This window comes from Rhodovulum sp. 12E13 (assembly GCF_003340565.1).
Taxonomy (GTDB): domain Bacteria; phylum Pseudomonadota; class Alphaproteobacteria; order Rhodobacterales; family Rhodobacteraceae; genus HLUCCA09.
On record NZ_QPLK01000014.1, the window covers coordinates 1 to 56,381 of the forward strand.

Genomic DNA, 56,381 nt, shown 5'->3' on the forward strand with positions numbered 1-56,381 from the left:
GCGATCCGCGCCCCCTTCAGCGGCTGCGCCGCCCCGTATTCCTCCCGGAGCGCCATCAGCCCCGGCATCTCCGTCTCCGCGATCTCGATCTCCCGCCGCCCGAACCCGGCGAGGGCGATGTCCTTGATGGCGTAATCGGAGCTCAGGGGCGCGCTGTCTTCGGCTGGCATGGCGTGTCCTTTCAACCTGTGTGAGGCCGCCCCGGCCGTGGCGGCCGGGGCGGAAAGTGATGGTTCCTGGCGGAGGGAAGGCGCTTCGAAGCGCCTTCACCGCGCGTGCGCGCGGTGAACGCCTTTGCAAAGGCGTTGCCCCCGCCGGATGTCAGGCGGTGCGCCTCATTCGGCCGCGATGGAATGGCCGAAGGAGCGGGCGAGCTCGCCGGCGAGGTCGGTCTTCTCCCACGAGAAAGCGCCGTCGTCCTCGGGTGTGCGGCCGAAATGCCCGTAGGCCGAGGTGCGGGCATAGATCGGGCGCTGCAGCCCCAGATGCTCGCGGATGCCGCGGGGCGTGAGGCGCACCATCTCGCGCAGGCGCGTGCCGAGATCGTCCTCCGATACCTTGCCGGTGCCGAACGTGTCGACGTAGATCGCGATCGGCTCGGGCATGCCGATGGCGTAGGCGAGTTGGATCTGGCAGCGGTCGGCCAGTTCCGCCGCGACGACGTTCTTGGCGAGGTACCGCGCGGCGTAGGCAGCCGAGCGGTCGACCTTGGTCGGGTCCTTGCCCGAGAAGGCGCCGCCGCCGTGCAGCGCCGCGCCGCCATAGGTGTCGACAATGATCTTGCGGCCCGTCAGGCCGGCGTCTCCCTCGGGCCCGCCGAGCACGAAGCGGCCCGTCGGGTTCACGTAGAGCCGATCCTCCGGCACCTCCCAGCCCTCGAGCGAGGCCTTGGTGAGATACTGCTTCACCAGTTCGCGCACCTGCTCCTGGCTCACGTCCTCGTCGTGCTGGGTGGAGACGACGACGGCGTCGATGCCCACGGGCTTGCCGTCCGCGTATTTCAGCGTGACCTGCGACTTCGAGTCGGGTCCGAACTCCGGCCTGTGGCCGGCCTTCCGGTCTTCCGCCATCAGGCGCAGGATGCGGTGGGCGAACTGGATCGGCGCCGGCATCAGCTCGTCGGTCTCGTTGCAGGCATAGCCGAACATGATGCCCTGGTCGCCGGCGCCTTCCTCGCCCTTGTCGCCCTCGTCGACGCCCATGGCGATGTCGGAGGATTGCGCGTGCAGGCGGTTGACGATCTGCACGTCCTTCCAGTCGAAGCCGAGCTGCTCGTAGCCGATGTCGCGGATCGTGGCGCGCACCATCTCCTCGACGTCGCGCAGGATCTTGTCGGGGCCACGCACCTCGCCGGCCACGGTGACGTGGTTGGTGGTGGCCAGCGTCTCGATCCCGCAGCGGCAGTTGATCGGGTCTTCGCGCAGATAGGCGTCGAGAAGGGTGTCGGAGATCCGGTCGCAGACCTTGTCGGGGTGCCCTTCGGACACCGACTCCGAGGTCATCAGCCAGCTTCTTGCCATGGTGCGTCTCCCTGTGGGTTTCGGGGGTCGTGATCCCGGTGCGTCAGGCCGATTTCTTCAGCGGCACCTCTTCGGCACCCGGGGTGTAGGCGAGGTTGGGGGCGAGCCAGGATTCGGCCTCGGCCAGCGCCATGCCCTTGCGGGCCGCGTAATCCTCCACCTGGTCGCGCCCGATGCGGCCGACGCCGAAATAGGCGGCGTCGGGGTGGGCGAAGTAGAGGCCCGAGACGGCCGCCGCCGGCCACATCGCGCAGCTTTCGGTCAGCGTCAGGCCCGTGGTGCGGGGGGCGTCGAGCAGGTCGAAGAGGGTGCGCTTCTCGGTGTGCTCGGGGCAGGCGGGGTAGCCCGGCGCGGGGCGGATGCCGCGATAGTCCTCGCGGATCAGCTGCTCGTTCGTCAGCGCCTCGTCCGGGGCGTAGCCCCAGATCTCGCGCCGGACGCGCGCGTGCATCGCCTCGGCCATCGCCTCGGCCACACGGTCGGCCAGCGACTGCACGAGGATCGAATCGTAGTCGTTCCCCTCGGCCTTGAACCGGTCGGAGATGGCGTGGACCTCCGGCCCGGCGGTGACGGCGAAGCCGCCGATCCAGTCGGGGCCCTCGTCGGCCACGAAGTCGGACAGGCAGTAATTGGCCCGGTCGCCGCGCTTGGCCGTCTGCTGGCGCAGCATGTGGAAGCGGGCGCGCTCCTTCGCGCGGTCCTCGCCCTCCCAGACCACGATATCGTCGCCGTCGCGGTTGGCCGGCCAGATGGCGAGCGCGGCTCTCGGCCGGAACCACTCCTCGGCCACGATCCGGTCGAGCATCGCCTGCGCGTGGCCGTAGAGCTCGCGCGCCGTCTCGCCCCTGTCGGGGTCGTCGAGGATCTTCGGGAAGGTCTGCCGCATCTCCCACGTCCAGAAGAAGGGCGACCAGTCGATGTAGTCGCGGACGTCGTCGACCTTGAGGTCGTCCAGCGTGATCAGGCCGGTCCGGCGCGGCTCTTCCATCGTGTGCGCGGCGGGGCGGAAGGCGTTGGCGCGCGCCTCGGCCAGCGGGATCGTCGGGCGCTCTCCCTTGCCGGCGTGGCCCGAGGCCAGCCCCTCGTATTCCTCGGCCACCTTGGCCAGGAACTGCGGCTTGCGCTCCTTCGACAGCAGGCGCGAGACGACGCCCACGGCCTTGGAGGCGTCGTCGACATGCACTACGCCATGGTCGTAGGCGGGGGCGATCTTGATCGCCGTGTGCTTCTTCGAGGTGGTCGCGCCGCCGATCAGGAGCGGCACGTCCATGCCCTGCCGCGTCATCTCGGAGGCCACTTCCACCATGCGGTCGAGCGAGGGGGTGATCAGGCCCGACAGGCCGATGGCGTCGGCCCTTTCCTCCTTCGCCTTGGTGATGATGTCCTCCGTGGGCACCATCACGCCCATGTCGACCACGTCGTAGTTGTTGCAGGCCAGCACGACGCCGACGATGTTCTTGCCGATGTCGTGCACGTCGCCCTTCACCGTGGCCATCAGGATCTTGCCCTTGGCCGAGGTGTCGCCGGCCGCCTTCTTCTCTTCCTCCATGAAGGGGATGAGGTGGCCCACCGCCGTCTTCATCACGCGGGCCGACTTCACCACCTGCGGCAGGAACATCTTGCCCGCGCCGAACAGCTCGCCGACCGTGTTCATCCCGTCCATCAGCGGGCCCTCGATCACGTCGAGGGGGCGCTCGGCGCGCTGCCGTGCCTCCTCGGTGTCGTCGATCACGTAGTCGGTGATGCCGTGGATCAGGGCGTGAGAGAGGCGCTCCTCCACCGGGGCCTCGCGCCACTTGGGGTCGGATTTCGCCTGCGCCTCGCCCTTGTCGCGGTAGTCGTCGGCGATGGCGAGCAGGCGATCGGTGGCGTCGTCGCGGCGGTTGAGCAGCACGTCCTCGACGCGCTCGCGCAGCTCGTCGGGGATGTCGTCATACACCGTGATCTGCCCGGCGTTGAGAATCGCCATGTCGAGGCCGGCGCGGATCGCATGGTAGAGGAAGGCCGAGTGCATCGCCTCGCGCACCGGATCGTTGCCGCGGAAGCTGAACGAGACGTTCGACAGCCCGCCCGAGACCAGCGCGTGCGGCAGCCGTTCCTTGATCATGCGCGTCGCCTCGTAGAAGGCCACGGCGTAGTCGTTGTGCTCCTCGATCCCGGTGGCGACGGCGAAGATGTTGGGGTCGAAGATGATCTCCCACGGGTCGAAGCCGGCCTTCTCGGTCAGCAGCCTGTAGGCGCGCTCGGATATGGCGAACTTGTGCTCGGCTGTCTCGGCCTGCCCCTCCTCGTCGAAGGCCATGACGACGACGGCGGCGCCGAACCGGCGCACGATCTTCGCCTGTTCGAGGAACGCCGCCTCGCCCTCCTTCAGCGAGATCGAGTTGACGACCGAGCGGCCCTGCACGCATTTCAGCCCGGCCTCGATCACCTCGAACTTGGAGCTGTCGATCATTACCGGAACGCGGCTGATGTCGGGCTCGGCCGCGATCAGGTTGAGGAAGGTGCGCATCGCCTCTTCGGAATCGAGCAGCCCCTCGTCCATGTTGACGTCGATGATCTGGGCGCCGTTCTCAACCTGATTGCGCGCGACCTCGACGGCCGCCTCGTAGTCGCCCTTCATGATGAGCTTCTTGAAGCGGGCCGAGCCGGTGACGTTGGTGCGCTCGCCGATATTGATGAAACTGCCGGTGGTCATGCCGCGGCTCCCTTCTCGAACAGCTCCAGCCCCGAAAGCCGCAGCTTCTCCGCCCGCTCGGGGATCTTGCGGGGCGCCTTGCCCGCGACCGCCCCGGCGATGGCGCGGATGTGGTCGGGCGTGGTGCCGCAGCAGCCGCCCACGATGTTGACCAGCCCCGCCTCGGCCCATTCGCCGAGATGGCTGGCGGTCTCTTCCGGCGTCTCGTCGTAGCCGCCCATCTCGTTCGGCAAGCCGGCATTGGGGTAGGCCGAGACGCGGGTGTCTGCGATGTCGGACAGGGCGCGCACATGGGGGCGCATCTCGCCCGCGCCGAGCGCGCAGTTGAGGCCCACGGAAAACGGCCGGGCATGCTGGACGCTCGCCCAGAACGCCTCGGGCGTCTGGCCGGTCAGCGTGCGGCCCGAGCGGTCGGTGATCGTGCCGGAGATCATGATCGGCGGCACGTCCATCTCGTCGCGCAGAAGGTCGAGCGCGTAGAGGGCGGCCTTGGCGTTGAGCGTGTCGAAGATCGTCTCGACCAGGATCAGGTCGACGCCGCCCTCGATCAGCCCGCGCGCGCCCTCGCCGTAGGCCGCGGCGAGGTCGTCGAACGTGACGTTGCGAAAGCCGGGATCGTTCACGTCGGGGCTAATCGAGGCGGTGCGGTTGGTCGGCCCGAGCGCGCCGGCCACCCAGCGCGGGCGCTCGGGGGTCGAGGCGGCGTCGGCGGCCTCGCGGGCGATCTTCGCGGCGGCCGCGTTCATCTCGCCCACCAGCTCCTCCATGCCGTAATCGGCCTGGCTGATGCGGGTGGCCGAGAAGGTGTTGGTGCAGACGATGTCGGCGCCGGCCTCGAGAAAGGCCGCGTGGATGCCGCGGATCATGTCGGGCTGGGTCAGGCACAGAAGCTCGTTGTTGCCCCCCACGTCGCTCGCCCAGTCGGCGAAACGCTCGCCGCGATAGGCGGCCTCGTCGGGCTTCTCGGCCTGGATCATCGTGCCCATCGCCCCGTCGAGCACGAGGATGCGCTCGGCGGCGTGGTCTTCGATGGATCGCTCTGACATTGACGTCTCCTCGTTCTGCGGCTCCGCCTGGATGCGGGGCCGCAACTCCTTAGCGGCGCATCGGCTCGCCGCATAAGGAGAATGACTCATGAAGATCATGTGGACGGCGCCTGCCTCGCGCGGCAGGCGTGCGGCAGTTCAGACCGGCTTGCGGAAGACCTGGATGCCCCAGGCGAGGTTGCCCTGGTCGGCCGCCTTCACCCAGTTCTCGAGGCCCACCGCCATCTTGTCGAGGTATTCGGCCGAGGCGCCGCTGTCGCGCAGCCGGTCGTAGTTGGCCAGCATGTCCTCGCGGACGCGGGCGTAGTGAGTGCGCAGGTTGTGCGTCAGGTCTTCCTGCTCGACCGTCTCGAAGCCGATTCCCTCGGCCGCCTCGCGGTAGAAGCGGAACGAGCCGAGCGAGGTGAGCTGCAGGCGGTCGTAGACGGGCTGGAGCTGCGCGGGGTCGGCGTCGTCCGACTGCATCGGGTCGGTGAACACGAACAGCCCGCCGGGCTTGAGCACGCGCCAGACCTCCTGCAGCACCGTGTGCCGCTGGTCGGAATGCAGGATCGCGTCCTGGCTCCACACCACGTCGAAGCTCTCGGCCGGCTCGGGGATCTGCTCGAATACGCCGTGGACGACGCGGATGCGGTCGGCGAAGCCCTGCTGGCGGTTGCGGTGCCGGTTGGTGTCGTTCTGCACTTCGGAGATGTTGAGGCAGGTGGCGCTGCCGCCGTTGCGCCCGACGACCCGGCGCATCGCGCCGCCATAGCCCGCGCCGATGTCGAGGATGCGGGTGTCGGGGCCGATCGTCAGCTTCCCGGCCATCCTGTCGACCGTCACGTCGGAGGCGTCGCGGATGTCCTTCGTCTCCTCGTAGCAGCCGACGTGCAGATCCTGACCGCCCCAGACAGTTGAATAGAACGTGTCGGCATCCTCGCTGTCGTAGTAGTCTTCGGCGACGTCGCGCACATCGGTTTCGCCCTGCTCGCGGACACCCCCGCCCCAGCGGACCACGTGCAGCGTGCTCTTCTCGGCGATATGGATGAAGAAGTCGGGCTCGTCCTCGGCGTAGGTCTCCTGAAAGTCGCCGTAGGTGCGCACACGGGCAAAGCCCGCCTCGCCGAGCAGCCGCCGCATGTAGTTCTTGCGGATCGGGAACATGTTGAGCGTGTAGGTCGCCCCGTCGGGGAACGAATAGCGCATCCGGCACAGGCCGTCGTCGACATGGTCGGGCTCGGCCGTCACCCGGTCGCCGCAATAGTAGTACTTGTGTTTCGTCGAATAGCCGTGATCGAGCATCGCATCGTAGTTGCGCTGGTCGATGATCAGGATGCCGTCGTGCTTGAGCGCGGCATAGAACTCGGCCAGCGCGCGGCGCCGGTCCTGCTCGTCGTGCAGGTGGGTGAAGGAATTGCCGAGGCAGATGATCGCGTCGTACTTGCCCTGGATGTCGCGGTTGAGCCAACGCCAGTCGGCCTGCACCGTCTTGAGGATCAGCCCGCGCGACTGGGCGTTCTGGAACGCCTTGGCCAGCATCGCGGCCGAGCCGTCGCCGGTGGTGACGTTGAAGCCCGCCTCGGTCAGCCGCACCGAGTGGAAGCCGGTGCCCGCGGCGACGTCGAGCACCGTCTCCTTGCCGCGGGCGCGCAGGACGTCGATGAAGAATTGTCCCTCCGCCTCGGCGCGGCCGGCCCAGTCGATCAGCTCGTCCCACTTCTCGACGAACGACATGACGTACTCGCCCTTGTAGAGATCGGTCTCCCTGTCGGCGAGAGGATCTTCCCCGTAGCTCTGATCCTCGAGATCGAGTTCGAAGTTCCTGCGTGCTGCGTCGCTCATCCTGTTCTCCCTGTACGGTCCGCGTCGTCCCGGCCGGTGCGCAGAGCGCAGCCGGACGCGGGCGCGGCCGTGCGCGCCCCGTAGATGATTTCGTGTCGTTCGGAACCGGCCCTTGTGGGCACGCCCGCGGCGCAACCCCTGACCGGTCGCTGGTTCTTGTCTTTGTTGCGCTGCGGGTCACGCAATCGGTGGACCCGAGCGAAAAGACTCGGACGCACTAACGCACTTGTCGGGTACGGCGCCCGGCTGGCCTCATGCAAATGCAATCAGAACGACATTTCAATGCCTGTTTGCGACATCGCGTCGCCGAATGGGCCAAGGTGTTATTTTCCGGGGCCAATTTCCTGATTTGGTGAGCGTGCCGAAGTGGGGCCGGCGTGCCGCCCGCCCGCGCCAGGGGGCGGGAGCCGCGGGCATGGGGGGATTCGCCGCCCCCCGGTCTCGTCCGGGCGGCGTCGCTCAGGCCGCGGAGGCCGTTCGAACGCGCGACGCATTCCCGGGAGTCAGCCTGACGCGGAGCCCCGGTGGCGTGTCCGGAGACGAAATCATGCAGGGCTGGCAGGATGTTGCGAGGGACGGCTGGGCTCGGCGCCGGTCAGGATCGCGGCGCGGAGATCCCATATGTCAGCGCAATCTGTAAACTAAAATTGACAGTTGTGATTGTCAACCTAATGTGACATATTATCGTTGTTCCCTGCCGGAAGGACTCGCCGGAAGGGAGCTTCACCAGTCGCGGAGGAAGACCCAGGTCGGAGCCTCCGAGGCTGCTCTGACGACCATGACTGGAGTGTTCACATGGCAGATGATGACGACAAGGTCTGGCCAACCGGCCTGACGCTGGAGCAGGCCGAGGAGGTCCACAGCTATCTCATCGACGGCACGCGGGTGTTCGGGGCCATCGCCCTGCTCGCCCACCTGCTCGTCGCGGTCTCCACCCCCTGGCTCGGATAAGGGAGGCACGACATGAACAATGCGAAGATGTGGCTCGTCGTGCCGCCCGCCGTGGGCGTGCCGGTGTTTCTCGGCGCCGTCGCCGTGGGCTCTTTCGCCGTCCACGTGGCGGTGCTGAGCAACACGTCGTGGGTGTCCGACTTCCTGTCGGGCCAGCCGCTCGGCTCGGGTGACGCCCAGGCGGCTGCAGTGCTGCCGACGCAGGGCGACGCGGCGACCGCCAAGGCGTCCTACGTCGCGCCGACGCCCGAGGGCGAGAGGGTCACCGTGATCCTGCCCGACGGCACGACCGCGACGGCGATCCTGCAGGCGCCCGAGGTGCTCGCCTCGGCCGACGACCGCGCAAGGCTCGCCCTCGAGTGAAGAGGGTCAGGCCCGCCGGGCGCGATCGACGCCCCGGCGGGCCGCCCATCCTCCGTCTCGCCCCCCGCGCGGGCCGCCCCGGCCCCCGCCCAGGCAGCGCAGGTCGCCCGGAATGCTGAACTATCGCCGCTTCGTCCTGAACAGGCTCGCCCGCATCAGCCCCCGCTGGCTGCCCTTCGCCGACGTCGCGACCGACGAGGTGCCGCTGTCGCGCCTGCTGCGCCTCTCGCTCTTTCAGGTCACCGTGGGCATGGCACTGGTGCTGCTGGTCGGCACGCTGAACCGCGTGATGATCGTCGAGCTCGACGTGCCCGCCTCGCTGGTCGCCGGAATGCTGGCGCTGCCGCTCGTCTTCGCGCCCTTCCGCACGCTGATCGGCTTCCGCTCCGACACGCATGTCTCGGCGCTCGGCTGGCGCCGCGTGCCCTACATCTGGAAGGGGACGCTGCTGCAATTCGGCGGCTTCGCCATCATGCCCTTCGCGCTTCTGGTGCTGTCGGGCTACGGCGAGGCGGTCGACGCGCCGCGCTGGATCGGCCTGTCTTCGGCCGCGCTCGCCTTCCTGCTCGTGGGGGCGGGCCTGCACACGGTGCAGACCGTGGGCCTTGCGCTCGCAACCGATCTCGTGGCCGAGGAGGACCAGCCCAAGGTGGTCGGCCTGATGTATGTCATGCTGCTGCTCGGCATGGTCGCGAGCGCGCTCGTCTTCGGCGCGCTTCTGGAGAACTACACGCCCGGCCGCCTCGTGCAGGTGATCCAGGGCGCCGCCGTCACGACCGTCGCGCTCAACATCCTCGCGATGTGGAAGCAGGAATCGCGCTCGTGGGCGCGGGCGCAGGCCCGAAAGCCAGACCGCGACTTCACCCGCGCCTGGCGCGCCTTTACCGGCCGGCCCGGCGCTCTGATGCTGCTCGGCGCGATCGGGCTCGGCACCTTCGGCTACGGCATGGCCGACGTGCTGCTCGAGCCCTATGGCGGGCAGGCGCTGGGCCTGACCGTGGCGCAAACGACCAAGCTGACCGCCGTACTCGCCTCCGGCACGCTGGCGGGCTTCGCCATCGCCTCCAAGGTGCTCTCCGGGCCCGCGCGCGCGACCTCGGTCGCGCTCTGGGGCGCGGCGATAGGGGTGCCGGGCTTCGCCGCGATCATCCTGTCCTCGGCGGCGGTGGGGCCCATGCTCTTCGTTGCGGGCACCTTCGCCACGGGCCTCGGCGCCGGCCTGTTCGGCCACGCCACGCTCACCGCGACCATGCGCGCCGCCCCGGCCGAGCAGGTGGGCCTCGCGCTCGGCGCCTGGGGCGCTGTGCAGGCCACGGCCGCCGGCATCGGCGTGGCGCTCGGCGGCGTTGTCCGCGACGTGCTGGTCGGCCTGCCCGGGCGTGACGGCGCCGCGGCCGACCCGGCCTTGCCCTACAATGCCGTCTTCGGCATCGAGATGTTGTTCCTCGTTCTCGCCGTCGTCGCGCTGCTTGCCCTGCAGCGGACGGCCGCGCACGACGCCCCCGACCCCGAACGCCTGGAGGTAGCATGACCACCATCATCACGCGGCTCTACGCCGACAGAAAGGCGGCGCGCGCCGTCCGCAAGAAACTGCTGAAGCAGAAGTTCCGCGAGGCCGATGTCGACCTGATCGCGGCGAAGGAGGGCGACGACGCCGCCCGCATCGAGGCCGCGCTGGAACGCGCGATGGCCCACGAGAGCGCGGCCAAGGCCTATGCCAGGCCGATCGCCGAGGGCGGCGCGGCGCTGGTCGTGCGGGCCGATTACCGTCCGCTCGGCGCCCGTCGCATCGCGCGCGAGATTCTCGCCGACAGCGGGGCGGTCGATGCCGGCGGCGCGGTCGAGGATCGCGATGTCAAGCTGCCGCCGAAGCCCGCGTACGAGACGCTGTTCCCGAAGGTGCTGAAGGACCATCCGCTGTTCTTTCGCATCGACAGCGATCCCGGATCGGGGCGCGAGCCGCAGACCTTCTCCGAGCTCACCGGCATTCCGCCGCTCACGAACTGGCGCCCCGGCGGCCAGCGGCTGACCGAGCGGCCCGGCCCGATCCTGCCGTTCAAGACGATCGACGACCGCCCGCGCAAGAAGTCGGTGCTCGAGGACCATCCTCGTTTCTCCGAGCGCTTCGGCGTGGCGACGATCAAGCACCGCTGAGCGATCCGGCCCGGGCGCCCCGGCTGCGCCCGGCCGCCCGCCTCTCTCGCTCCCCGGGCGCGTCCGGCGCGCGTCGCCCGGCAATCGCCGGGTGACTGGGTGCGCCCATCCGCGCAACGCGACACAGACCGGCGCAGACGCTCTCCGGCGCCTTGAGCCTACACTCGCAGTCATCGTGTGCAGTGCGCGCGGGCCGCGGCGCCACCCCTCGCCCCGCCGGTCGTCGCGCCGGTCTCTCCGCCCTACCCGAGCAGGGCGCGGGCCGTCCGCACGATGCCGTCGGTCGAAGGTAGAGTCGCGGCGTGGGCCGGCCCCGTGGCGATGAAGCTGTCCTCGGCCGTCAGCCGCGCGACGGGCAGCCCCGGCGATCGCTCGGCCATGAGCGCCACCAGCCCCTCGGCCACCCCGCCCGACCGCCGCGTCTCGTCGACGATCAGCGCCGCGCCGCAGCCCGAGAGCGCGTCGAGCAGCGACGCCTCGGGCAGTGGCGCGAGCCAGCGCAGGTCGATCACCCGCGCCGCCACCCCCTCGTCCGCCAGGCGGGTCTGCGCCTGCCGGCAGAGGCGATGGCCGTTGCCATAGGTCACGAGCGCCAGGTCGCGGCCCTCGCCGTGCACACCCACCGCGCCGAGGGGCAGCCGCTCGGGCGGGGCGGGGTAGGGCGTGGCCCACCTGCCGTCGCCCTCGGTGTCGAGGTCGCGCATCGGGTAGAGCGCGATCGGCTCGAGAAAGACGCTGACCCGCTGTTCCTCCCGCGCGAGCCGCACGCATTCGCGCAGCATCCGCGCGGCGTCCTGCCCCGTCGAGGGGCAGGCCAGGATCAGGCCCGGAATGTCGCGCAGCACCGCGAGCGCATTGTCGTTGTGGAAATGCCCTCCGAAGCCCTTCTGGTAGCCGAGCCCGGCGATGCGCACGACCATCGGATTGGCGAACTGGCCGTTCGAGAAGAAGGGCAGGGTGGCCGCTTCGCCGCGCAGCTGGTCCTCGGCGTTGTGCAGGTAGGCGAGAAACTGGATCTCGGGGATCGGCACGAACCCGTTATGCGCCATGCCGAGCGCGAGGCCGAGGATCGACTGCTCGTCGAGCAGCGTGTCGATCACCCGGTCGCGGCCGAACCGCTTCTGCAGGCCGCGCGTCGCGCCGTAGACGCCGCCCTTGGCGCCCACGTCCTCGCCCATCACGACGATCTCGGGATGCTCCAGCATCAGGTCGGCAAGCGCCCAGGCGACGTGGCGCACCATGGGCTGGGGCGCCGCCATCTGCTCGGCCTCGGCGCCGAAGGTGGCGGCCCGCGCCGCGGGGTCGGGGCCGTTCGAGGGCCGGCAGGGGCGCGGCGGCGGGATCAGCGAGGCCATCACCTCGCCCGCATCGCGCAGGTGCGGGCGGCGGCCGGCCTCTTCCGCCTTAGCGGCCACCTCGGCGCAGGCCGCGTCGTAGATCGCGAGCGCCGCGTCGGGCGCGAGCGCCCCCGCCTCGGCCAGCAGGCGGACGGAGTGCAGCAGCGGGTCGTTCGCCTCGTCCGCCTCGACCTCGGCGCGCGAGAGGTAGGCGGTCGGCACGTCGGCCCCGGCGTGGCCGTAGAGCCGCACTGTGCGCAGATGCAGGAAGACGGGCCGCCGGCGCGCCCGCACCCACTCGGCCGCCTCGCGCGCCGCGCGATAGGTATCGTAAAGGTCGAGCCCGTCGGCCGCGACGTAGCGCAGGCCGGGGCGGGAGGAGAACGCCGCCTCGATCCAGCCCGGCGGCGTCTTCACCGAGATGCCGATACCGTTGTCCTCGCAGACGAGCAGCAGCGGCATCGCTCCGCCCTGAAAGGCAGTCCAGCAGGCGGCGTTGATCGCGCCCAGCGCGGTGGAATGGTTCGCCGAGGCATCGCCGAACGAGGCCATCACCAGCGCGTCGTCGGCCAGCGCCGCGTGCTCGGGCCGGTGCCGCCGCGCCGCGCCGACCGCGTAGGCCGCGCCCATCGCCTTGGGCAGGTGGCTCGCGATGGTCGAGGTCTGCGGCGGGATCGTGAGCGCCTTCGAGCCCAGCACCTTGTGACGGCCGCCCGAGATCGGATCGTCGGCCGCGCAGGCGAAGGAGAGCAGGATGTCCCGCGCCGGGTCCTGCCCCGCCACCTGCGCGGCGCGGGCGATCTGGAATGCGGCGTCGCGGTAATGCAGGAACGCCATGTCGGTCGGGCGCAGGGCGTGGGCCACCGCCGCCATCCCCTCATGCCCCGACGAGCCGATCGTGTAGAAGCCGGTGCCGGCACGCTGCATCGCCCGCCCCTGCCGGTCGAGCGCGCGGCACAGGCACTGGGCGCGGAAAAGCGAAACGGCCTCGCCGGCCGAGAGCGGCGCCGCTGCCGCCCGGCCGGGCGGCAGGTCGCCCGCCGCCACCCGCGCACGGAACATCGCGTGCACGATCTCGGCCCGGTCCGCCTGCGCTCCGTCCATGCCCCCCCTCCCGTTCCGGCCCGGTCTCGCGGGTGCGCCTCCCTTGCGCGCCCCGAAGCCGGCGTCAAGCAACCCTCGTCCCGCGCCCATGGCCGGCGGCCTGCAGGGGCACCCGGTGCCCGCACCCGCCGCTCCCGCCGCGCCCGCCCGGCCTGACCGGCGCGCAGGCGGCCGTCTGCCGCGCGCCGCGCCCCGCTTCTTTCTGGTCCAAATACGCATGCGACGTCGCCTCCGCGATCCTGCGGGGGGCGGCGGCGCGCAGCCGCGTCAGACCGGGTTCGGCGGGGTGCGGCCCTCGAGCAGGGCGCGGGCATTCTCGACGGCCATCAGGCCCATCGCCTCGCGCACCTCGAGCGCCGCCGTGCCGAGATGCGGCAGGAGCACCACGTTCTCCATCGCCATCAGCGCCTCGGGCACCTTCGGCTCGAACTCGTAGACATCGAGCCCCGCGCCGGCGATGCGGCCCGCCGAAAGCGCCTCGATCAGCGCCGCTTCGTCGACCACGTCGCCGCGCGCGATGTTGACGAGCCGACCGCCGGATTTCATTGCCGATAGCGCGCCCGCGTCGATCAGGTGATGCGTCTCGGCCGTGGCAGGCACGGCCAGTACCACGACATCGGCGGCCCCCATCACCTCGTGCAGCGTGTCCAGCCGGCGGGCAGGCACGCCCGGATCGGGCACCGGCGAGCGGTTGTAGAACACGACGTCCATGCCGAAGCCGTTGTGGGCGCGCGCCGCGATGGCCTTGCCGATCCGTCCCATGCCGACGATGCCGAGCGTCTTGCCGGTCATGTGCAGGCCGAGCATCTGGGTCGGCTGCCAGCCTGTCCACCGGCCCGCGCGCACCATCCGCTCGCCCTCGCCGGCGCGACGGCAGACCATCAGCATCAGCGTCAGCGCGATGTCGGCGGTCGCGTCGGTGACGGCGCCAGGAGTGTTGGTCACCGCCACCCCCGCCGCCGCTGCGGCCGGCGCGTCGATATGGTTGTAGCCGACGCCGAAATTGGCCAGCCCGCGGCAGCGGAACGGCCCGCCCTCGAACGCCTCGGCGCGGAAGCCGTCGCCGAGGGTGGGGATCACCACGTCGTAGGCCTGCATCGCCGCATGCGCCTCGGCCGGGGTCAGCGGCGTCTCTTCCTCGCGCACGGTGACGCTGGCGAAGCTCCGCGCGGCCGCGAGCACAGCGTCGGGCAGCATTCGGGTGATGAGCATGTCGGGCATGGCGCGTCCTCCCTGTGTCGCGGCGGCCTGCCGCTGCGCGAGGGTTAGCCGGGCCGACTTGCCGCCGCAACGGCAGCGGCGCGCCGCTGCCCGATCCGCCGGGCCTCAGTGCAGGCGCGCGCCGGGCGGCACCTCTGCGTCCGGCGCGACGAGCACGACCGCGCCATCGTCGTCAGACACGCCGAGCACCAGCACCTCGGACACGAACGGCCCGATCCTGCGGGGCGGGAAGTTGACCACCGCCAGCACCTGCCGCCCGACCAGCGCCTCGGGGGCGTAGCGGGCGGTGATCTGCGCCGAGCTGTTCCTCACGCCGATGTCGGGGCCGAAATCGACCCGCAGCTTCAACGCCGGCTTGCGCGCCTCGGGGAACGGCTCGGCCGCCACGACCCGCCCCGCGCGGATATCGACCGCGAGGAAGTCGTCGAGCGCGATCTGCGGAGCTGCCGGACCGTCGCTCATCGGCCGAGCTCCCGCGAGCGGTCGGCGGCCGCGGCCACGGTGCGGCGCATCAGGTCGGGCAGCTCGTCGGTCAGCACGGCGAGGCCCGCCGCCGTGGTGCCCTTCTGCGAGGTGACGGACTCGCGCAGCTCGGCCGCGCTCGCCTGAGACGCGTCGAGCAGCGCGCCCGCCCCCGCCACGGTGGCGCGTGCGAGCGCCATGGCCAGATCGGGGGCGAGACCCTGCGCCTCGCCGGCCTGCGCGAGCGCCTCGACGAGGTGGAAGACGTAGCCGGGGCCGGACCCGGACACGGCCGTCACCGCATCCATCTGATCCTCGCTTTCGAGCCGCACCGTCGTGCCCACGGCCGACAGGAGCGCCTCGGCGAGCGCGAGCCCGGCCTCGCCGGCGGCGGCGTTGGCGATCAGCGCGGTCACGCCGCGGCCGACCGAGGCGGGCAGGTTCGGCATGGCGCGCACGATCGGCGTGCCCGGCGGCAGCGCGGCCTCGAAACGGCCGAGCGGCGTCCCGGCCGCGATCGACACCACGAGCGTCTCCGGTCCGCCGAGATGGGCGACCTGCGGCAGAGCGGCGTCCATCATCTGCGGCTTGACGGCGAGCAGCAGAACGGCGGGCCGCTCGGGCAGGGAGCCGCCCAGATGCACGCCGGCGTCCCGGAGCCAGTCGGACGGGGCGGGGTCGATGACGTGGACGGCGGAGGGGGGCACGCCTTGCGCCAGCCACCCTTCGAGCATCGCTCCGCCCATCCGGCCGCAGCCGAGCAGCACCATCCCGCGCCGCGTCACCTCGTCGAGCGTCATCGCGTCCCTCCCTGCGTGCCGGGCGACGCTAGAACCGCGGCCCGCAGACTGCAACCGGGGCGGGGGCGCTGCCCCCGTCGCCGCCTGCGCGGCGACTCCCCCGGGATACTTGGAGCAAGAAGAAGCCGGGGCGACCGGGGCGATGGGTCAAGGTGGCGCCCCGGCTCACGGTGCGTCGGCGCGCCTGCGGGCACGCCGGCGCATCGGCTGGGTGCCGGGGCCGTGCGGCCGCGGCGTTCGGTGGGGAAGGCGGGGAGGCTCGCGCGGGGCCTGGGACGGGGACACGGGCGGTGCCCGCGTCGCGGCGGCGGCGTGGTCGCGGCCTGCCCCGCCGCGCAGAGCGGGGATCGGAGCGACGGCGCAGGCTTCGGCGATCGTGGGCAGCCCGGCGCGGGGCGGGGACTGCTCCGTGCCACGGCGCCGCCCCCGGCCTTTCCCGTCCCTGGACCTCCGGCCCTCAGGCGGCGCGGAGACTGTCGAGTTCGAAGGCGGTCAGGCGCGGCACGGACAGCGGGCCGAAGCCGCCCGTTCCGTCATCCGCCGCCGGGTCGATGTGGGGGAAGAGCGCGAGGAAAAGCTCGAGCGTCTCGCGCGTCATCATCGAAGCGGGGTCGGCGCCGGGGTGATAGCTCTCGACCTCCATGCCGTTGGCGCGGATCACCTGCTGGCCGTGGAAGGCGAGGTGGAACACCCTGACCGGCGATACGGGCGTCACGCGGATCGCCCCGTCGCCGTCGACGAAGGCGCGCGCCGGCGCGAAGGCCTCGGCCGCACCGACGAGGTCTCGGCAGGCGGCGGACCGGTAGAGCACCCGCGCCCGCGGCCCGAGCACAAGGTCGGGAGCGGGACGGCCGAAGCCGAAGGCATCGGCGGACATCCGGGTGAGACTGGCCGCCTCGAGCCCGCCCGGGGCCGCGCCCGGACCGAGACCGCGCATGTCGGGGTAGACCGTCATCGCGCCGACCCAGAGCAGGGGCTGCGGCCCGGCGTTGACGGTCTCGATCATCATGCCCGGCACGAGATCCTCCACCGCGACCGGCCCTTCGGCCGTGGCGACGAGGGTGCCGCGGGCAAGGGCGGCGAAGGCATCTTCGAAGACGGGTGTCGCAGGGGCGACGCGGGTGAATTCGTCGAGGGACCCGTCGCCGGCGAGGGCGCGGATGTCGTAGCGGCGCGTGAGAGGCTGGTCGCGCCCGATATCCGCGCCCCCGCGGGCGGGTCTGGAGAAGGGCCTGCTCGCGAGGGCCCTGGGACGTCCCGTCGCGCTGCGCGCGGCGGGGGAGAGAGGGGTCGCCATGCGTCCGATCCTTTCGGGTCGGTCACGACTGCACGGCCCCCACCGGCTGCAGAAGGACGTTGTGTGAGCATGGTGATGCCGCAGGTCGATCGGCTTCGTCAAAAAGTCGTCGTCTTTCGATCGGCTCCCGTGTGCAATCCGCATCGCGGCGCAGGATCTGTTTCCGGGTGACGGTCCGATCCTGCCACATTTGGCAGGTGGCGATTCCGAATCGGGTGATCGCACGGTCCCGCATGTGCCGGTCGCGATGGCTCCGACGCGGCGGGGCGGGTGACCGCGCGCTCCGGGGCGCGGCGCGCTAGAGCCGGATCGCGGTGATCAGGCGACCGTAATCGGCCTCTGCCCGGTGCACCGAGCGCCGGTAGGAGTAGAAGCGCGCCTCGTCGGCATAGGTGCACTGCCGGGTCCATTCGGCATGGCCGATCCCGGCCGAGCGCAGGCGGTGGAGCGAGTAGCCGGGCAGGTCGAACTGCGACCTGTCGCCCTTGCCGCCCGCGAAGAAGCGGGCGTTCCCGCGATCCTCGTCGACGAAGCGTTCGACGAATTCCGGGCCGACCTCGTAGGCGCCCTGGCTGATCGTGGGGCCGATGACGGCGGCCACCCGCCCGCGCCCGGCGCCGAGTGCCTCCATCGCCTCGAGCGTCGCCTCCAGGATGCCGTCGAGAGCGCCGCGCCAGCCGGCATGGGCCGCGCCGATCACGCCTGCCTCGGCATCGGCGAAGAGCACCGGCTGGCAGTCGGCGGTGAGCACCGAGAGGGCGAGGCCCGGCACGTCCGTCACCATCGCGTCGGCGCGCTCCTGCCCGTGGCGGCCGCCCTCCGTGACCTGCACGACGTTGGCCGAGTGCACCTGCGTGACCGAGATCAGCGCCTCGGGCGCGACCCCCATCGCATCGGCCACGCGCGCCCTGTTGATCTCGACCGCGTGCGCCTGGTCGGACGAACCGCGCCCGCAGTTCAGCCCCGCGAAGATGCCCGACGAGGCGCCACCCCGCCGGGTGAAGAAGCCGTGGCGGAGGGGGGCAAGGGCGTCGGCTGTGAGGATCTCGAGCGTCATTCGATGTGCCGGGGCGGAAAGGTTGCGTGGCGGTGTCGTCGCGTGCGGGTCGGGTCGGTCTGTTCCTGGGCGGCGATCCGGCGCCGTGTCGTCGTCTGTCTGGTCTTTCCGGGCGGCGGGCCGGTCGTGGGAACGTGTGGGCCGGCCGGGCCTCGGCCGGCGGTCATTCTACGCGCGGGGCCGGCCGTGGGAGGGCCGGGTGGTCGGATCGCCGGAGCCGGTCGCCGGTGCGCGGCCGGAGAAGCCGGCGGGCGGGGGAGCGCCGGGGGCGGTCAGCGCCATCGCCTTGAACACCGTCCCCATCCGGGCGGCGTCGGTCAAGCGGCGCGCGGCGTCGAGATGGCTTTCGCGCCCCGGCCCCGTCGGCAGGGCTCGGGCCAGCGCCTCGGTCCGCGGCCCCAGGCCGAGGCGCATCAGCCACTCGCCCTGCGGCTCGGGCCCCCAGGCCTCGGCTCCCTCGGCGCGGGCGGCACGCGCCACCGCTTCGAAATCGACATGGGCGGTGAGATCGGCGGCGCCCGGTGCGTCGAGGGGCTCGGCGGGTGCATGGGCGCGCACCGCCTGCAGCGTGTCGCCGCGCGAGCGCCAGCCGCCGTAGTCGACGAGGAGCGCGCAGCCGCCATGCGCCGCGACCCTGCGAGCGATCTCTCCGACGACGGCGGGCAGGGCGGGGCAGAGCTCGACCATCTCGCCCTCGGCGGTGTCCTCCAGCCGGGTCTCGAGCGCGTCGAGCCGTGCCGGGGGGGCGAGCGCGAAGACGAGCCGACCGCCCTCTGCCGTGACCACCCTCTCGCGCCACCCCGTGCCGTCGCGGACGAACTGGCGGATCGGCAGCGCGTCGAGGAACTCGTTGGCGACGAGGAAGAGCGGGCGGCAGCGGGGGAGGGCGTCGGCGCGGTCGACCCAGCTCGCGCCCGCCACCCGCTCGGCCTGGGCCGCGCGCAGGCGAGGCGACGCCTCGACCAGCGTGATCGAGGCCGCGTCACGGAAGCCGGGCACCGCGGCTGTCGCGCGCAACAGGTCGGCCATCAGCGTGCCGCGGCCGGGGCCGAGCTCGGCCAGCGTGAACGGCGCCGGGCGGCCCTGGTCGAGCCAGGCCTGCGCCAGCGCGAGGCCGACGAGCTCTCCGAACATCTGGGTGATCTCGGGCGCAGTGGTGAAATCGCCCGCCGCGCCGAGAGGATCGCGGGTGGTATAGTAGCCGTGCGCCGGGTGCAGCAGCGCCTCGGCCATGAACTCTGCCACCGTGATCGGCCCTGTCGTGGCGATGCGGCGGAGCAGAAGGTCGGCGAGGCGGGTTTGCCCGGCATCCCGGTCGCCGTCGGGGCCGCCGTCCGGGCCGCCCTCCGATCCGGGCGCTGCGCCCCGATCCGCCGCGCCCCGGCTCATGCCGGACTAGGCCGCCGTGCCAGCGCCCAGCCGACCAGCGCCAGCCCCAGCGCCACCATCGGCAGCGACAGCAGCTGGCCCATGGTGACGCCGATCGCGCCCGAGCCGATGACGTGGCCCATCGGATTGTCGGCGGTGATGAATTGCGGGTCGGCCTGGCGGAAGATCTCCACCACGAAGCGCGCCGCCCCGTAGCCCGCGAAGAACAGGCCGGCGACCAGCCCGGGGCGGTGAAAGGCCCGGCGCCGCAGAGCGAGCCACAGCAGCGCCGCGCCGAGCACCAGCCCCTCGAGCGCCGCCTCGTAGAGTTGCGAGGGGTGGCGGGGCAGACCGAGCGGGTCGGTTGGAAAGACCATCGCCCAGGGGCCGTCCCACGGTCGGCCCCACAGCTCGGCGTTGACGAAGTTGGCGAGACGCCCCAGCAGCAGCCCCGGCGGCGTGGCGATGGCCAGCGCGTCGGCCGCGCTCAGCCGGTCGATCCCGTGGCGGCCGGTGAAGATCCACACCGCCACGACGACGCCCAGCAGGCCGCCATGGAAGGCCATGCCGCCCTGCCAGAGCATGAGGATCTCGAGCGGATTCGCGAGGTAGTGCAGCGGCTGATAGAACAGCACGAAGCCGAGCCGCCCGCCGAGGATCACCCCGAGGATCACCCAGGTCAGCAGATCCTCGACCTGCTCCGGGCTCATCGGCGCGCGCCCGCCGGGCCAGAGCGCAGGGCGCCGGACCAGTGCCACGACCATGCGCCAGCCGATCAGGATGCCGGCGATGTAGGCAAGCGCATACCACCGCAGCGCGAACGACATGCCGAACAGCTCGACCGAGAAGAGATCGGGGCCGATGTCGGGGAAGGGGATGGTGGCCGCGAGTCCCGTCATGCCTGTCCCGTCCTGCCTGTCCTGTCATGCCTGCCCGGTCATGCCTGCCCGGTCATGACGGCCCAATCGTTCGGTCCCTGTCATGCCCGTGCGGCGCCGCGTTGGCCGCTTCTCGCCGGGCCGCCGCGGCGAAGTCAACCTTGAGCCGCCCGGCACGGCGGACCATATACCGGCCATGTAACGACGGAGTGCTCCCATGCAGAGCCGCAACAAGATCCTCGACGACCTCTCGCAGCTCGCCACGAACGCGATGGGCGTGGCGCAGGGGGCCCGCGAGGAGGCCGAGAACGCCCTGAAATCGATGATGGACCGCTGGCTCGCCGACCGCGACCTCGTCACGCGGGAAGAGTTCGACGCCGTGCGCGCCCAGGCCCAGAAGGCGCGCGAGGAGAACGAGGCCCTCAAGGCCCGCATCGAGGCGCTGGAGGCAGCCGGCAAGGCCGGCTGACGCCGCGCGTTGCGGCGTCCGCGCGCGGGTCGCGGGCGTGACCCGACCCGCCGGCCCGCTTTCGGGCGCACGCCTGCGCCCCGCGGTCGCTGCCCGGTCCCGCGGAGGGGCCGGAATCGGCCCTCGGCGAGGTCAGGGGCCGGGCCTTGTGGGGCGGCGTCGCGCGTCAGGCCCGAGCGACGCGCGCACGGCGGAATCGCCGCCCCGGCCCCGGGAGCGTGCGCGACACGCCATGCAACGGATCGCCCCGTCTGCTCCTGCGCGTCTGGCGCAGACCTCGCCCCCGGCGCGACCACCTCTTCGACCCGCCCACCTTTTCGGCCCGCCTGCCCCTTTTCAGGCCGTTTCGGCGGGGGTGCCACATTATTGCCACGATTGACCCCGCTCTGGCGCTGTCGCCACATTTTCGCCACCAAAACACCCCGCAGGCGCCCATGCCTCGCGCTTGACCGTGGGGCGCGCCCTCCATAGCCAAGATGCCCAGAGCGGCGGCCTGCCCCGCTCCCCGGGGCGCACGCCCCGCGCGCAGCCCAGAACGGCGCACTCCCACCCTTGGCCCGATCCCAGGCCAGCCCGCGGCCGGGCGCCGGATCGCTGCACGGAGGCATCGCGATGCGACTTCTGATCACTGACACGAGCTGGCCGATGATGGCCGCTGCCCATGATCTCGACGCGGCCGGGTTCCGCCTCAGCCGGGTGGAGGACGCAGAGAGCCTGTTCGACTTCGTCCGCCACGGACAACAGGACGCCGTGCTGGTCGCCGCGCCCCTGCCAGACGCCGAGGCCGATCGCGTGGTCGCGCGGGTCCGCGCGGCTGCGCCCCGCCTGCCGGTCGTGGCGCTGGCCGAGCCGGGCCTCGACTGGCCCGCGCGCCGCGCCCTCTATGCCGCAGGTGTCGACGCGGTGCTCGACCTGCCGATGCCGGCCGCGGAATTCGCCGCGCGCCTGCGCGCGATGATCATGGGCGCCGCCGGCTTCCACAGCGGGCGGCTCTGCGCCGGCGGGCTCGAGCTCGACCCCGCCAGCCGCACCGCCTGCGCCGGCCGCCGCCGCCTGCGTCTGCCGGGCGAGGGCGCCGACGGGCCGAAGCGCATCGCCCTGTCGCCGCGCGAATACGACGTGCTCGAGCTGCTGATGCTCGCCGGCGGCCGCACCGTGGCGCGCGACGAGGTGATGGACCGGCTTTACGGCTTCGAGGACGAGCCCGGCGCCCGTATCGTCGACGTCTATGTGGCGCGCATCCGCGCCAAGCTTGCCGCCGCCGGCCTGTCGCCCGGCCTCGTCGAATCGCAGCGTGCCAGGGGGCTGCGCTTCGCCGCCGCGCCCGAGACGCCCGCCGAGGAGCCGCGGGGCCAGCCCGTCGCCGCGCCCGTCGGAGCGTCGTGCGACCGCACCGACGCGGAGGTCGCCGCGGCCGGGCCAATCGCTGCCTGACCAATCCACAGATGCTGCGGCTGTCCCCAACATATTGCGGGCAGCCGCGCCGCTGTCACAAAAATTCACTTTACAGCGCCGTCGCGACCCCGCACCATATCTCGTGAGGGGGGCGCAAAGGCACGCCGTCCCTTGAGCAGGCACCGAGCCCTTGGTGCAATGGGGGCAATACGACCGATTGCGCCGGGGCCAACCCAAGAGGCCGGGCATGTCGCTTTCCGAAAGCTATCTCACCGAGGACGTCCACCCCATCGACATCGTGGAGTCGCTCGCCGAACGCCACGCCTGGGAGTTCGACCGGATCGGCGACGACCAGATCGCCATGGCCGTCGAGGGCCAGTGGAAGCACTATTCGATCACGCTCGCCTGGTCGGGCTACGACGAGACGCTGCGGCTGATCTGCACCTTCGAGATGGAGCCCCCCGAAGAGCGGCTGCCCGCCCTTTACGAATGCCTCAACGCGGTCAACGACGCCTGCTGGGCCGGGGCCTTCGCCTACTGGGCCGAGCAGCGGCTGATGACTTATCGCTACGGCCTGGTGATGGCCGGGGGGCAGATGCCCTGCCCCGACCAGATCGACCGTCTGATCGGCACCGCCGTCGCCGCGGCGGAGCGCTACTACCCCGCCTTCCAGCTGGTGATCTGGGGCGAGCGCACGGCCACGGACGCGATGCAGGTCGCCATCGCCGAGGCCTACGGCCGGGCCTGAGCGGCCCGCCCGTCCCCCGGGCGACGGCGCCCCGATCCGCGCGGCGTGTCCTCGTCGCCGCAGCGGGCCGCGAGAAGCGCCGACCCCGGGGGATCGTTCCCGCCGCCGGGTCCCGCGGCGTCCGGGGAAAGGGGGCGCTGCCCCCGTCGCCTTGCGGCGACTCCCCCGGAGTATTTCAGCCAAGATGATGGGACGAGGCGGCGCGTGGATGGCGACGGGACGCGAGCAGGCCGAGGCAACCGATTCCGGCGAGCATCATCGGCACGGAGGCGGGAACGGGCATCACGGGGGGATCGGCCGCTTCCGAGAGCGGGAAACCGAACAGGGCGTTCAGGCTCGTGTCGGTCGCGCCGGTCCGGACCGTTAAGCCGTAGGCGCCCCCGAGGTTCAGCGTCTGAAGGCCCGGGAACGGCACGTAATCCTCGCCCGCGGTGCCAGGCAACGATGGCGATGTCGCCCCGAACTTGCCGCTCGCCGCGGTGCCGGCGGCGTGAAGCACTTCGAAAGAGGACGACAGGGTGCGCGGGGCGTCCGGGTCCTGCCAGCCGTAGACGGCAAGGTCGTGTCTCGCGCCGGCGATCAGGCCGGCGAGGTCGTGACTGTCGCCGCCGGGATTGTTGCCAAGGCTCACAGATTGGGTGTCCTGGAAGAGAACCGGGCCCGATGGGGCCGCGGGCCCCGACCCCGCCGCCATGCTGCACTCGGGGATGCTTACACCGGTCGGCGTGCCGAACTCGTCCACGAGGGGCAGCCCGTTTCCGTCGATCCGGGTCCAGACCGTGCCGGTCGTGCTGAGCACGCCCACGGCGCCGCTCTGCACATCGCCATTGAAGAGATCGTGGTCCGCGTTGATGACGGTCGCCGAGGCCGCTGCGCCGGCGCCGGAGGCGAGACAGGCCCTGCCCATGACGCCGGGGATGGCGAAGGGCATTTCGGTATCCCCTCGTCTTTACCCGGCGTCGGGCTTGGACAGCCGGGTGCGAAATGCCGGGCGGAGGCGCCGCCGGTCGCTGCGCCCGCGCGCAGCGGGCTGGACACGGCCGGCGCCGCGTCGCATCTCCCGGTGGTGCGCCCGCGGGCGGTCGGCAGTCGGGGAGGCGGCGAGATGGACGCAGACGCTCTGGCGGAGGGCGTGGCCCGGGGTGACCGGCGGGCCCTGGCGCGCGCGATCACGCTGATCGAGAGCGGGCGGGCCGACCACCGTTCCGCAGCGGTGCGCCTGTCGGAGCGGCTGGCGGGCACGGGCCGGCAGGCGCTGCGCATCGGGCTGTCGGGGACGCCGGGTGTCGGCAAGTCGACCTTCATCGAGGCGTTCGGCCTGATGCTGACGGGGCAGGGCCTGCGGGTGGCAGTGCTGGCGGTCGATCCGTCCTCGGCCCGCTCGGGCGGCTCGATCCTGGGCGACAAGACGCGGATGGAGCGGCTGTCGCGCGACCGATCCGCCTTCATCCGCCCCTCGCCCGCGCAATCGCAGCTGGGCGGGGTGGCGCGGCGCACGCGCGAGGCGGTGGCGCTGTGCGAGGCGGCGGGCTTCGACGTGGTTCTGGTCGAGACGGTGGGGGTGGGTCAGTCCGAGACGGTGGTGGCCGAGATGGCCGACCTGTTCGTGCTGCTGCTTGCGCCGGCGGGGGGCGACGAGCTGCAGGGCGTCAAGCGCGGCATCATGGAGATCGCCGACCTTATCCTCGTCAACAAGGCCGATGGCGAGCTGAAGCCCGCCGCGACCCGCACCTGCGCCGACTATGCCGGCGCGCTGAAGCTGTTGCGCAAGCGCCCGCAGGACCCCGAGGGCTTCCCCAGGGCGATGACCGTCTCGGCCGTCTCGGGCGACGGGCTGGAGGCCGCCTGGGCCGAGATGCAAGCGCTCGCCGAGTGGCGCAAGGCGCACGGCCACTGGGAGCGGCGCCGCGCCGAGCAGGCCCGCGGCTGGTTCGACTACGAGGTGCGGCAGGGGCTCCTGGCGCGGCTCACCTCCGACCCCGACACCCGCGCCCGGATGGAGCGGCTGGGCGCCGCGGTCGCCGCCGGCGAGACCTCCGTCACCGCCGCCGCCGAGGAGATGCTGGGCGCGCTCGGGCTGGGCCTGCGCGGCGACGGCGCGGGCTGAGCCCTCAGAGCGCCCCCACCGGCACCTGCGCGATCCACGTCAGCCCCTCGAAATAGAGGGCGAGCGCGGCCAGAGCCAGATCGCCGCCCACGGCCCAGAGCCCCCAGATCCCGGCGCCGAGGACCACGAGCGGCACCCACCAGACGAAGGCCAGCGCGAGCGCGGCGCGGACGGCGCGCAGCGCGCTCCGGTCGGCCTCGCCGATCCAGTCCGCCACCGGCCGCCGCAGCCCGCGCGGCCACAGCCCCTGCACCCCCAGCAGGCTGACGGCGAAGTGCAGCGCCGTCGGCAGGATTGTGGAGAACAGCATCAGGTAGAGCCAGACGTAGTCCCACGGCGCCATGTAGACCCCCGCGAACAGCGCCCCGAGGTCGAGCAGGGGCGTGCCCGCCAGCAGGTTCAGCCAATGCATTACGGCGACGAGCGTCGCGCCCAGCGCGAGGAACAGGACGCAGGCCACCGCGAGGTCCGCCACCCCCCAGAGCAGCGGCAGCCGGGCGCGCAACCCCCGCCGCAGGAAGGTGAGCGTGACGGCGTAGGAGAGGGTGTCGAACAGCGCGTTGAGCAGGGGCAGGACGCCGAGGAAGAGGAAGATGGAGCGTCTCTCGTCCGACAACGCCGTCCAGTCGATCACGGCGGCGGACAGAGTAATGGCAGCCACCACTCCGATCGTCAGGCCCAGTCGCGCGATCAGCGGCCGGCGGTGGGCGTCCAGCCACAGAATGACGACTCCGAATGCGGCTGCGACTGCGATTGCGAGTGCGACTGCGCCTGCGACTGCGACTGCGACTGCGGCTGCGAGGACCAACAGCCAGTCCGCGGTCCTCCGAACCGCGTCACGCGGACTGGCTGCCGCCAGCGTCCGCCCAATGACGCCGAGGATCAGGATGACGAAGGCGCCGGAGAGGGCCGCGCGCTCCCACCAGAAGGGCGCCGGCTCCGCCAGCACGGCGCTGCCGACCCGCGCCGCCTCGCCGGTCACGATCCACTGCGCGATGGGCAGCGCGATGGGATAGGCCACCGCGATCAGCAGGGCAGCGTCGTAGAGGCGCCAGGTCATCGCGGCGCGGAACAGGGTCGGCACCGGGTCGCGATCATCGGCCGGGTCGCAGACGCGCCGCCAGACGGCCATCACGTTGCGGCGGGTGAGGGTGGTGTAGATCTGGGTGTAGGTCGACCTGCGCAGCGTGCCGGCGACGAAGGCGCGGCTCGCCCCGTCGGACAGGTTGAGCAGCGCCGTCACCCAGAGCAGCAGCCACGCGATGGCGCCCGCCCACACCCACCACGGCGCGGGCGTGTTGAACAGCGCCAGCAGCGTGCCGCCGGTGGCGACCCCCCAGATCGCGGCATTGATCCCGACATGCCCCGCCTCGCGCTGGCCCGCCTCGCGCTTGCCGGTCTCGCGCTGCCCGCTCTCGTCTCTCACGGCCCCCTCGATCGCTGCTGAGCCCAGCGTGACCGGACGGCCCGTCGATGACAAGGCGGGGGCGGACCGTCGCGCCCGTCGCGGAATGGCCCAAGCGCTGTTCTCGCCGGAAGGGAATGGCGCGCGCAGGCCAGCGCCGGGCCTGCCGCGCCGTGCCCACCGAGCCGGAGACGGGCCGGGGACATCGGGGACCCCGCCGGGGGCGCCCCCGCCCGCCATGCACCGCGCCCCCGGCGCCGCACCCTCGGCCAGGGACAGGCCGGGGCGCAACGCGCCTACCGTCGGGCGCGCGCCCGCGCCCCCGTCGCCGGTCCGCGTGCGGCACGGTCGGGCGCGCAGGCGCACCCGCGGGTGGGGAGCCGCCTCACCGCAGGCGCGGTGGCGCATCGGGATCGGTGCCGGGGGCGCGGGGGGGCTCGGGCGCCGCGGCGCGGGGCAGGTCGAAGCGCAGGGCGACGCGGGCGAGGCGCGCGGCCAGGATGTGGTCGGCAGGCAGGAAGGCCACGTCGAGCGTGCCCGCTTCGAGGCCGGAGAAGGTCAGCGCCTCGCCCACGGCGCGCGACAGAGCCCCTTCCGCCCCCGGCGCGGCGCCAATGAAGGCCAGCATGTGCGAGCGCGCGCCCCCCTCGTAGGCGACCGTGGCGAGGAAGGCGGCCTCGGCCATGCCCTCGGCCCGCGCGAGCTTGGCGTCGAGCGCGCGCAGGAGCCGCTCGGGCAGCGCGTCGGGCGGCGCGATCTCGCGCGGCTGGGCCACCGCCTCGGCCGGCCGCTGCGCCACGGTGCCGGCGAGCCACTCCACCGCCTCGGCCGGCAGCAGCATCTCCGAGGGGGCCTCGCCGAGGTTCACCCCCAGCCCGATGCCGCGCCCCGCCAGCATCTCGACCGCCCGCCGCCCGGCCATCGCGGCATAGGGCGTCGGGCCACCGGCAAAGCGCGCCAGCCGGTCCTCGCGGTCGTAGGCCAGCACGAACGGCCCCTCGTCGAGCGGAAAGATGCGCGGCTCCACCGTGTCGGAGCCGGGCTCGGGGTCGCGCTGGAGCATCAGGAAAAGCTCTCCCTCGACGAGCCGGGCGTAGAAGGCGAGGCGGGCGGCGTCGTCGTCGGGCGCGGCCTCCATCGCGGCGGCGGCGATGTCGAGAGGGGTCGGCGCGCTCATCCCATCACCTCGGCGACGCGGGCGCGCAGCGCCGGCAGCAGCTCGGCCTCGAACCAGGGGTTGCGCTTCAGCCAGGCCGTGTTGCGCCAGGACGGGTGGGGCAGGGGAAAGACGTCGGGGGCGAACTCCCGCCATCTGGCCACCGTGGCCGTCACGCCGCGCTTCGCCGCCACGCCGAGATGCCAGCGCTGGGCGTAGCCGCCGATCAGCAGCGTCAGGCGCACGGGGCCGGCATGGGCCAGCGCGTCGGCCCGCCACGTCTCGGCGCAGAGCCGGGGCGGCGGCAGGTCGGATCCCTTGGCGTCGTAGCCCGGAAAGCAGAAGGCCATCGGCACGATCGCAACGCGGGACCGGTCGTAGAAGGCCGCCTCGTCCAGCCCCAGCCATGCCCGCAGCCGCGTGCCCGAGGCATCCCAGAAGGGCGTGCCGGCGGCATGGACCCGCATCCCCGGCGCCTGGCTGGCGATCAGGAGACGCGCGCCCGGGCGAAACCAGATCACCGGGCGGGGCGCGTGGCCCGTGGCCGTCGCCGCGAAGCGCCCGGCGCAGAGCCGGCAGGCGGCCAGTCGCTCCGGCAGGGGGGGCTGGGCCGATGGGCCGGCCGGAGGGTCTTGGGGGCGGGGGGCGGACGCAGTCATGTCCCTAGGGTATGGGACCACGCCGCGGGAGCAAGCGGTTGCGTGAGGGCAGCGGCCCGCGAGAGAGCCTACCGGTCGGGCCGGCGGAGCCGGCCCGACCGTGGTGCCCTCTCGTCGCGTCGGATGATCCAGGCGAGCCGACGCCATGGCGCTCGGGTGCGTTCGGTTCCTGTCGGGCGCGGCTCGGCGGTTCGGCGGCTCGGCTCCGGCCTCGCGTTCTGTGAGGGGCTGTGCTCCCGGCCTCACCCGTGCGCGAGCGTTGCGGGGCAGGGGGGAGGCAGCAGCGCCGGGCGGGGCCGCGCCGGAGCGCCCTCTACGGCGGGCGTCGATCATTGCGCCCGGTGAGCAGGCCGTAGCGCGTCCTGTGCGGCTCGCCGGGGCGGACCCCGCACCCTGGAGTCGCGTCTGCGAGCCGGGCCGGGGGCACCGGCGCGCGGCCGGGGCGGCGGCGCGCGCGACCCCCGGCATGTCGCCGACCGTCAGGACCGCCGATCCGGAACGCACCTGCGCCGCGCGCCCGGCGGGGCCGCGCCGTTCCGCTGCCGGTGCCGTCCCGTTCGGCCGACACGGCGCTCGCCCCCGGATCGGACGATGCCGAGATCCCTCCCCCCATCCATGGGGCGTCGGCGGGCATGGCGAGGGGGCTGCGCGCGCGGCAGGCAACCCGCACCCTGCAATGCCGCCGGGCGCGGCGTCAGCCCCGCAGGCGGACGAGGCGGTCGAGGTCGGCGCAGGCGGTCCGCGCGTCGTGGAACAGCAGGTCGATATCGACGATCTCGGTGATCTGCGCGTCATCGAGCTCCGCTCCGGGGGCGACACCGATGACGGCCCGCGGGACCGTCATGCGCAGCGCCACGACAAGGCGAATGAGATCCTGAAGGCGGTGATCGGTGCTCAGGGACAGCCCGATGATCTGCGGCTGCAGCGTCTCGACATGGGCGACGATCCCGTCGTGATCCCGGCCCACCTGCAGGTCGATATCCCAGCCCGCCTCGCGGAACAGGTCCGCCGCCATGGTGATGCCGATGCCGTGCGTCTCGCCGGGAACGGTGGCGAAGAGCGCATGCCGACGCTCGTCATAGGGCTGCCCGCCCGGTGGCCCCTCGGCCCGCAGCGCCCGCATCAGGGCGTAGAGATGGCCGGTTCCGACGGTCACCTCCACGAAGGAGAGCCGCCCCTCGTCCCATCCTTCGCCCAGCTTCCGCGCGGCGGCACCGATATAGCCGAGATACACGCCCTGCCGTGTCAGGCCCGCGTCCCGGCGCTGCCGGATGAAGTCGAGCGCGGCGTCCGGCGCGGGCTGCACCAGGACGTCGCAGAAAGCGGCGAGGCTGCCGTCGTCGATCACCGGGTTCTCGAACCTGGCGCCCCGTTCCGCGACCCGCGCGAGCCCCGCGACGATGTCGCTCGCGAGCGCCTCGACGGCCGACCGGTCGAACGTGCTCCGCTTGGCGGCGAAACGCGTGGCTGTACGAAGGAAGACCTCCGCGTCGAGCAGAACGTCCTGGTTGCCCACCTTGCGCCCCTCCCTCTCGACAGTGAAACTTCGCGGGGCCGCGCTTGCAAGAGCGAAGGCCAGGGTGACCCCTGCACATTTCGCCGCGGGCGCCATGCCGCGACCTGCATCCGGCCAGGCTCGACCTCGACGTTTCCCGGGTATGGCTGGCCCGCTGCCCCAGGGTCGCCCCTGCACTGCAGGCACAGCTAAGAGCGCCAGAGTCGCGCGGGCCGACTGCCGCCACACGGCTCTGATGGTGTGACCGTCGCCCGACGACATCTGGTGTGCCAAGGCGGGTTCAGACGTTCCTTGACTGGCGCGCGCGGCCCATTCCGAAGGCGGAACGACATGGGCTCGCCTTTCCTGGTCGACCAACTGGCAAGACCGTTTCCCAGGGCCCGGAATACCAGCTAATTCGGACTTATGGATATCGTTCTCGTCACCACGGTCATCGCGTCGCTGTTCCTCGTCATCGGTGCGGCGGAGCCGCTCGCCGCGCGCCTGAAGTTGCCCTACAGCGTGATCCTCGCCGTGCTCGGCGTTCTGATCGGCGCAGGGGCGATCTTCTTTCTGAGGACGGAGCTGACCGACGCGCTGAACCCGGTGGCCGAGGCGATCCTGGGGTTGCCGATCCGGTCCAACGTCTTCCTCTACGTCTTCCTGCCGACGCTGCTGTTCCAGGCGACGCTGGGTATGAACCTGCGCCGGATGCTCGACGACTGGGTGCCGATCCTCGTGCTGGCGGTCGTCGCCGTGGTGGTGGCGACGCTGAGCGTGGGCTACGCCCTGTCCTGGGCGAGCGCGCTGCCGCTGGCGGCCTGCCTCTTGATCGGCGCGATCGTGTCCACGACCGACCCGTCCGCGGTCGTCACCATCTTCCGGTCGATCTCGGCGCCGCGCCGGCTGGCGCGGATCATCGAGGGCGAGAGCCTGCTGAACGACGCCGCGGCCATCGCGCTCTTTGGCCTGTTCATGGGCTTCGTGATGCTGGGGCTGCCCGATCCCGACCTCGGCGAGGCGCTGGCGCGCTTCCCCGTCCTGATCGGCGGCGGTGCGTTGATGGGCTGGCTCGCGGCGCGGGTGGCGGTCTGGATCATGGCGCTCTTCAGCCGGCACGAACTGGCGCAGATCTCGATCTCGGTCGCGCTGCCCTACCTTGCCTATATCGGGGCCGAGCAGAGCATCGGCGCCTCGGGCGTCATCGCCGTGGTCGCCGCGGGGCTGACGCTGAACCTGACCGGGCCGGGCCGCCTGCCGCCGCAGGCCTGGGCGAACCTGCGCGAGATCTGGGACGTGCTGGCCCATTGGGCCGGGGCGCTGATCTTCGTCCTTGCCGCTCTGCTGATCCCGCGGCTGCTGGAGGAGGTCCGCGTCGAGGATTTCGTTCTGGTCGGCGTCGTGATCCTGGCCGCCATCGCGGCGCGGGCGGTGATCCTGTTCGGGCTCCTGCCGCTTCTGACGCTGCTCAAGCTCTCCCCGGCGGTGGAACGCCCCTACCGCGTGGCGATCCTCTGGGGCGGCCTGCGGGGCGCGGTCACCCTGGCGCTCGCCCTCGCCGTGACCGAAAGCTTCCGGGTGCCCGACGACATCCAGCGCGTCGTGGGCATTCTCGCCACCGGCTTCACCCTCTTCACGCTGATCGTGCAGGGCACGACGCTGCGGCTCGTGATCGCCTGGCTCGGCCTCGACCGGCTCTCGCCCATCGACGAGGCGCTGTCGCGGCAGGTGGTGGCGGTGGCGCTCCAGACGGTGCGCGAGGACGTCGCGCGCACCACCGAGAACTACGAGCTGAGCCACGACACGGTGCGCTCCGAGGCCAAGCGCTTCGGCGAGCGGCTGGATGCGGCGGTGAAGTCGGCCGAGGCGAGCGCCGACATCCTCGACCGCGACCGCGTCACGCTGGGCCTGATCGCGCTCGCCGGCCACGAGCGCGACACGATCCTCGCCCGCGTGCGCGAGCGGACGATCTCGTCGCGCATGGCCGAGCAGGTGCTGTCCGACGCCGACCGGCTGATCGAGGGCGCCCGCAGCCAGGGGCGCAGCGGCTACAACCGCGCGGCGCGGCGCAGCGTCGCCTATGGCCGGGCTTTCCGCGTCGGCGCGGTTCTGAACGGCCGGCTTGGCCTGTCGGGTCCGCTGGCGCGCATGACGGCCGACCGGTTCGAGCTTCTGCTCTCGCAGCGGCTGATCCTGCGCGATCTCGGCGCCTTCATCGACGGGCGCATCCGGCGCATTCACGGGCGGCGCGTTGCCGAGCTGCTGCACGAGTTGCTCGCCCGGCGGATCGAGATGGTGGAGACGGCGCTCGAGGGGCTGCGCCTGCAATATCCGGGCTATGCCGAGGAGCTGGAACGCCGTTTCATCCGGCGCACCGCGCTGCGGCTGGAAGAACGGGAATACACCGCCATGCGCGAGGACGGGCTGATCGGCGCCGAGGTCTACACCGCGCTGATGCAGGATCTCGACGCGCGCCGGGCCGCCGCCGAGGAACGCCCGCATCTCGACATCGCGCTGCAGCGGGCCGAGCTTGTCCGGCAGTTCCCGCTGTTCGCCGAGCTCGACGATGTGCGTCTCAAGCGCCTCGGCCGCGCGCTCGAGACGCGCTACGTCAATGCCGGCGACGTGATCATCCGCAAGGACAGCGTCGCGAGAAGCGTGTTCTTCATCGCCTCCGGCGCGGTGGAGCTGGAAAGCGCCGGCCAGACCTGGCGTCTGGGCCGCGGCGAGATGTTCGGTCAGGTGGCCATCCTGATGAAGAAGGCCCGCCGCGCCGAGGTGCGCGCCATCGCGCCTTCGACCATGCTGGTGCTGGACGAGGCGAGGTTCCGCCGCCTGCTCGACCGCAGCCAGGCCCTGCAGGACGCCGTGCGGGCAAGCGCCGAGAAGCGGGGCATCGAGCCGGACCACCTGTTCGAAGAGTCGCGCGCCCCACGCCCGGCACAGGACCGCGCGACCGCGTGACCGACGTCCGGCGGCGCGTCGATCCCGATCACGCCGCGCCGGTCCTCGGTCGTGGGGGCGACGCTGATCTGCGTATTGCCGATGCCTGGCCCGGAAACCTCGATCGACCTGCCCGGCAGGTCGTCGGTGGCCTGCAGCACGGGTTATCCGTTATCGCTCAGGCTCTCTTCCCAAGCCTCGAACGGCGCATCGACATCAGCGGACGTCGCGCTCGAACCGGTCCGCACCGTCGATCCGATGGCGCGGCCCGCCACGATCCCGGCCTCGTCAGGGATCGTCAGGGGCAGCGCTCTCGGATCACGACGCCTGCTTCTCTTCGGTTTCGATGGTCGGGATATCGGTCCGCTCTTCCTCGCGCGCGCCGCAGAGCAGGTCCACCGCGCGGTCGGCCGCGTCCTGGAACGGCTCCAGCACCATGTCGGCGCCGGCGGCGAAGAGTTCCTCGGTATCCTTGGGGTGATGCGAGGTCACGGCCACGCGCCCACGGAAGCCGGAGGCGCGGGTGAGCTGGATCAGCGTGGTACGCGTGTCCTCGTGGCTGAGGCCGGTCGGATGGATCGGCACCGTCGAGGCGATCCATTCCGCCCGCGGCAGCGGAAGCTCGGCCACGAATTCAGGGTCGGTGGCGTCGCCGAACTCGGTCTCGAGCCCCAGTTCCCGCCACCGCCGCACCGCGAGCGGGTTGAAGTCGACCCCGAGCACCCGGACGCCTCGCTTCTTCAGCCGCATCCCGATGGCCGTGCCGAAGCGCCCCAGCCCGAAGACGATCACCTTGTAGCCGTCCTCCCGGTGCGCCCCGGCCTCGGACGGCTCGCGCGGTGTGCCCTTGCGTTCGAACATGCCGAGCAGCGGCTCGAACACGGCATAGAGCTGGTGCGAGTAGGTGATCATGTAGGTGGAGGCGGCGATCGTCACGAGGCCGACCATGGTCACGAGGCCGAGCGCGTCGTCCTGCACATGGCCGAGCGACACGCCCATGGCGATGAAGATCAGGGAAAACTCGCTGATCTGCGCCACGGTCAGGCCGGCGAGGAAGCCGGTGCGCTTGCGGTAGCCCAACGCCCCCATGATCACCAGCACGATGAGCGGATTGCCGATCAGCACGAAGAGGGAGAAGATGATCGCCCCGCTGACATGCGCGCCGAGAAGCGACAGGTCGAGCGCCGAGCCGAGCGCGATGAAGAAGAACAGAAGCAGGAAGTCGCGCAGCGGCGCCAGCCGTGCCGCAATGGTCTCGCGGTAGGGTGTGGAGGCCAGCGCGACGCCGGCCAGAAGGCCGCCCACCTCTTTGCCCAGCCCCACGATGTCGCCGGCCGCCGCGAACATCGCCGCCATGGCGATGGCGAAGATCACCAGAAGCTCGGGCGCCCGCGCCAGCCGCTCGGTCAGCGGGTTGGCGACGTAGCGCACGAAGAGAACCACCAGCGCCACCATCGCCACGCCCGAGGCCAGCACCAGCGGGACCGACCCGCCGCCATGGCCGCCGTCACCCGCCGCGCCGATGCCGATGGCCGAGAGCACGATCATCGCCAGCACGACGACGAGATCCTGCACGATCAGGAAGCCGAGCGCGATCTGGCCGTGCAGGCTGTCGATCTCGCGCTTGTCAGACAACAGCTTCACGATGATGATGGTGGAGGAAAAGGTCAGCGCCACGGCGATGTAGAGGCTGGTCACGTGCCCGAGCCCGAGCGCGAGACCGATGAAATAGCCGAAGATCGAGGTGAAGGCGACCTGCCCGAGCCCGGTCAGGAGCGACACGGCCCCGAGGGAGCGGATCAGCTTCACGTCGAGCTTGATGCCGACGAGGAACAGAAGCACCGCGATCCCGAGCTCGGACAAGAGGCTGATCTGCTCGTCCGATCGCACCAGGTCCAGCGCCGAGGGCCCCGCGATCAGGCCGACCGCGATGAAGCTGACGATGAGCGGCTGGCGCAGGATGATCCCGAGGAACCCCACGACCGCCGCCAGCACGAGCAGCGCGGCGATCTCCGCAAACGGCGACTGAACGATAACGTCCATCAATTCTTCGGTCCCTTCGTCTTGTCTGCCCCGGTCATTTCCGGGGCGGTGTTCGTGCCGCCATGGCCCGTCGCGGTGGGCCGCGTTGCGTGATCATCGAGGAAGGCGTCGAGGTCCTCCGGACCGATCCGCCACCCCTTGCCGATATCGATCGCCCTGAGCTCGCCGTCCTTGATCCAGCGTCGTACGGTGACCTCGTTGACCTGCAGGAGGTCCGCGACCTCGCGGACGGTTCGATACTGCTCGCGTGACATGCTGGCGCCTTTTCACCGAGTTTGGCTCAATACACCGCAGCGTAGAGCAGATCAGCGGATTCAGACAGAGCCAGACGCGTCGCAGCGTGTCGCGCCCGGACGCGAGGCGATGACCCGCGACCGGGGACGATAGGGACCATGATCGCGGCCACGGATTCGTCCGCGGGATCGGACCGGGCGCCGCGGCGCGTGCGCCGTCCCGCGCGACAGGTCCAAGCCGCCATCCCCGCTACGGTCTCCGGCCGGCACTGCGCAGTCTTCAGTGCGTGCGCGTGCTCCGGGGTCGACGGCCGAAGGGCAACGCAGTGATTCCCGCTCCTCCGGCCCTCATGCCGTCAGGGCAGCAAAGAACGTGATCACACATTTTCCAAGTGTGATCACGAATGTGGATTTTGCGCCCGAAATGCCGGCGATGCGGCGAATTGGCCGTTTGAACGGGCAGGATGACGTGCCAAGGACGCTGCAGCGCGCGATTGACACCACGACGGGACAGCCACGTGAACATCCATGAGTACCAGGCGAAGGCGCTCCTTCGCAGCTACGGAGCCCCGGTCTCGGACGGCCGGGCGGTGACGAAGGCAGAAGAGGCGAAGACCGCCGCCGCCGAGCTTGACGGCCCCCTCTGGGTGGTCAAGGCGCAGATCCATGCCGGCGGGCGCGGCAAGGGCCACTTCCAGGAGCCCGACGCGGGCGAGAAGGGCGGCGTGCGGCTGACCAAGTCGGTGGAGGAGGCGGCCGACGAGGCCAAGCGCATGCTCGGCCGGACGCTGATCACGCACCAGACCGGCCCGGCGGGCAAGCAGGTCAACCGCATCTACATCGAGGACGGCTCCGGCATCGAGCGCGAGCTCTACCTCGCCCTGCTGGTCGACCGCACCACGAGCCGCATCTCGTTCGTCTGCTCCACCGAGGGCGGCATGGACATCGAGGAGGTCGCCGCCTCCACCCCGGAAAAGATCCTGTCGTTCTCGGTCGACCCGGCCACGGGCTACCAGCCGTTCCACGGGCGGCGCATCGCCTTCTCGCTGGGGCTGACGGGCCCGCAGGTGAAGCAGTGCGTGGCGCTGATGGGCACGCTCTATCGTCTCTTCGTCGAGAAGGACATGGAGATGCTCGAGATCAACCCCCTGATCGTGACCGACAAGGGGGATCTGAAGTGCCTCGACGCCAAGATGGGCTTCGATTCCAACGCGCTCTACCGCCACCCCGACATCCTCGCCCTGCGCGACGAGACGGAGGAAGACCCCAAGGAGTTGGCCGCGAGCAAGTTCGACCTCAACTACATTGCCCTCGACGGCGAGATCGGCTGCATGGTCAACGGCGCCGGGCTGGCCATGGCGACGATGGACATCATCAAGCTCTACGGCGCGGAGCCTGCCAACTTCCTCGACGTGGGCGGCGGCGCCTCCAAGGAGAAGGTGACGGAAGCCTTCAAGATCATCACCTCGGACAGCAACGTGAAGGGCATCCTCGTCAACATCTTCGGCGGCATCATGCGCTGTGACATCATCGCCGACGGCGTGATCGCGGCGGTGAAGGAAGTGGGCCTGCAGGTGCCGCTCGTGGTGCGCCTCGAGGGGACCAACGTGGAGAAGGGCAAGGAAATCATCGAGACCTCGGGCCTCAACGTGATCGCCGCCGACGACCTCTCGGACGCGGCAGAGAAGATCGTGAAGGCGGTGAAGGGGTAGGGCATGCGCGCGCGCCTCGTATTCTGCGCCGCGCTTGTTGCGCTTTCCGGGCCGGCCGCCGCTCAGGGCGTTCTGGAAGATTCGGCCGCCTCTGGCGCTCTCCTGACGGGGGCGTGCGTGCCCGATACGCTCGACTTTCCCGCGCTGTTCGAGGCGGCAAAAGCGGGCGCCATGGAGGCGGGCTTGCCGGCGGCGATGGACAGCGACGAGGCGGCGATGTTCGGCGATCCGGGCGGGGCGCACCTGATGGTGGCGCGTACGGTCGACTCGCTGGCCTGCCGGCTGACCCTGCCCGCGCCCGCGGGGTCGCAGGAGTATTACGCCGCGCTCCGGGCCGAGATCGAGGCCGCGGTTGCGGCAGTCTACCCCGACGCGCTCTCGGTCGAGGCCGACACGCCCTCGCCGCACGAGGACAAGCACGAATGGGTGTTCCGGGTGCCGGCCGAGCGGCACTTCGCGGCCACGCTGACATGGCAGGTGGAGGACGGCGTGACGCTCGGGATCGGATACCGCCAGATTTACGACTGACACGGCCCGCCTGGTGCGGCCGAGACGACATCGCAAGGAAGACAACATGGCCATCCTCGTCGACGAAAATACCAAGGTGATCTGCCAGGGCTTTACCGGCTCGCAGGGCACCTTTCACTCCGAACAGGCCATCGCCTACGGCACGCAGATGGTGGGCGGCGTCACGCCCGGGAAGGGGGGGCAGGAGCACCTGGGCCTGCCCGTGTTCGACAGCTGCCACGAGGCGGTGGAGAAGACCGGCGCCAACGCCAGCGTGATCTACGTGCCGCCGCCCTTTGCGGCCGACTCGATCCTCGAGGCGATCGACGCCGAGATCCCGCTGATCTGCTGCATCACCGAGGGCATCCCGGTGCTCGACATGATGAAGGTCAAGCGCGCGCTGGAAGGCTCGGCCAGCCGCCTGATCGGGCCGAACTGCCCCGGCGTCATCACCCCCGGCGCGTGCAAGATCGGCATCATGCCCGGCCACATTCACAGCCGCGGCCGGGTGGGCGTCGTCTCCCGCTCGGGCACGCTGACCTACGAGGCGGTCAAGCAGACCTCCGATTCCGGTCTCGGCCAGTCGACGGCGGTGGGTGTGGGTGGCGATCCGATCAAGGGGATGGAGCATATCGACGTGCTCGAGATGTTCCTCGCCGACGACGAGACGCAGGCGATCATCATGATCGGCGAGATCGGCGGCTCGGCCGAGGAGGACGCGGCCGACTTTCTCGCCTCCGAGAAGAAGAAGGGGCGGTGGAAGCCGACCGCCGGCTTCATCGCCGGCCGCACCGCGCCCCCGGGCCGCAGGATGGGCCACGCGGGCGCCATCGTCGCGGGCGGCAAGGGCGGCGCCGACGACAAGATCGAGGCGATGAAGCGCGCCGGCATCGTTGTCGCCGACAGCCCCGCCCATCTGGGTCAAGCTGTGTTGGAAGCGATCGGGTGACACGACCATGGCGCAAGATCCGAAGAGCGTCGTGATGTCCGAGGCGCAGCCCGTCGTGACCGGCGGTCTAACTTGGGGGCTTTGCGTGGCGACCCTCGATCGCCCGCAGGTGTTAGAGTTGTGCGTTCAGCATGCCCTGGAGCAGTCGCGCCTGCCCTGCGAGATCGTAATCGTTGATGCCAGCGTTGCGTGGCAGCAGACGAAAGACCGGATCGCCGCCCTAGTCCGCCCGCGCGGCATCCCGCTGCACTACATCGAGGCGCCGAAGCGCTCCTCTGCCGCCCAGCGCAATGCCGCCATCCGTCTCGCCCAGGCCGACATCTTGTTCCTGATCGATGACGACAGTTTCCTGTTTCCAGATTGCGCCGCCCGCCTTCTCGCTGCTTACGAGTCGGACCCGACTGCATCCATTGCAGCAATTGCAGCCACTTCCGAGACGCAAGCCACCGCTCTGATGATACGCACATCATCTCCTACCGAAGGCGGCGCGCTCCACAGTAAGCGGCAGGCCAAGCAGAATTGGCAGCAGAGCGCTATCGCCCGGTCGCGGCTGGGTCAGTGGCTGCGCCGCGAGGTCCTCATGATGTCCATCGACCGCATGTTCGTTCCCTACACCGACCGGCAACCGCGTCATCACGTGCCTAAAAACGCAGCGGCCACGGACGCCGCCCTTAAGCCCACCAATCAGATCGGCGGCGCGGTGATGACGGTGCGCCGTGACGTGGCGCTCAAGGAACCTTTCGAGGATTCGCTGCTCTCCTATTCGCCCACCGAGGATATCGAGGCGTCCTACCGCTTCCAGCGCCACGGCGCATTAATGCGGCACCCCGGCGCTCGCCTCTTCCATTTGGAGGCGGCTGCCGGGCGGGAGAAACGCCGCAAAACGGCTGAGCTCACGGCCATGAATTGGGCGTTCTTCATCCGCCGCCATTCCGTCGATCCCGTACGCGATCGCCGCAGCTATTATCGCTTTTTGGTCCGCAAGATCTTCGCCGAGTTTCTTAAGGACGGGCTCGCGGGTCGCTTCGCGTTCCCGCAGGCGCTCGGCATGGTGCATGGTGCCGTGGCCGCGCCCGCCATCTTCCGCCACGGCGACGACGGCCTGGATGCCTTCTTTGCCGAGTTACAGAAAGAGGTGTTGCGATGACTGCCGCTGCCTTCGGCCGCGGGTGCGTCCGTCCGCGCCGGCATCGTTGTCGCCGACAGCCCCGCCCATCTGGGCCAGGCCGTTCTGGAGGCGATCGGCTGAGGGCCGGTCGCCCGGGTCGAGGCGGACGGAGCGCGACCCGTTCGCCCGGAAGGGTGGCGCGCATATCGAGACAGGAGCTCCGCTGATGACCGAGCAAAGCCGCAACGACATCTTCCACGCCTCGTCCTTCCTGCAGGGGCAGAACGCCGAGTATATCGAGCAGCTCTACGCCCGGTATGCCGACGACTCGGATGCGGTCGATGCCGAGTGGGCGGAGTTCTTCCGCGCCCTCGGCGACCCCGAGCGCGAGGTCAGGGCCGAGGCGCAGGGCCCCTCCTGGGCGCGGGACGCGGCGCCGCAGGCCGACGAGATCATCGCGGCGATGACGGGCGAGTGGCCGGCTGCGGCGGCCGAGGTGAAGGAGGCTGGCACGAAGATCCGCGCCGAGGCCGACCGCCGCGGCGTCACCGTCACCGACGAGCAGGTCAAGCGGGCGGTGCTCGACTCGGTCCGCGCGCTCATGCTGATCCGCGCCTACCGCATCCGCGGGCACCTGGCGGCCGATCTCGACCCGCTGGGCATGCGCGAGCCAGAGGAGCGGCCGGAGCTCGACCCGAAATCCTACGGCTTCACCGAGGCCGACATGGATCGGCCGATCTTCATCGACAACGTGCTGGGCCTGCAGACAGCCACGATGCGCCAGATCGTGGAGATCGTGAAGCGCACCTATTGCGGCACCTTCGCGCTTCAGTACATGCACATCTCCGACCCCGAGCAGTCCGCCTGGCTCAAGGAGCGGATCGAGGGCTTCGACAAGGAGATCAAGTTCACCCGCGAGGGTCGGCGCGCGATCCTCAACAAGCTGGTCGAGGCGGAGGGCTTCGAGAAGTATCTGCACGTCAAGTACATGGGCACCAAGCGCTTCGGCCTCGACGGCGGCGAGGCGCTGATCCCCGCGATGGAGCAGATCATCAAGCGGGGCGGCGCGCTCGGCGTGAAGGAGATCGTGATCGGAATGCCGCATCGCGGCCGCCTCAGCGTGCTGGCCAACGTGATGGGCAAGCCCTACCGCGCGATCTTCCATGAGTTCCAGGGCGGCAGCTTCAAGCCCGAGGACGTGGACGGCTCGGGCGACGTGAAATACCACCTCGGTGCCTCGTCGGACCGCGAGTTCGACGGCAATTCGGTGCACCTGTCGCTCACCGCCAACCCCAGCCACCTCGAGGCGGTCAACCCGGTCGTGCTGGGAAAGGCGCGCGCCAAGCAGGATCAGCGCAACGACCCCGAGCGCAAGAAGGTGCTGCCGATCCTGCTGCACGGCGATGCGGCCTTCGCCGGGCAGGGCGTGGTGGCCGAGTGTTTCGGCCTGTCGGGGCTCAAGGGGCACCGCACGGGCGGCACGATCCACCTCGTGGTGAACAACCAGATCGGCTTCACCACGGCGCCGCACTTCTCGCGCTCCTCGCCCTATCCGACCGACATCGCGCTGATGGTCGAGGCGCCGATCTTCCACGTCAACGGCGACGATCCCGAGGCCGTGGTGCATGCCGCCAAGGTCGCCACCGAGTTCCGCCAGAAGTTCGGCAAGGACGTGGTGATCGACATGTTCTGCTACCGGCGGTTCGGCCACAACGAGGGTGACGAGCCGATGTTCACCAATCCGCTGATGTACAAGCGGATCAAGAAGCACAAGACCACGCTGTCGCTCTACACCGAGCGGCTCGTGAGGGACGGGCTGATCCCCGAGGGCGAGATCGAGGACATGAAGGCGGCCTTCCAGAGCCACCTCGCCGACGAGTTCGAGGCCGGCAAGGACTACCGCCCCAACAAGGCCGACTGGCTCGACGGGCGCTGGTCGCATCTCGATCCCAACCGCGACGATTACCAACGCGGCGAGACGGCCATCGCGCCCGAGACGCTCGAGCAGGTCGGCCGGGCGCTCACGCGGTTGCCCGAAGGCTTCCCCGTGCACAAGACCGTCTCGCGCCTCCTCGAGGCGAAGGGCAGCATGTTCGAGACGGGCCGCGGCTTCGACTGGGCGACGGCCGAGGCGATGGCCTTCGGCTCGCTGCTGATCGAGGGCTATCCCGTCCGTCTGGCGGGGCAGGACAGCACGCGCGGCACGTTCTCGCAGCGCCATTCCGGCATCATCAACCAGGAGACGGAAGAGCGGTATTACCCGCTGAACAACATCCGCGAGGGGCAGGCGAAATACGAGGTCATCGACTCGATGCTCTCTGAATACGCCGTCCTCGGCTTCGAATACGGCTATTCGCTGGCCGAACCGAATGCGCTCACGCTCTGGGAGGCGCAGTTCGGCGACTTCGCCAACGGCGGTCAGATCATGTTCGACCAGTTCATCTCGTCGGGCGAGTCGAAATGGCTGCGCATGTCGGGCCTCGTCTGCCTGCTGCCGCACGGATACGAGGGGCAGGGGCCCGAGCACTCGTCGGCCCGGCTAGAGCGGTTCCTGACGATGTGCGGCGGCGACAACTGGATCGTGGCCAACTGCACGACGCCGGCCAACTACTTCCATATCCTGCGACGGCAGCTGCACCGGACGTTCCGCAAGCCGCTCATCCTGATGACGCCCAAGTCGCTGTTGCGGCACAAGCTGGCGATCTCCGACGTCGACGACTTCACCACCGGCTCGTCGTTCCACCGCGTGCTGTGGGACGACGCCGAGAAGGGGCACAGCAGCACGACGCTGGCACCCGACGACCAGATCCGGCGCGTGGTGATGTGCTCGGGCAAGGTCTATTACGACCTGCTGGAAGAGCGCGACGCCCGCGGTATCGACGATGTCTACCTGCTCCGGATCGAGCAGTTCTACCCGTTCCCGGCGCTGTCGGCGGTCAAGGAGCTGGAGCGCTTCAAGAAGGCCGAGGTGATCTGGTGCCAGGAAGAGCCCAAGAACCAGGGCGCCTGGGCCTTCATCGAGCCGAACATCGAATGGGTGCTTACCCGCATCAAGTCGAGGCATTCGCGCCCCCGCTATGTCGGCCGGGCCGCCGCCGCCTCCCCCGCCACCGGCCTCGCCTCGCAGCACAAGGCCCAGCAAGCCGCCCTCGTCGACGAGGCGCTGACGATCGAAGGAAACTGAGCGATGTCCACCGAAGTCCGAGTGCCCACGCTGGGCGAGAGCGTCACCGAAGCGACGGTGGCGACGTGGTTCAAGAAGCCGGGCGAGAGCGTGTCGGCCGACGAGATGCTGTGCGAGCTGGAGACCGACAAGGTAACCGTCGAGGTGCCCGCCCCCGCCGCCGGCACGCTGGGCGAGATCGTCGCCGGCGAGGGCGAGACGGTGGGCGTCGACGCCCTGCTCGCCACCATCGTCGAGGAGGCGGGCAAGGCCGCGCAGGCCGAGCGCGCCGCCGAGCCGAAGTCCGCGGCGTCCGAGACGCCGAAGGCCCCCGCCGGCGGCTCGGGCAAGACGGTCGACGTGATGGTGCCCGCGCTCGGCGAGAGCGTCAGCGAGGCCACCGTGGCGACGTGGTTCAAGACGGTGGGCGACACGGTTGCGCGCGACGAGATGCTGTGCGAGCTGGAGACCGACAAGGTGTCGGTCGAGGTGCCCGCCCCGGCGGCCGGCACGCTGTCGGAGATCCTCGCGCCAGAGGGCGAGACGGTCGCCGCCTCGGCCAGGCTCGCGGTGATCGCCGAAGGGGAGGGCGCCGCGCCTGCCCCCGCGGAGGAGGCCCCCGCGCCGGCGCAGGAGGCGGCGCACTCCCCTGCCGCGCCTGCCCCGGCGGCCGATGTCGAGCACGCCCCCTCGGCCAGGAAGCTCATGGAGGAGAAGGGCGTGTCGCCCGACCGCGTGCAGGGCACCGGCAAGGACGGCCGCATCATGAAGGAGGATGTGCTCAAGGCGTTGACCGCCCCGTCCGAGACGCCTGCGCCCCCCGCCCCCCCGCGCGCTCCCGTTCCGGCCGAGGACGCCGCCCGCGAGGAACGGGTCAAGATGACCCGCCTGCGCCAGACCATCGCCCGTCGCCTCAAGGACGCGCAGAACAGCGCCGCGATGCTGACCACCTACAACGAGGTGGACATGACCGAGGTCATGGGCCTGCGCAGCGAATACAAGGACGCCTTCGAGAAGCGCCACGGCGTAAAGCTCGGCTTCATGTCGTTCTTCGTGAAGGCGTGCTGCCTCGCGCTCAAGGACGTGCCCGAGGTCAACGCCGAGATCGACGGCACCGACATCGTCTACAAGAACTTCGTGCACATGGGCATCGCCGTCGGCACGCCCACCGGCCTCGTCGTGCCCGTGGTGCGCGACGCCGACCAGATGTCGTTCGCCGCCATCGAGAAGAAGATCAACGAGCTCGGCGCCCGCGCCCGCGACGGCAAGCTGTCGATGGCCGAGATGCAGGGCGGCACCTTCACCATCTCCAACGGCGGGGTGTACGGGTCGCTGATGTCATCGCCGATCCTCAACCCGCCGCAATCGGGCATCCTCGGCATGCACAAGATCCAGGAGCGGCCGATGGTGGTGAAGGGTCAGATCGTGGCCCGGCCGATGATGTATCTCGCGCTCAGCTACGACCACCGCATCGTCGACGGAAAGGGCGCGGTGACCTTCCTCGTCCGCGTCAAGGAGGCGCTGGAGGATCCCCGCCGCATCCTGATGGATCTGTGAGCGCGCGGGGCGGGGCCCGGGCGGGCCCCGCCCGCGTTCCGCCCCTCCACGGATCCGCAAGGAGGACAGCCATGACAGACCCCGTCCACATCCCCGCAGGCAGCCCCGACCTTCGGCGCTGGAACGACCGGCGCCACGGCCGGGTCCGCTACCGCCTCCTGGTCGACGCCGATTTCGGCCCGAGCCGCGGCCTCACCCAGGGCACGGTGGAGTTCGCCCCGGGGGACCGGGAGAATCGCCACCGCCACCCCGACCATTCCGAAACGGTCCACGTGCTCGACGGCCACGGCGAGGCCGAACTGCCCGGCCGCACCCTGCCGCTCGCGCCCGGCGACACGGTGTTCGTGCCCGCGGGCACGCCCCACGCCTGGTCGGCCCCGGAGGGCGCGATGCGTCTGCTGTTCACCTTCCCCGCCGACCGGCTGGGCGAGGTGACCTACGACTTCGAGGAGGACGGCTGACCGGCCGCCTCCCTGCCCATGAAAGAGACATGATGAGCACCGAACTCACCGTCCTGATCCTCGCCGCGCTCCTTCAGGTCGTGCAATACGCCCTCTTCGCGATCCCCGCCAACATCGAGCTCGGCGTCGAGCGCACCTTGTCGCCGCGCGACGACCCCATCGACCCGTCCGAGGAATGCAGCCCAACCACCGCCCGGCTGGGCCGTGCGCTGAACAACCACTTCGAGGCGTTGATCCTCTTCACCGTCGCCGTCGTCGCGGTGGAGCTGTCGGGCAAGTCCTCGCTCGTCACCCAGCTGTCGGCGCATGCCTACCTGATCGCCCGCATCCTTTACGTTCCCGCCTATGCCTCGGGCGCGGTGCCCTGGCGCTCCGTCCTGTTCGGCGTGGGCTTCCTCGCCACGCTGGTGATGCTGCTCGCCGCGCTCTTCTGACTTCTTCTTGCTTGAAATATCCCGGGGGAGTCGGCCCGGAACGGGCCGACGGGGGCAGCGCCCCCAGACCCCGCCAGACGGAAAGGACGACCCATGGCCTCCTACGACGTGATCATCATCGGCTCGGGCCCCGGCGGCTATGTCTGCGCGATCCGCTGCGCGCAGCTCGGGCTGAAGACAGCCTGCGTCGAGGGGCGCGAGACACTCGGCGGCACCTGTCTGAACGTGGGCTGCATCCCGTCCAAGGCGCTGCTGCACGCCTCCCACCAGCTGCACGAGGCCGAGCACAACTTCGAGAAGATGGGGCTCAAGGTCGCCGCGCCCAAGGTCGACTGGAAGGCGATGCTGGCCTACAAGGATGACACGATCGCCCAGAACACCAAGGGCATCGAGTTCCTCTTCAAGAAGAACAAGGTCGACTGGCTGAAGGGCTGGGGTGCGATTCCCGAGGCGGGCAAGGTCAAGGTCGGCGACGAGGTGCACGAGGCGAAGCACATCGTGATCGCCACCGGCTCCGAAGCCGCCTCGATCCCGGGCGCCGAGGTGGAGATCGACGAGAAGGTGGTGGTGACATCCACCGGCGCGCTGGAACTGGCCAAGATCCCCAAGCGGATGGTCGTGGTGGGCGGCGGCGTGATCGGGCTCGAGCTCGGCTCGGTCTATTCGCGCCTCGGCACCGAGGTGACGGTGATCGAGTATCTCGACAAGGTCACGCCGACGATGGACGGCGAGGTCTCCAAGACCTTCCAGCGCATCCTCGGCCGGCAGGGCCTGTCCTTCGTGATGGGCGCGGCGGTGTCGAAGGTCGCGGCGACCAAGACCAAGGCGAAGGTCACCTATACCGACCGCAAGAAGGAGACCGAACACGAGATCGACACCGACGTGGTGCTCGTTTCCACCGGCCGCAAGCCCTTCACCGACGGGCTGGGGCTCGAGGCGCTCGGCGTGAAGATGACCGATCGCGGGCAGGTCGCGACCGACGGGCACTGGAAGACGAACGTCGAGGGCGTCTGGGCGATCGGCGACTGCATCGAGGGCCCGATGCTGGCCCACAAGGCCGAGGACGAGGGGATGGCCGTGGCCGAGAGCATTGCCGGGCAGGCCGGCCATGTGAATTACGGCGTGATCCCCTCGGTCATCTACACCCATCCGGAGGTGGCGCTGGTGGGCGCGACCGAGGAAGAGCTGAAGGAGGCCGGCCGCGACTACAAGGTCGGCAAGTTCAACTTCATGGGCAACGGGCGGGCCAAGGCCAACTTCGCCGCCGACGGCTTCGTCAAGATCCTCGCCGACAAGGCCACCGACCGGGTGCTCGGCGCCCACATCATCGGCCCGATGGCGGGCGACCTGATCCACGAGATCTGCGTCGGCATGGAATTCGGCGCGGCGGCCGAGGACATCGCGCGCACTTGCCACGCCCACCCGACCTATTCCGAGGCGGTGCGCGAGGCGGCACTGGCCTGCGGCGACGGCCCGATCCATTCCTGAAGCGCCCGCATACGGCGCCGGCAGAGGGGGGCGTTGCCCCCCGTCGCCTTCGGCGCCTCCCCCGAGAGTATTTCGACCAAGATGATGGGGCAGGGCGCGCCCGGGCGGGCGCCGGTCTCAGATGAAGGGCACGAAGGGCACGCCGCACCCCGCGAGCGCGAGGAAGAGGGCGACGGGCGCGAGGCGGCGGAGTCGATCCGGGGTCATGCGTCTCTCTCGCAGGGCTTCAATGTCGTGACGGTGCCTGCCTGCCCCGCGCGGCGCAAGAGCGTGGGAGTGCCGGCGGGCGGAGCGTTGCCATGTCGCCTCTCAGGGCAGCGCGGCCCGGCCGGGCCCGGCGACGGGCGCGGTCACGGAACCAGTCACCGGCCCGGGCACGGGACGAGTCACCGCCCCCCCCGACTGCGCCGCCGCCGGTCCCTCGGGGGTGGGCCAGAGCGGGTGCGGCACCGGATCCTTCGCGCGGAGCAGGTGGCGGCGGATCACCTCGGCATAGCTCGCGTAACGGTAGCCGCGGTTGCGGCGCAGGTACCGGCCGGGCCGGGCGAAATAGAGGCCCGGCAGGCGATACCAGGGCAGCTCGGGGTGCATGTGGTGGACGAGGTGGAAGTTGTTGTTGAGAAACAGCAGCGCGAGCGGCCCGCGGTCCTCGATCACGACGGTGCGGCCGGCGGTGTGCTCGTGGGCCCGGTGCTCGAGGAAGGTGCGGATCTTGACGAGGCCGTGGCCGGCGTAGACCGCGACGAGGTAGGCCCAGAGCGGCATCGCCGAGAGGGTCACGAGGGTGAGCACAAGGCCGGCGGGGGCGACATGGGCCGCCCAGGCGCGACGCACCCGCACGTCGCCCGCGCGGATCCGCCGCCAGTCGCCTAGGACGAAGGCGACCTGCGCGATGGCCGGCCCGAGAAAGACGCGGCCGACAAGGGTGTTGTTGGCACGCAGGAGCGCGCGCACCGGGGCCGGCAGCCGCCAGAACACCGCCGGGTCCATGTAGTTGCTTTCCGGATCGTCGTAGGGATCGGTCAGGTTGGCGTCGCGGTGGTGGGCGAGGTGATCGTCGCGGAACCGGCCGTAGGGCACCAGGAGACCGAGCGCCGGCCAGACGAGGGCGGCGTTGAGCCACGGGTGGCGGGTCGGGTGGCCATGGATCGCCTCGTGCGTGAGCGAGGAATGGAGCGCGACGGTGACGGCGGCGAGGCCGATGGCGGCGGGCAGGGAGAGCGCGGGGAGCAGCCAGACCGCCGCCCCCCAGAGCGCGTAGCAGGCGGCGAGCAGGAGCAGGGTCGGCCACTCGGCCGGGGCGCGCGAGGTCATCTTTCCTCCATGAGCGGGGGGCGGGCGCAGCGCGTCGGCGGCTCCGGCCGTTACGGACCCGTCATATCAATGGTCGGACAGGCGCGGGAATTGGGCGTCTGGGCACCAGACTCCGCAAATCCGGGAGAATAGTCGCGCCGCGTGGGGTTTTCCCTGCGCCTTGATCCGCGCCGCGCCGCCGAAGAAGGCAGGGGGCGGCGAGCCGGGGCGCTGCGACGCCTAGCCCGGCGCTGGCGGCTCAGACCCGCTCGCCCGCACTCATCCGTTCGAGGAAGCCGTTTGCCTCGGCGAGGATCGCGTCGCGCTTCGGCCCCGCCATGCGGTCCCACGTCGCGTACATCTGCGCCATGCGCGGGTTCTTCTCGAACCGGTCGCGGTGGCGGTGCAGGAAGGCCCAGTAGAGCAGGTTGAAGGGGCAGGCGCCGGCGCCGGTCTTCGTCTTGACCGAATAGGCGCAGTGGTCGCAGTAGTTCGACATCTTCGCGATGTAGTTTCCCGACGAGACGTAGGGCTTGGAGGCGACGACCCCGCCGTCGGCGAACTGGGTCATGCCGATCGTGTTGCCGGCCATCACCCAGTCGTAGGCGTCGACGAACGCGGCGAGATACCAGTCGTGCACCTCGCGCGGGGCGAGGCCGGCGAGCAGGGCGAAGTTGCCGGTGACCATCAGCCGCTGGATGTGGTGGGCGTAGCCCTCGTCGCGGACCTGGCCGACCGTCTCGGCGATACAGCGCATGTCCGTCGCCGCGCCCCAGAACATCGGCGGCAGCGGGCGGTCGTGCTGCAGCGCGTTGCGGTCGAGATAGGCGGGGCCGTGGTGGAAGTAGATTCCGCGGATGTATTCGCGCCAGCCGATGACCTGGCGGATGAAGCCCTCGACGGCATTGAGCGGTGCGTGGCCGTCGCGCCAGGCCTGTTCGGCCGCCTCGCAGACCTCGCGTGGGTCGAGCAGGCCGGCGTTCATGTAGAGGCCGATGAACGAGTGGTAGAGGAACCGCTCGCCGGTCAGCATCGCGTCCTGGTAGTCTCCGAACTTCGGCAGGGCGCGCTTGATCCAGTGGGCGAGGTGCCGGCGGGCCTGTCCCCGGTCGGTTGCGAACCAGAAGGGACGCAAGCTGCCGAAGTTCGACGGGAAGCGCGCCGCGACCAGGTCAAGCACCTCCTCGACCGTGTCGTCGGGGGTGAACCGCATCGGGCCGGAGTAGTCGATGCCCTCGGGCGGCGGCTTGCGGTTCTCGCTGTCGTAGTTCCACCTGCCGCCGGCGGGCTCTCCCTTGTCCATCAGGTAGCCGGTCTTCTGCCGCATCTCGCGGTAGAAGTATTCCATCCGCAGCGACTTGCGCCCCTTGGCCCAGCGGTCGAACTCGGCGTGGCTGGCGAGGAAACGGTCGTCCTCGAGTTGCCGAACGGGCACGGGGCAGTCCGCCAGGGCCGCGATCAGGCGGAACTCGCCGGGCTCGGTCGCCAGCACCTCCCGCGCGCCGGTTTCCTCGGCGCGGCGGACGAGCTCGCCGGCGATCGAGCCGGTGTTGCCGTCGTCGTCGAGGCGGGTGTAGCGTACGGCCCAGCCGTCGTGCTCGAGTTCGGCGGCGAACTTGCGCATCGCCGCGAAGAGGAACGCGATCTTCCTGGGGTGATGGGGAACGTAGCTCGCCTCGCCGTCGACCTCGGCCATCACCACGATGTCGCGCGCCTTGTCGGCCTCGCGCAGGGCCCGGATGCCGGGGCTCAGCTGGTCGCCGAGGATCAGCACGAGGCGGCTCACCACGGGATCTCCCTGCCTTCGTAGTCGAGGAACCGGCCGGACTGCTCGGGCGTCAGGCCGTCGATCACCGCGATCAGGCGCGCCGCAGCCTCGGCCGGTTCGACCGTCGCGTGGCGGCCTGCGTACGGGGCGGTGAAGGCGGTGTGCACGGTGCCGGGGTGCAGGCAGACGGCGCAGGCCTGCTTGCGGGTGCGCCTCAGCTCGATGGCCGCGCCGTGGATCAGCTGGTTGAGCGCCGCCTTGGCCGCGCGGTAGCTGTGCCAGCCGCCGATCCGGTTGTCGCCGATCGAGCCCACCCGCGCCGACAGCACGGCAAAGGTGGCAGGGCGATCCTTAGGGATCAGCGGCAGGGCGTGCTTGAGCAGCAGCATCGGGCCCATCGCGTTCACGCGGAACTGGTCCATGAGCGCTTCCGGCGTAACGGCCGAGACCGCCTTTTCCGGCGAGTGCCCGGCGCCGTCGAGCTTGCCGGTGGCGACGAAGACCAGATCGAAGGGCTTGGCGAGGCGACCGAGCGTGGCCTCGATGCTGGCCTCGTCGGTCAGGTCGAGCCCGTCGGCCGAGCGCGAGAGGCCTGTCACCTCGACGCCTCGCTCGCGCAGGGCATGCGCGATGGCGCCGCCGATGCCGCCAGACGCTCCGATCACGAGTGCACTGTTCATGGGCCCTCCTGTTCCGCACGGCCAGCTAGGGCCGGCGGGGCTGCGGGGAAGGGGCGGGGTGAGAGCGCTTGACCCTCCGCCTCGGTGACGCACCTTTCAGGGATGCGACGCCTCGCCGCTCTCCTGCTCGTCTGCGCACTCGCCGCCCCCGCCCCGGCGATGCAGCTCACCTTGCGCGACAGTTTCGCCTTTCCCCGCCCCGCCTCGATGGAGTGGGATCCGGTCCTCTGCGGGCTGTGGGTGGCTGTCGATGGCCCGCAGGTCTTCCTGCTTACGCCGGCGGGACGGGTCATCCGCGACATCGCGCCGGGGATGCGCGTCATCCGTTCGCTGACGGTCGAGGAGGACGGGCTGCTGCTCGTCGACGGGTGGGGCGGCGTCCAGCGCGTCACCCGCGAGGGCGAGACGCGCGGCGCCCCCTTCCGCCTGCATCCCGACCTGCGCGACGTCGAGGGGATCACGCGCGACGCCTCGGGCGACTTCCTGTTGGTGCAGGACGACGTCTCGCGCCTTTTTCGCGTCTCGCCCGAGGGGGCGATCCGGCAGATGCGCGAGGGCGCGGCCTACGAGCCTGCGCTGCACGAGATGCAGGGCATCGCCCGCGACCCCCTGACGGGCAACCTGCTGGTGGTCGACGACAACGAGGGCCTCAACGCGCTGGTGGAACTGACGCCGGATGGCGCCGAGGTGATCTCGGTCACGCCGCTGTCGGAATGGGGCCACGACGCCGAGGGGGTGGCCGTGCACGCGCAGACCGGAACCCTCTACATCGGGTTCGAGGCGGGGCGGCGCATCGCGCTGTTCGACTATCTGCCGACGCGGCCCGAGGCGGGCCCGGAGGCGTTCGACCAGGGGCCGGACTGCGCCTTTTCCTGAACCGGCGGGCAGCGCCGGGCCACGCGGCGCCTCACACCAGCATGAGCGCGACGAGGATGCCGGAGCCCAGGGTCGCCGCGCCGAGCACCAGCGGCAGCAGCGCACGGCCGCTGTCCTCGTCGGCGCCCACCAGCGCCGCGAGGTCGTCGGCTTCGGTTTCCTGCGGCGCCGGGCCCGGCCGGCGCGGGGCGCAGCGCGGCGCCGCCCGGAGCGCGGCCGCCACAGCTTCGCGCAGGCCGGCCTCGAACGGTGAAGCGCGCCCGGCGGGCTCTAGCATGATCTCCACTGTCTCGGCGGGGCAGATCGTGCCGCAGCGCCGCGCCCGGCCGACGATCCACGCCGCGGTCTCGGCCACGTCGCCGGGCCGGCGCACGATCGCGCTTTCCAGCCGGTAGCCGCCGGATTCGAGCGCGATGGCCACGGGGCGGCGCCGCCGCAGCCCCCGGCGCGGCCCGACCACCACGCGCAAGATGGGGCCGGTCGTTGCCGGGGCCTCGGCCGTGCCCGGCGCGTCTGCGCCCGTCGCCACCGCGTCGTCCGGCCCGGGGGGCTGCGCCTCGTCCGCCACCCTGTTCGCCGCGCAGGGTGCGGCCGTGTCGTCCGGGCGAGGCAGCCGGGGCTCGGCGCGGGGCGGGCGTCGCCGTGCCGGGCGTGGGGGCTCGCCCGCGAGGGCGCGCCGAGAGGGGCGGGCCGTGTCCACTCGCGGGGCGCTCTCGCGGGGCGCGGCCCGCTCCGACACCGCCAGCGGCGCCGGGGGAGTGTCGGGCGGTAGCGAGGCTGTCTCCCGTTCGGCCGCGGCGCCCGCGATCATCTGCCGGATCAGGGCCTCGACCGACGTCTCGGGGTCGGTGTCGGGGGCGGTGGGCGATGCGGACATGGTCAACCTCCGGGCTCGGACACGCCTCAGAAACGGGCACGGCGCTGGAAGCGGCTGGGCCGGAAAACGGCGGAAGCTGGGCGATCGCGGAAAATGCGCGACGCGCGCCGCCGGGCGGGGGCACTGCCAGCCGTTGTGCGGTGGCCCGAATGGGGCTATCGGCATGGGAGCGCCCGAGGGCGCCACCATGGAGAGTGGATGTCAGAGCTTGCGTGAGGGGGCTCTTCCCGAGGGAAGAGCCGACAGGACCTGAAAGGGCGCCCCCAGGGGCGATTGCTGTCATGCCTTCTGCTCAAGAGACATCCTATGAACATCTCACGCACCGAACAGCGCGTCCTGCACGTGCTCTCGCTCGGCGGCCGCATCCTTCACGCCCGCGCAGACGGGGGAAAGGTCGTCGAGGTCACCTGCGTCACCCGAGAGGGCGCGATCCTTGCCGATTGCGATCTGGGTACGTTCCAGTCGCTGCGCCGCAAGAGGCTGATCGAGTCGCGGGGCGGCGCGCCCTACCGCATCTCGCTGAAGGGCCGGCGCTCTGTCCGCGCGCAACTCGACAACCAGGGCTGAGCGCGCCGCCCCGGTGCCCCGCCCTCACCGTGTTGTGCGGTCGGGATGGGCGGCGGCGAAGGCGGGCAGATCCGCCAGCGCCGCGTCGATCCGGCGTAGCTTCGGCAGGGGCGCGAGGTCGACCCCCCAGCGGCGGGCATTGTAGAGTTGCGGCACGAGGCAGATGTCCGCCAGCGTGACGGCATCGCCGTGGCACCGCGCGCCGTTCTCCACCATCGCCTCGAGCGCGGCGAGGCGGGGCCCGATGAACGCCCGCATCCACCCCTCGAGCGTGATCGCGCCGCCGGAGGCGTCGACGGCATGGCGCGCGACGCCGAGGTTGCAGACGGGGTGGATCTCCATCGCCACGGCATGGGCGAGCGCCCGCACCCGCGCCCGCCCCGCGGCCTCGTCCGGCAGCAGGCCGAGGCGCCGCGTCTCGTCGAGGTATTCGCAGATGGCGAGCGACTGGGTGAGGCGCAGCCCGTCGATCTCGAGCACCGGCACCAGGCCCTGGGGGTTGCGCGCGAGGTGCTCCGGCCCCGCCTGCGCCCCCGCGGTCAGGTCGACCGGCACGCTCTCCCAGTCCAGCCCCGCGAGGCCCAGGGCGATCCGGACACGGTAGCTGGCCGACGATCGCCAGTAATCGAAGAGGCGGATCATGCGGGCTCGTCCATCATGCGGTCGAGCGCCGCCTCCAGCGCGCCCAGATGATCGGCCAGCAGCGCTTCGAGCCGCTTCTGGTAGGCCAGCGCCAGCGGCAGCAGCTCGGCCATCAGGGCGTGCCCCTCTACCGTCAGCGACAGCGAGACCAGCCGCCGGTCGCCCGCGTTCGGCGTCTTGGCAACGTAGCCTGCCGCCTCGAGCCGCGCCGCCGCGCGGCTGGCCTTGGATTTCTCGAGGTTCGCGCGCCGCTCGAGGTCGCGCACCGACTGCGCGCCGGCATGGGCCAGGTGCACCAGCACGCGCCATTCCGGCACCCCGATGCCGAACTGCGCGCGGTAGGCCCGGGCGAGCCCGGCGCTCAACCGCTCGGCCGCCACGCTCATCCGGTAGGGCAGGAAGCGATCGAGATCGAAGGCGGGCAGGGGCGTTTCGACAGGCATATCGGGCAGAGAGGGCGGCGTGTCGTCCATCGGCGCGTCCTGGGCGGTTCGTATCATCTGCAACAACTAGCTTGACATCGTTGCCTTTGCAACGAATTGTGCGCACAGCACGCGAATCCGGGGGAGGAGCGAGATGACGCGCCACGAATTGCCCAGCGGCATGGTCCGCGCGACCGACACGACCGGCACGCACGAGGGCTACATGCCCGGCTTCGGCAACGACTTCGAAACCGAGGCGCTGCCGGGTGCCCTGCCGCAGGGCATGAACTCGCCGCAGAAGGTGAATTACGGCCTCTACGGCGAGCAGCTGTCGGGCACCGCCTTCACCGCGCCCAGCCACCAGAACGAGCGGACATGGTGCTATCGCATCCGCCCGTCGGTGAAGCACACGAGTCGCTTCCGGCGGATCGACGTGCCCTACTGGAAATCGGCCCCGAACATCGACCCCGATGTCATCTCGCTCGGCCAGTATCGCTGGGATCCGGTGCCGACCACCGACGCCGGGCTGACCTGGATCACCGGCATGCGCACGATGACCACCGCCGGCGACGTGAACACCCAGGCGGGAATGGCCGCGCACATCTACCTCGTCACCGAGTCGATGGAGGACGCCTATTTCTACTCGGCCGACTCGGAGCTGCTGGTCGTGCCGCAGCAGGGGCGCCTGCGCTTCGCCACGGAGTTGGGCGTGATCGACGTCGCCCCGCAGGAGATCGCGCTGATCCCCCGCGGGCTGGTCTACCGCGTCGAGGTGCTGGAGGGGCCGTGCCGCGGCTTCGTGTGCGAGAATTACGGCCAGAAGTTCGAGCTGCCGGGCCGCGGGCCGATCGGCGCCAACTGCATGGCCAACCGGCGCGACTTCAAGACGCCGGTCGCGGCGTTCGAGGACCGCGACGCGCCCTCCACCGTGACGGTCAAGTGGTGCGGGCAGTTCCACGTCACCGAGATCGGCCACTCGCCGCTCGACGTGGTGGCGTGGCACGGCAACTACGCGCCATGCAAGTACGACCTCTCCACCTACTGCCCCGTCGGCGCGATCCTGTTCGATCATCCCGACCCGTCGATCTTCACCGTGCTCACCGCGCCCTCGGGCGTGCCGGGCACGGCCAATATCGACTTCGTGCTGTTCCGCGAGCGCTGGATGGTGATGGAGGACACGTTCCGCCCGCCCTGGTACCACAAGAACGTCATGTCCGAGCTGATGGGCAACATCTACGGGCAGTACGACGCCAAGCCGCAAGGCTTCGTGCCGGGGGGCATGTCGCTCCACAACATGATGCTTCCCCACGGGCCCGACCGCGAGGCGTTCGAGAAGGCGTCGAACGCCGATCTGAAGCCCGAGAAGCTCGACGACACGATGAGCTTCATGTTCGAGACGCGCTTCCCGCAGCACCTGACCGCCTTCGCCGCCAACGAAGCGCCGCTGCAGGACGACTACATCGACTGCTGGGCCGACATCGAGAAGAAGTTCGACGGCACGCCGGGGGTGAAATGACCCTGGCGAGCTGGGTGGAGTCGGCGAACGGCGACACCGATTTCCCGGTGCAGAACCTGCCGTATGGCGTCTTCGACGCCGGGCTGGGGCCACGCTGCGGCGTGGCGATCGGCGACCAGATCCTTGACATGACCGAGGTGGAGCTCGGCTTCGAGCCGGAACTGTTCTCCGAGCCGGCGTGGAACCGGGTGATGGAGGCGGGGCCGGCGCTCTGGGCCGACCTGCGCGCCAAGCTGACCGAGGTGCTCTCGGACGAAAGCTACCGCGAGAGGGTCGCACCCTGCCTCGTGCCCCAGCAGGGTGTGAAGATGCACCTGCCCTTCCGCGTCGCCGAATACACGGATTTCTACGCCGGCAAGCACCACGCGACCAATGTCGGCACCATGTTTCGCGGGGCGGAGAACGCCCTTCCGCCCAACTGGCTGTCGATCCCCATCGGCTACAACGGGCGGGCCTCGTCGGTCGTGGTGTCAGGTACGCCGGTGCACCGGCCGCTGGGCCAGCTCAAGGGGCCTGACGACGATCTGCCCCGCTTCGGGCCGTCGCAGCGCTTCGACATCGAGCTGGAAATGGGGGCGGTGGTCGGGCAGCCGTCGAGCGGACTGGTGTCGGTCGCGCAGGCCGAGGAGATGATCTTCGGCTATGTCCTGCTCAACGACTGGTCGGCGCGCGACATCCAGTCGTGGGAGTACCAGCCGCTCGGCCCCTTCCAGGCCAAGGCGACGGCGACGACGATCAGCCCCTGGATCGTGACGGCGGCCGCGCTGGAGCCCTTCCGCGCCGAGGCGCCGCCGCGCGAGCGCCCCGTGCTGCCCTATCTGCGGCAGGAGGGGCCGGGCCTCTACGACATCGCGCTGGAGGTGGCGATCGCCTCCGCGGGCCGCGACGAGACGGTGATCGCCCGCACCAACATGCGCGAGCTCTACTGGTCGGCCGCGCAGCAGCTGGCCCACCACGCAAGCTCGGGCTGCCCCATGCGGGTGGGCGACCTGCTCGGCTCGGGCACCATCTCGGGGCCGACGAGGGACAGCCGCGGCTCGCTGCTGGAGCTGAGCTGGGGCGGAAAGGAGCCGGTGGAGATCGGCGGCGGGCAGAGCCGCAGCTTCATCGAGGACAACGACACGCTCATCCTGCGGGGGCAGGCGCAGGGCGACGGCTACTGGGTCGGCTTCGGGCCCTGCACCGGCACCGTGCTGCCCGCCGCGCCCCTGCCCGACTGGGCGAAGGAGTAACGGACATGGCCAAGGCGTTCGCCTCTCAGGGCGATCTCACCGAAAAGCAGATCAGCTTCGGCCCCGTCGGCGAGGGGCTCTACGCCTTCACCGCCGAGGGCGACCCGAACACCGGTGTCATCGTCGGTGACGAGAGCGTGATGATCGTCGAGGCGCAGGCCACGCCGCGCCTTGCGCGCAAGGTGATCGAGTGTGTCCGCTCGGTCACCGACAAGCCGATCAGCCACCTCGTGATGACGCATTACCACGCCGTGCGCGTGCTCGGCGCCTCGGCCTACGGGGCGCGCGAGGTCATCATGTCGGACACGGCCCGGGCGATGGTGGCCGAGCGCGGGCAGGAGGACTGGGAGAGCGAGTTCGCCCGCTTCCCGCGCCTGTTCGAGGGGCACGAGGAGA

At 70.9% G+C, this 56,381-nt stretch carries 49 protein-coding genes (1 of these 49 running past the window's edge); 23 read left to right on the top strand and 26 right to left on the bottom strand.

All coding sequences use genetic code 11. The annotated features are described in order from the left end of the window. The 5 genes from DLJ49_RS12875 to DLJ49_RS12890 form a co-directional block, all read right to left on the bottom strand. Positions 1-170, bottom strand: a 170-nt coding sequence (locus DLJ49_RS12875; protein ID WP_369932538.1) for an adenosylhomocysteinase, incomplete at its 3' end; no start/stop codon positions are given. Between the two features lie 165 nt (positions 171-335). Beyond that, positions 336-1,520, bottom strand: a complete 1,185-nt coding sequence (gene metK, locus DLJ49_RS12880; protein WP_115393965.1) for a methionine adenosyltransferase — start codon at positions 1,518-1,520, stop codon at positions 336-338. A 43-nt stretch (positions 1,521-1,563) separates the two neighbouring features. Further along, on the bottom strand, positions 1,564-4,218 hold the full coding sequence (gene metH, locus DLJ49_RS12885) for a methionine synthase (protein ID WP_199533369.1): 2,655 nt from the start codon (positions 4,216-4,218) through the stop codon (positions 1,564-1,566). Further along, positions 4,215-5,264: a homocysteine S-methyltransferase family protein gene (locus tag DLJ49_RS22885; protein ID WP_199533370.1), complete on the bottom strand. Its 1,050-nt coding sequence runs from the start codon at positions 5,262-5,264 to the stop codon at positions 4,215-4,217. Before DLJ49_RS22885 ends, metH begins: the two co-directional genes overlap by 4 nt. A 138-nt stretch (positions 5,265-5,402) precedes the next feature. Beyond that, positions 5,403-7,088: a glycine/sarcosine N-methyltransferase gene (locus tag DLJ49_RS12890; RefSeq protein ID WP_115393966.1), complete on the bottom strand. Its 1,686-nt coding sequence runs from the start codon at positions 7,086-7,088 to the stop codon at positions 5,403-5,405. Positions 7,089-7,883: 795 nt separating this feature from the next. Between DLJ49_RS12890 and pufB the strand changes: the two genes are divergently transcribed. The 4 genes from pufB (at position 7,884) to DLJ49_RS12910 (ending at position 10,556) form a co-directional block, all read left to right on the top strand. Next, positions 7,884-8,039 (top strand): light-harvesting antenna LH1, beta subunit, encoded by a 156-nt coding sequence (gene pufB, locus DLJ49_RS12895; RefSeq protein WP_115393967.1) that lies wholly within the window; start codon positions 7,884-7,886, stop codon positions 8,037-8,039. Between the two features lie 12 nt (positions 8,040-8,051). Beyond that, entirely contained in the window at positions 8,052-8,402 is a 351-nt protein-coding gene (locus DLJ49_RS12900; RefSeq protein ID WP_115393968.1) for a light-harvesting protein, read from the top strand. A gap of 112 nt (positions 8,403-8,514) precedes the next feature. Continuing rightward, a complete protein-coding gene (locus DLJ49_RS12905) occupies positions 8,515-9,933 on the top strand; it encodes a PucC family protein (protein WP_115393969.1) in 1,419 nt (472 codons plus the stop codon). Beyond that, entirely contained in the window at positions 9,930-10,556 is a 627-nt protein-coding gene (locus DLJ49_RS12910; protein WP_115393970.1) for a hypothetical protein, read from the top strand. The genes DLJ49_RS12905 and DLJ49_RS12910 overlap by 4 nt, the downstream gene beginning before the upstream one ends. Positions 10,557-10,798: 242 nt before the next feature. Here the strand turns inward: DLJ49_RS12910 and DLJ49_RS12915 are convergent, their stop codons facing one another. The 8 genes from DLJ49_RS12915 to lgt all read right to left on the bottom strand — a co-directional run bounded on the left by DLJ49_RS12915 (position 10,799) and on the right by lgt (position 20,101). Next, entirely contained in the window at positions 10,799-12,997 is a 2,199-nt protein-coding gene (locus tag DLJ49_RS12915; protein WP_115393971.1) for a thiamine pyrophosphate-dependent enzyme, read from the bottom strand. A 267-nt stretch (positions 12,998-13,264) separates the two neighbouring features. Next, positions 13,265-14,218: a 2-hydroxyacid dehydrogenase gene (locus tag DLJ49_RS12920; protein ID WP_115393972.1), complete on the bottom strand. Its 954-nt coding sequence runs from the start codon at positions 14,216-14,218 to the stop codon at positions 13,265-13,267. A gap of 105 nt (positions 14,219-14,323) precedes the next feature. Next, positions 14,324-14,680 carry a tRNA-binding protein gene (locus tag DLJ49_RS12925; protein ID WP_115393973.1) on the bottom strand — a complete coding sequence of 119 codons (357 nt, stop codon included), beginning with the start codon at positions 14,678-14,680 and terminating at the stop codon, positions 14,324-14,326. Beyond that, positions 14,677-15,480, bottom strand: coding sequence for a pyrroline-5-carboxylate reductase (gene proC, locus DLJ49_RS12930; RefSeq protein WP_115393974.1), 804 nt, complete (start codon positions 15,478-15,480; stop codon positions 14,677-14,679). Before proC ends, DLJ49_RS12925 begins: the two co-directional genes overlap by 4 nt. Positions 15,481-15,937: 457 nt before the next feature. Beyond that, complete coding sequence (locus DLJ49_RS12935; protein ID WP_158547463.1) at positions 15,938-16,777, bottom strand: Hint domain-containing protein; 840 nt, start codon at positions 16,775-16,777, stop codon at positions 15,938-15,940. A 298-nt stretch (positions 16,778-17,075) separates the two neighbouring features. Next, complete coding sequence (gene pgeF, locus DLJ49_RS12940) at positions 17,076-17,834, bottom strand: peptidoglycan editing factor PgeF (RefSeq protein ID WP_115393976.1); 759 nt, start codon at positions 17,832-17,834, stop codon at positions 17,076-17,078. A 168-nt stretch (positions 17,835-18,002) separates the two neighbouring features. Then, the gene (locus DLJ49_RS12945) at positions 18,003-19,223 is read right to left on the bottom strand and encodes a class I SAM-dependent methyltransferase (protein WP_115393977.1); all 1,221 of its coding nucleotides are present in this window, start codon (positions 19,221-19,223) and stop codon (positions 18,003-18,005) included. Then, positions 19,220-20,101 (bottom strand): prolipoprotein diacylglyceryl transferase, encoded by an 882-nt coding sequence (gene lgt, locus DLJ49_RS12950; protein ID WP_115393978.1) that lies wholly within the window; start codon positions 20,099-20,101, stop codon positions 19,220-19,222. The genes DLJ49_RS12945 and lgt overlap by 4 nt, the downstream gene beginning before the upstream one ends. A 196-nt stretch (positions 20,102-20,297) precedes the next feature. Between lgt and DLJ49_RS12955 the strand changes: the two genes are divergently transcribed. The 3 genes from DLJ49_RS12955 (at position 20,298) to DLJ49_RS12965 (ending at position 22,692) form a co-directional block, all read left to right on the top strand. Then, a complete protein-coding gene (locus tag DLJ49_RS12955; RefSeq protein WP_115393979.1) occupies positions 20,298-20,549 on the top strand; it encodes an accessory factor UbiK family protein in 252 nt (83 codons plus the stop codon). A 612-nt stretch (positions 20,550-21,161) separates the two neighbouring features. Next, positions 21,162-21,983, top strand: a complete 822-nt coding sequence (locus DLJ49_RS12960; RefSeq protein WP_115393980.1) for a winged helix-turn-helix transcriptional regulator — start codon at positions 21,162-21,164, stop codon at positions 21,981-21,983. 208 nt (positions 21,984-22,191) lie between these two features. Further along, positions 22,192-22,692 (top strand): type III secretion system chaperone family protein, encoded by a 501-nt coding sequence (locus DLJ49_RS12965; RefSeq protein ID WP_115393981.1) that lies wholly within the window; start codon positions 22,192-22,194, stop codon positions 22,690-22,692. 175 nt (positions 22,693-22,867) lie between these two features. Here DLJ49_RS12965 and DLJ49_RS12970 read toward each other — a convergent pair whose 3' ends face one another. Beyond that, positions 22,868-23,623 (bottom strand): hypothetical protein, encoded by a 756-nt coding sequence (locus tag DLJ49_RS12970; RefSeq protein WP_115393982.1) that lies wholly within the window; start codon positions 23,621-23,623, stop codon positions 22,868-22,870. A 174-nt stretch (positions 23,624-23,797) separates the two neighbouring features. Here DLJ49_RS12970 and meaB point away from each other — a divergent pair, with 174 nt between their 5' ends. Continuing rightward, positions 23,798-24,799, top strand: coding sequence for a methylmalonyl Co-A mutase-associated GTPase MeaB (gene meaB, locus DLJ49_RS12975; RefSeq protein ID WP_115393983.1), 1,002 nt, complete (start codon positions 23,798-23,800; stop codon positions 24,797-24,799). Between the two features lie 4 nt (positions 24,800-24,803). Here the strand turns inward: meaB and DLJ49_RS21455 are convergent, their stop codons facing one another. The 4 genes from DLJ49_RS21455 to DLJ49_RS12995 form a co-directional block, all read right to left on the bottom strand. Then, entirely contained in the window at positions 24,804-26,225 is a 1,422-nt protein-coding gene (locus tag DLJ49_RS21455) for a hypothetical protein (protein WP_147277310.1), read from the bottom strand. 364 nt (positions 26,226-26,589) lie between these two features. Then, positions 26,590-27,381, bottom strand: a complete 792-nt coding sequence (locus DLJ49_RS12985) for an SseB family protein (RefSeq protein ID WP_115393985.1) — start codon at positions 27,379-27,381, stop codon at positions 26,590-26,592. Further along, entirely contained in the window at positions 27,378-28,019 is a 642-nt protein-coding gene (locus DLJ49_RS12990; RefSeq protein ID WP_115393986.1) for a uracil-DNA glycosylase family protein, read from the bottom strand. Before DLJ49_RS12990 ends, DLJ49_RS12985 begins: the two co-directional genes overlap by 4 nt. Positions 28,020-28,713: 694 nt before the next feature. After that, entirely contained in the window at positions 28,714-29,535 is an 822-nt protein-coding gene (locus DLJ49_RS12995; RefSeq protein WP_158547464.1) for a cobalamin B12-binding domain-containing protein, read from the bottom strand. 405 nt (positions 29,536-29,940) lie between these two features. Between DLJ49_RS12995 and DLJ49_RS13000 the strand changes: the two genes are divergently transcribed. Then, positions 29,941-32,478, top strand: a complete 2,538-nt coding sequence (locus DLJ49_RS13000) for a cation:proton antiporter (RefSeq protein WP_115393988.1) — start codon at positions 29,941-29,943, stop codon at positions 32,476-32,478. 297 nt (positions 32,479-32,775) lie between these two features. Here DLJ49_RS13000 and DLJ49_RS13005 read toward each other — a convergent pair whose 3' ends face one another. Next, on the bottom strand, positions 32,776-34,500 hold the full coding sequence (locus DLJ49_RS13005) for a cation:proton antiporter (protein WP_199533371.1): 1,725 nt from the start codon (positions 34,498-34,500) through the stop codon (positions 32,776-32,778). Continuing rightward, positions 34,500-34,754 carry a helix-turn-helix domain-containing protein gene (locus DLJ49_RS13010; RefSeq protein ID WP_115393990.1) on the bottom strand — a complete coding sequence of 85 codons (255 nt, stop codon included), beginning with the start codon at positions 34,752-34,754 and terminating at the stop codon, positions 34,500-34,502. Before DLJ49_RS13010 ends, DLJ49_RS13005 begins: the two co-directional genes overlap by 1 nt. Positions 34,755-35,251: 497 nt before the next feature. Here DLJ49_RS13010 and sucC point away from each other — a divergent pair, with 497 nt between their 5' ends. The 9 genes from sucC (at position 35,252) to lpdA (ending at position 46,112) form a co-directional block, all read left to right on the top strand. Further along, positions 35,252-36,445: an ADP-forming succinate--CoA ligase subunit beta gene (gene sucC / locus DLJ49_RS13015; RefSeq protein WP_115393991.1), complete on the top strand. Its 1,194-nt coding sequence runs from the start codon at positions 35,252-35,254 to the stop codon at positions 36,443-36,445. A gap of 3 nt (positions 36,446-36,448) precedes the next feature. Then, positions 36,449-36,973, top strand: a complete 525-nt coding sequence (locus DLJ49_RS13020) for a hypothetical protein (protein WP_115393992.1) — start codon at positions 36,449-36,451, stop codon at positions 36,971-36,973. Positions 36,974-37,019: 46 nt separating this feature from the next. Next, positions 37,020-37,901: a succinate--CoA ligase subunit alpha gene (gene sucD, locus DLJ49_RS13025; protein ID WP_115393993.1), complete on the top strand. Its 882-nt coding sequence runs from the start codon at positions 37,020-37,022 to the stop codon at positions 37,899-37,901. Positions 37,902-37,908: 7 nt separating this feature from the next. Next, a complete protein-coding gene (locus DLJ49_RS13030; RefSeq protein ID WP_115393994.1) occupies positions 37,909-39,048 on the top strand; it encodes a glycosyltransferase family 2 protein in 1,140 nt (379 codons plus the stop codon). Between the two features lie 187 nt (positions 39,049-39,235). Beyond that, positions 39,236-42,193, top strand: a complete 2,958-nt coding sequence (locus tag DLJ49_RS13035) for a 2-oxoglutarate dehydrogenase E1 component (protein WP_115393995.1) — start codon at positions 39,236-39,238, stop codon at positions 42,191-42,193. A gap of 3 nt (positions 42,194-42,196) precedes the next feature. Continuing rightward, the gene (gene odhB / locus DLJ49_RS13040) at positions 42,197-43,729 is read left to right on the top strand and encodes a 2-oxoglutarate dehydrogenase complex dihydrolipoyllysine-residue succinyltransferase (protein ID WP_115393996.1); all 1,533 of its coding nucleotides are present in this window, start codon (positions 42,197-42,199) and stop codon (positions 43,727-43,729) included. A gap of 71 nt (positions 43,730-43,800) precedes the next feature. Further along, complete coding sequence (locus tag DLJ49_RS13045; RefSeq protein WP_115393997.1) at positions 43,801-44,190, top strand: cupin domain-containing protein; 390 nt, start codon at positions 43,801-43,803, stop codon at positions 44,188-44,190. Between the two features lie 32 nt (positions 44,191-44,222). Beyond that, positions 44,223-44,624, top strand: a complete 402-nt coding sequence (locus tag DLJ49_RS13050) for an MAPEG family protein (protein WP_115394051.1) — start codon at positions 44,223-44,225, stop codon at positions 44,622-44,624. A 93-nt stretch (positions 44,625-44,717) separates the two neighbouring features. Further along, complete coding sequence (gene lpdA / locus DLJ49_RS13055; RefSeq protein WP_115393998.1) at positions 44,718-46,112, top strand: dihydrolipoyl dehydrogenase; 1,395 nt, start codon at positions 44,718-44,720, stop codon at positions 46,110-46,112. A 309-nt stretch (positions 46,113-46,421) separates the two neighbouring features. Here the strand turns inward: lpdA and DLJ49_RS13060 are convergent, their stop codons facing one another. The 3 genes from DLJ49_RS13060 to DLJ49_RS13070 form a co-directional block, all read right to left on the bottom strand. Further along, positions 46,422-47,426 (bottom strand): fatty acid desaturase, encoded by a 1,005-nt coding sequence (locus DLJ49_RS13060; protein ID WP_115393999.1) that lies wholly within the window; start codon positions 47,424-47,426, stop codon positions 46,422-46,424. Positions 47,427-47,664: 238 nt separating this feature from the next. Continuing rightward, positions 47,665-49,191 (bottom strand): cryptochrome/photolyase family protein, encoded by a 1,527-nt coding sequence (locus DLJ49_RS13065; protein ID WP_115394052.1) that lies wholly within the window; start codon positions 49,189-49,191, stop codon positions 47,665-47,667. Beyond that, the gene (locus DLJ49_RS13070; RefSeq protein WP_115394000.1) at positions 49,188-49,853 is read right to left on the bottom strand and encodes an SDR family NAD(P)-dependent oxidoreductase; all 666 of its coding nucleotides are present in this window, start codon (positions 49,851-49,853) and stop codon (positions 49,188-49,190) included. The genes DLJ49_RS13065 and DLJ49_RS13070 overlap by 4 nt, the downstream gene beginning before the upstream one ends. Positions 49,854-49,955: 102 nt before the next feature. Between DLJ49_RS13070 and DLJ49_RS13075 the strand changes: the two genes are divergently transcribed. Continuing rightward, positions 49,956-50,729, top strand: coding sequence for an SdiA-regulated/phytase-like domain-containing protein (locus DLJ49_RS13075; RefSeq protein WP_115394001.1), 774 nt, complete (start codon positions 49,956-49,958; stop codon positions 50,727-50,729). Between the two features lie 31 nt (positions 50,730-50,760). Here DLJ49_RS13075 and DLJ49_RS13080 read toward each other — a convergent pair whose 3' ends face one another. Further along, the gene (locus DLJ49_RS13080; protein WP_115394002.1) at positions 50,761-51,606 is read right to left on the bottom strand and encodes a hypothetical protein; all 846 of its coding nucleotides are present in this window, start codon (positions 51,604-51,606) and stop codon (positions 50,761-50,763) included. A gap of 306 nt (positions 51,607-51,912) precedes the next feature. Here DLJ49_RS13080 and DLJ49_RS13085 point away from each other — a divergent pair, with 306 nt between their 5' ends. After that, on the top strand, positions 51,913-52,173 hold the full coding sequence (locus tag DLJ49_RS13085; RefSeq protein ID WP_115394003.1) for a YjhX family toxin: 261 nt from the start codon (positions 51,913-51,915) through the stop codon (positions 52,171-52,173). A gap of 24 nt (positions 52,174-52,197) precedes the next feature. Here the strand turns inward: DLJ49_RS13085 and maiA are convergent, their stop codons facing one another. Next, positions 52,198-52,815 (bottom strand): maleylacetoacetate isomerase, encoded by a 618-nt coding sequence (gene maiA / locus DLJ49_RS13090; RefSeq protein ID WP_115394004.1) that lies wholly within the window; start codon positions 52,813-52,815, stop codon positions 52,198-52,200. Beyond that, positions 52,812-53,315 carry a MarR family winged helix-turn-helix transcriptional regulator gene (locus tag DLJ49_RS13095; RefSeq protein ID WP_233488996.1) on the bottom strand — a complete coding sequence of 168 codons (504 nt, stop codon included), beginning with the start codon at positions 53,313-53,315 and terminating at the stop codon, positions 52,812-52,814. The genes maiA and DLJ49_RS13095 overlap by 4 nt, the downstream gene beginning before the upstream one ends. A gap of 76 nt (positions 53,316-53,391) precedes the next feature. Here DLJ49_RS13095 and hmgA point away from each other — a divergent pair, with 76 nt between their 5' ends. The 3 genes in view from hmgA to DLJ49_RS13110 are tightly spaced (at most 5 nt apart) and all read left to right on the top strand, a layout consistent with a single transcriptional unit that may run on beyond the window. Further along, the gene (gene hmgA / locus DLJ49_RS13100) at positions 53,392-54,753 is read left to right on the top strand and encodes a homogentisate 1,2-dioxygenase (protein ID WP_115394006.1); all 1,362 of its coding nucleotides are present in this window, start codon (positions 53,392-53,394) and stop codon (positions 54,751-54,753) included. Then, entirely contained in the window at positions 54,750-55,985 is a 1,236-nt protein-coding gene (gene fahA / locus DLJ49_RS13105; RefSeq protein ID WP_115394007.1) for a fumarylacetoacetase, read from the top strand. The genes hmgA and fahA overlap by 4 nt, the downstream gene beginning before the upstream one ends. A gap of 5 nt (positions 55,986-55,990) precedes the next feature. Next, on the top strand, positions 55,991-56,381 hold the 5' portion of the coding sequence (locus DLJ49_RS13110; protein ID WP_115394008.1) for an MBL fold metallo-hydrolase. It continues 560 nt past the right edge of the window; only the first 391 of its 951 coding nucleotides appear in the window; it begins with the start codon at positions 55,991-55,993; its stop codon lies beyond the right edge, outside the window.

Bases quoted from the DNA above. Each gene is read 5' to 3' on its own strand.
- DLJ49_RS12920 (WP_115393972.1), bottom strand. From the start codon at position 14,218: ATGCCCGACATGCTCATCACCCGAATGCTGCCCGACGCTGTGCTCGCG.
- DLJ49_RS12910 (WP_115393970.1), top strand. From the start codon at position 9,930: ATGACCACCATCATCACGCGGCTCTACGCCGACAGAAAGGCGGCGCGC.
- DLJ49_RS12945 (WP_115393977.1), bottom strand. From the start codon at position 19,223: ATGAGCCGGGGCGCGGCGGATCGGGGCGCAGCGCCCGGATCGGAGGGC.
- DLJ49_RS13050 (WP_115394051.1), top strand. From the start codon at position 44,223: ATGAGCACCGAACTCACCGTCCTGATCCTCGCCGCGCTCCTTCAGGTC.
- DLJ49_RS13045 (WP_115393997.1), top strand. From the start codon at position 43,801: ATGACAGACCCCGTCCACATCCCCGCAGGCAGCCCCGACCTTCGGCGC.
- DLJ49_RS13010 (WP_115393990.1), bottom strand. From the start codon at position 34,754: ATGTCACGCGAGCAGTATCGAACCGTCCGCGAGGTCGCGGACCTCCTG.
- DLJ49_RS12990 (WP_115393986.1), bottom strand. From the start codon at position 28,019: ATGACTGCGTCCGCCCCCCGCCCCCAAGACCCTCCGGCCGGCCCATCG.
- DLJ49_RS13080 (WP_115394002.1), bottom strand. From the start codon at position 51,606: ATGTCCGCATCGCCCACCGCCCCCGACACCGACCCCGAGACGTCGGTC.
- DLJ49_RS13005 (WP_199533371.1), bottom strand. From the start codon at position 34,500: ATGGACGTTATCGTTCAGTCGCCGTTTGCGGAGATCGCCGCGCTGCTC.
- metK (WP_115393965.1), bottom strand. From the start codon at position 1,520: ATGGCAAGAAGCTGGCTGATGACCTCGGAGTCGGTGTCCGAAGGGCAC.
- pgeF (WP_115393976.1), bottom strand. From the start codon at position 17,834: ATGACGCTCGAGATCCTCACAGCCGACGCCCTTGCCCCCCTCCGCCAC.
- DLJ49_RS22885 (WP_199533370.1), bottom strand. From the start codon at position 5,264: ATGTCAGAGCGATCCATCGAAGACCACGCCGCCGAGCGCATCCTCGTG.
- DLJ49_RS12890 (WP_115393966.1), bottom strand. From the start codon at position 7,088: ATGAGCGACGCAGCACGCAGGAACTTCGAACTCGATCTCGAGGATCAG.
- meaB (WP_115393983.1), top strand. From the start codon at position 23,798: ATGGACGCAGACGCTCTGGCGGAGGGCGTGGCCCGGGGTGACCGGCGG.
- metH (WP_199533369.1), bottom strand. From the start codon at position 4,218: ATGACCACCGGCAGTTTCATCAATATCGGCGAGCGCACCAACGTCACC.
- DLJ49_RS12915 (WP_115393971.1), bottom strand. From the start codon at position 12,997: ATGGACGGAGCGCAGGCGGACCGGGCCGAGATCGTGCACGCGATGTTC.
- sucD (WP_115393993.1), top strand. From the start codon at position 37,020: ATGGCCATCCTCGTCGACGAAAATACCAAGGTGATCTGCCAGGGCTTT.
- odhB (WP_115393996.1), top strand. From the start codon at position 42,197: ATGTCCACCGAAGTCCGAGTGCCCACGCTGGGCGAGAGCGTCACCGAA.
- hmgA (WP_115394006.1), top strand. From the start codon at position 53,392: ATGACGCGCCACGAATTGCCCAGCGGCATGGTCCGCGCGACCGACACG.
- DLJ49_RS13060 (WP_115393999.1), bottom strand. From the start codon at position 47,426: ATGACCTCGCGCGCCCCGGCCGAGTGGCCGACCCTGCTCCTGCTCGCC.
- DLJ49_RS13075 (WP_115394001.1), top strand. From the start codon at position 49,956: ATGCGACGCCTCGCCGCTCTCCTGCTCGTCTGCGCACTCGCCGCCCCC.
- DLJ49_RS13020 (WP_115393992.1), top strand. From the start codon at position 36,449: ATGCGCGCGCGCCTCGTATTCTGCGCCGCGCTTGTTGCGCTTTCCGGG.
- lpdA (WP_115393998.1), top strand. From the start codon at position 44,718: ATGGCCTCCTACGACGTGATCATCATCGGCTCGGGCCCCGGCGGCTAT.
- DLJ49_RS13070 (WP_115394000.1), bottom strand. From the start codon at position 49,853: ATGAACAGTGCACTCGTGATCGGAGCGTCTGGCGGCATCGGCGGCGCC.
- DLJ49_RS12900 (WP_115393968.1), top strand. From the start codon at position 8,052: ATGAACAATGCGAAGATGTGGCTCGTCGTGCCGCCCGCCGTGGGCGTG.
- DLJ49_RS12965 (WP_115393981.1), top strand. From the start codon at position 22,192: ATGTCGCTTTCCGAAAGCTATCTCACCGAGGACGTCCACCCCATCGAC.
- DLJ49_RS13095 (WP_233488996.1), bottom strand. From the start codon at position 53,315: ATGATACGAACCGCCCAGGACGCGCCGATGGACGACACGCCGCCCTCT.
- DLJ49_RS12935 (WP_158547463.1), bottom strand. From the start codon at position 16,777: ATGGCGACCCCTCTCTCCCCCGCCGCGCGCAGCGCGACGGGACGTCCC.
- DLJ49_RS13000 (WP_115393988.1), top strand. From the start codon at position 29,941: ATGGATATCGTTCTCGTCACCACGGTCATCGCGTCGCTGTTCCTCGTC.
- DLJ49_RS12970 (WP_115393982.1), bottom strand. From the start codon at position 23,623: ATGCCCTTCGCCATCCCCGGCGTCATGGGCAGGGCCTGTCTCGCCTCC.
- DLJ49_RS12925 (WP_115393973.1), bottom strand. From the start codon at position 14,680: ATGAGCGACGGTCCGGCAGCTCCGCAGATCGCGCTCGACGACTTCCTC.
- maiA (WP_115394004.1), bottom strand. From the start codon at position 52,815: ATGATCCGCCTCTTCGATTACTGGCGATCGTCGGCCAGCTACCGTGTC.
- DLJ49_RS13085 (WP_115394003.1), top strand. From the start codon at position 51,913: ATGAACATCTCACGCACCGAACAGCGCGTCCTGCACGTGCTCTCGCTC.
- fahA (WP_115394007.1), top strand. From the start codon at position 54,750: ATGACCCTGGCGAGCTGGGTGGAGTCGGCGAACGGCGACACCGATTTC.
- DLJ49_RS13035 (WP_115393995.1), top strand. From the start codon at position 39,236: ATGACCGAGCAAAGCCGCAACGACATCTTCCACGCCTCGTCCTTCCTG.
- DLJ49_RS12955 (WP_115393979.1), top strand. From the start codon at position 20,298: ATGCAGAGCCGCAACAAGATCCTCGACGACCTCTCGCAGCTCGCCACG.
- DLJ49_RS13030 (WP_115393994.1), top strand. From the start codon at position 37,909: ATGGCGCAAGATCCGAAGAGCGTCGTGATGTCCGAGGCGCAGCCCGTC.
- DLJ49_RS12905 (WP_115393969.1), top strand. From the start codon at position 8,515: ATGCTGAACTATCGCCGCTTCGTCCTGAACAGGCTCGCCCGCATCAGC.
- DLJ49_RS12960 (WP_115393980.1), top strand. From the start codon at position 21,162: ATGCGACTTCTGATCACTGACACGAGCTGGCCGATGATGGCCGCTGCC.
- proC (WP_115393974.1), bottom strand. From the start codon at position 15,480: ATGACGCTCGACGAGGTGACGCGGCGCGGGATGGTGCTGCTCGGCTGC.
- DLJ49_RS12985 (WP_115393985.1), bottom strand. From the start codon at position 27,381: ATGAGCGCGCCGACCCCTCTCGACATCGCCGCCGCCGCGATGGAGGCC.
- pufB (WP_115393967.1), top strand. From the start codon at position 7,884: ATGGCAGATGATGACGACAAGGTCTGGCCAACCGGCCTGACGCTGGAG.
- lgt (WP_115393978.1), bottom strand. From the start codon at position 20,101: ATGACGGGACTCGCGGCCACCATCCCCTTCCCCGACATCGGCCCCGAT.